Annotated in this window: 44 protein-coding genes, 2 pseudogenes and 1 CRISPR repeat array; of the genes and pseudogenes, 20 read left to right on the forward strand and 26 right to left on the reverse strand. The window is 71.4% G+C overall.

The annotated features are described in order from the left end of the window. Window positions 1-270, forward strand: a pseudogene (locus ACIBFB_RS10300) (hypothetical protein); the annotation flags it as partial. Between the two features lie 191 nt (window positions 271-461). Here ACIBFB_RS10300 and iolG read toward each other — a convergent pair. Genes iolG through ACIBFB_RS10315 form a run of 3 tightly spaced genes read right to left on the reverse strand, consistent with a single transcriptional unit; the run spans window position 462 to window position 3,614 of the window. Further along, entirely contained in the window at window positions 462-1,484 is a 1,023-nt protein-coding gene (gene iolG, locus ACIBFB_RS10305) for an inositol 2-dehydrogenase (RefSeq protein ID WP_397228476.1), read from the reverse strand. Beyond that, window positions 1,472-2,422, reverse strand: coding sequence for an aldo/keto reductase (locus tag ACIBFB_RS10310; RefSeq protein ID WP_397228478.1), 951 nt, complete (start codon window positions 2,420-2,422; stop codon window positions 1,472-1,474). Before ACIBFB_RS10310 ends, iolG begins: the two co-directional genes overlap by 13 nt. 19 nt (window positions 2,423-2,441) lie before the next feature. Then, window positions 2,442-3,614 (reverse strand): phytanoyl-CoA dioxygenase family protein, encoded by a 1,173-nt coding sequence (locus ACIBFB_RS10315; protein WP_397228480.1) that lies wholly within the window; start codon window positions 3,612-3,614, stop codon window positions 2,442-2,444. A 107-nt stretch (window positions 3,615-3,721) separates the two neighbouring features. Here ACIBFB_RS10315 and ACIBFB_RS10320 point away from each other — a divergent pair, with 107 nt between their 5' ends. From ACIBFB_RS10320 to ACIBFB_RS10335, 4 genes are all read left to right on the forward strand, one after another. Next, window positions 3,722-4,783 (forward strand): LacI family DNA-binding transcriptional regulator, encoded by a 1,062-nt coding sequence (locus tag ACIBFB_RS10320; RefSeq protein WP_397228482.1) that lies wholly within the window; start codon window positions 3,722-3,724, stop codon window positions 4,781-4,783. A gap of 176 nt (window positions 4,784-4,959) precedes the next feature. Beyond that, on the forward strand, window positions 4,960-7,206 hold the full coding sequence (locus tag ACIBFB_RS10325) for a thiamine pyrophosphate-dependent enzyme (protein ID WP_397228484.1): 2,247 nt from the start codon (window positions 4,960-4,962) through the stop codon (window positions 7,204-7,206). Window positions 7,207-7,839: 633 nt separating this feature from the next. Next, a complete protein-coding gene (locus ACIBFB_RS10330) occupies window positions 7,840-8,286 on the forward strand; it encodes a universal stress protein (RefSeq protein WP_397228485.1) in 447 nt (148 codons plus the stop codon). Beyond that, window positions 8,283-9,782, forward strand: a complete 1,500-nt coding sequence (locus tag ACIBFB_RS10335) for an alanine/glycine:cation symporter family protein (RefSeq protein ID WP_397228486.1) — start codon at window positions 8,283-8,285, stop codon at window positions 9,780-9,782. The genes ACIBFB_RS10330 and ACIBFB_RS10335 overlap by 4 nt, the downstream gene beginning before the upstream one ends. A 53-nt stretch (window positions 9,783-9,835) precedes the next feature. Here ACIBFB_RS10335 and ACIBFB_RS10340 read toward each other — a convergent pair whose 3' ends face one another. The 5 genes from ACIBFB_RS10340 to ACIBFB_RS10360 all read right to left on the reverse strand — a co-directional run bounded on the left by ACIBFB_RS10340 (window position 9,836) and on the right by ACIBFB_RS10360 (window position 14,979). Continuing rightward, window positions 9,836-10,435, reverse strand: a complete 600-nt coding sequence (locus ACIBFB_RS10340) for a short chain dehydrogenase (protein ID WP_397228488.1) — start codon at window positions 10,433-10,435, stop codon at window positions 9,836-9,838. A 9-nt stretch (window positions 10,436-10,444) separates the two neighbouring features. Next, window positions 10,445-11,941 carry a gamma-aminobutyraldehyde dehydrogenase gene (locus tag ACIBFB_RS10345; RefSeq protein ID WP_397228490.1) on the reverse strand — a complete coding sequence of 499 codons (1,497 nt, stop codon included), beginning with the start codon at window positions 11,939-11,941 and terminating at the stop codon, window positions 10,445-10,447. Window positions 11,942-12,035: 94 nt separating this feature from the next. Next, a complete protein-coding gene (locus ACIBFB_RS10350) occupies window positions 12,036-12,725 on the reverse strand; it encodes a GntR family transcriptional regulator (protein ID WP_397228492.1) in 690 nt (229 codons plus the stop codon). 66 nt (window positions 12,726-12,791) lie between these two features. Then, the gene (locus tag ACIBFB_RS10355) at window positions 12,792-14,048 is read right to left on the reverse strand and encodes an NAD(P)/FAD-dependent oxidoreductase (RefSeq protein WP_397228494.1); all 1,257 of its coding nucleotides are present in this window, start codon (window positions 14,046-14,048) and stop codon (window positions 12,792-12,794) included. A 34-nt stretch (window positions 14,049-14,082) separates the two neighbouring features. Beyond that, the gene (locus ACIBFB_RS10360) at window positions 14,083-14,979 is read right to left on the reverse strand and encodes a dihydrodipicolinate synthase family protein (protein WP_397228496.1); all 897 of its coding nucleotides are present in this window, start codon (window positions 14,977-14,979) and stop codon (window positions 14,083-14,085) included. 247 nt (window positions 14,980-15,226) lie between these two features. Here ACIBFB_RS10360 and ACIBFB_RS10365 point away from each other — a divergent pair, with 247 nt between their 5' ends. After that, complete coding sequence (locus ACIBFB_RS10365) at window positions 15,227-16,312, forward strand: proline racemase family protein (RefSeq protein WP_397228498.1); 1,086 nt, start codon at window positions 15,227-15,229, stop codon at window positions 16,310-16,312. Between the two features lie 137 nt (window positions 16,313-16,449). On the opposite strand, the gene ACIBFB_RS10370 is transcribed toward ACIBFB_RS10365, so the two are convergent. Further along, window positions 16,450-16,917, reverse strand: coding sequence for a MarR family winged helix-turn-helix transcriptional regulator (locus tag ACIBFB_RS10370; protein WP_397228500.1), 468 nt, complete (start codon window positions 16,915-16,917; stop codon window positions 16,450-16,452). 143 nt (window positions 16,918-17,060) lie between these two features. Between ACIBFB_RS10370 and ACIBFB_RS10375 the strand changes: the two genes are divergently transcribed. The 3 genes and pseudogenes from ACIBFB_RS10375 to ACIBFB_RS10385 form a co-directional block, all read left to right on the forward strand. Next, on the forward strand, window positions 17,061-17,441 hold the full coding sequence (locus ACIBFB_RS10375; protein ID WP_397228502.1) for a DoxX family protein: 381 nt from the start codon (window positions 17,061-17,063) through the stop codon (window positions 17,439-17,441). A gap of 85 nt (window positions 17,442-17,526) precedes the next feature. After that, window positions 17,527-18,477 carry an NmrA/HSCARG family protein gene (locus ACIBFB_RS10380; protein ID WP_397228504.1) on the forward strand — a complete coding sequence of 317 codons (951 nt, stop codon included), beginning with the start codon at window positions 17,527-17,529 and terminating at the stop codon, window positions 18,475-18,477. Window positions 18,478-18,608: 131 nt separating this feature from the next. Beyond that, window positions 18,609-19,223: pseudogene (locus ACIBFB_RS10385) on the forward strand (LLM class flavin-dependent oxidoreductase); the annotation flags it as partial. A 19-nt stretch (window positions 19,224-19,242) separates the two neighbouring features. Here ACIBFB_RS10385 and ACIBFB_RS10390 read toward each other — a convergent pair. Beyond that, on the reverse strand, window positions 19,243-20,460 hold the full coding sequence (locus tag ACIBFB_RS10390) for an IS110 family transposase (protein WP_397228506.1): 1,218 nt from the start codon (window positions 20,458-20,460) through the stop codon (window positions 19,243-19,245). Between the two features lie 221 nt (window positions 20,461-20,681). Here ACIBFB_RS10390 and ACIBFB_RS10395 point away from each other — a divergent pair, with 221 nt between their 5' ends. Then, entirely contained in the window at window positions 20,682-21,095 is a 414-nt protein-coding gene (locus tag ACIBFB_RS10395) for a hypothetical protein (RefSeq protein WP_397229233.1), read from the forward strand. A gap of 136 nt (window positions 21,096-21,231) precedes the next feature. Next, window positions 21,232-21,504: direct repeats of the CRISPR family, unit length 29 nt; unit sequence GGGTCCATCCCCGCGTGCGCGGGGAGCAG. Window positions 21,505-21,826: 322 nt separating this feature from the next. On the opposite strand, the gene ACIBFB_RS10400 is transcribed toward ACIBFB_RS10395, so the two are convergent. The 6 genes from ACIBFB_RS10400 to ACIBFB_RS10425 form a co-directional block, all read right to left on the reverse strand. Further along, window positions 21,827-23,260, reverse strand: a complete 1,434-nt coding sequence (locus ACIBFB_RS10400; RefSeq protein ID WP_397228508.1) for a BNR repeat-containing protein — start codon at window positions 23,258-23,260, stop codon at window positions 21,827-21,829. A gap of 29 nt (window positions 23,261-23,289) precedes the next feature. Next, window positions 23,290-23,607 (reverse strand): L-rhamnose mutarotase, encoded by a 318-nt coding sequence (locus ACIBFB_RS10405; RefSeq protein ID WP_397228510.1) that lies wholly within the window; start codon window positions 23,605-23,607, stop codon window positions 23,290-23,292. Window positions 23,608-23,709: 102 nt separating this feature from the next. Beyond that, window positions 23,710-24,777: a rhamnose ABC transporter substrate-binding protein gene (gene rhaS, locus ACIBFB_RS10410; RefSeq protein ID WP_397228512.1), complete on the reverse strand. Its 1,068-nt coding sequence runs from the start codon at window positions 24,775-24,777 to the stop codon at window positions 23,710-23,712. Then, on the reverse strand, window positions 24,774-25,877 hold the full coding sequence (locus ACIBFB_RS10415) for an ABC transporter permease (protein ID WP_397228514.1): 1,104 nt from the start codon (window positions 25,875-25,877) through the stop codon (window positions 24,774-24,776). The genes rhaS and ACIBFB_RS10415 overlap by 4 nt, the downstream gene beginning before the upstream one ends. After that, a complete protein-coding gene (locus tag ACIBFB_RS10420) occupies window positions 25,861-26,907 on the reverse strand; it encodes an ABC transporter permease (RefSeq protein WP_397228516.1) in 1,047 nt (348 codons plus the stop codon). Before ACIBFB_RS10420 ends, ACIBFB_RS10415 begins: the two co-directional genes overlap by 17 nt. Beyond that, window positions 26,907-28,430, reverse strand: coding sequence for a sugar ABC transporter ATP-binding protein (locus ACIBFB_RS10425; protein ID WP_397228518.1), 1,524 nt, complete (start codon window positions 28,428-28,430; stop codon window positions 26,907-26,909). The genes ACIBFB_RS10420 and ACIBFB_RS10425 overlap by 1 nt, the downstream gene beginning before the upstream one ends. A 320-nt stretch (window positions 28,431-28,750) precedes the next feature. Between ACIBFB_RS10425 and ACIBFB_RS10430 the strand changes: the two genes are divergently transcribed. The 8 genes from ACIBFB_RS10430 to ACIBFB_RS10465 all read left to right on the forward strand — a co-directional run bounded on the left by ACIBFB_RS10430 (window position 28,751) and on the right by ACIBFB_RS10465 (window position 39,202). Continuing rightward, window positions 28,751-29,800, forward strand: coding sequence for a LacI family DNA-binding transcriptional regulator (locus tag ACIBFB_RS10430; protein WP_397228520.1), 1,050 nt, complete (start codon window positions 28,751-28,753; stop codon window positions 29,798-29,800). Window positions 29,801-29,819: 19 nt separating this feature from the next. Then, complete coding sequence (locus ACIBFB_RS10435) at window positions 29,820-31,262, forward strand: arabinose isomerase (protein ID WP_397228522.1); 1,443 nt, start codon at window positions 29,820-29,822, stop codon at window positions 31,260-31,262. Window positions 31,263-31,504: 242 nt separating this feature from the next. Next, on the forward strand, window positions 31,505-32,683 hold the full coding sequence (gene rhaI, locus ACIBFB_RS10440) for an L-rhamnose isomerase (RefSeq protein ID WP_397228524.1): 1,179 nt from the start codon (window positions 31,505-31,507) through the stop codon (window positions 32,681-32,683). 44 nt (window positions 32,684-32,727) lie between these two features. Beyond that, window positions 32,728-34,764 (forward strand): bifunctional aldolase/short-chain dehydrogenase, encoded by a 2,037-nt coding sequence (locus ACIBFB_RS10445; RefSeq protein ID WP_397229235.1) that lies wholly within the window; start codon window positions 32,728-32,730, stop codon window positions 34,762-34,764. Next, the gene (locus tag ACIBFB_RS10450) at window positions 34,761-36,254 is read left to right on the forward strand and encodes a rhamnulokinase family protein (protein ID WP_397228526.1); all 1,494 of its coding nucleotides are present in this window, start codon (window positions 34,761-34,763) and stop codon (window positions 36,252-36,254) included. The genes ACIBFB_RS10445 and ACIBFB_RS10450 overlap by 4 nt, the downstream gene beginning before the upstream one ends. A 23-nt stretch (window positions 36,255-36,277) precedes the next feature. Continuing rightward, on the forward strand, window positions 36,278-37,027 hold the full coding sequence (locus ACIBFB_RS10455; RefSeq protein WP_397228528.1) for a (Fe-S)-binding protein: 750 nt from the start codon (window positions 36,278-36,280) through the stop codon (window positions 37,025-37,027). Beyond that, the gene (locus ACIBFB_RS10460; RefSeq protein ID WP_397228530.1) at window positions 37,024-38,490 is read left to right on the forward strand and encodes a LutB/LldF family L-lactate oxidation iron-sulfur protein; all 1,467 of its coding nucleotides are present in this window, start codon (window positions 37,024-37,026) and stop codon (window positions 38,488-38,490) included. The genes ACIBFB_RS10455 and ACIBFB_RS10460 overlap by 4 nt, the downstream gene beginning before the upstream one ends. Window positions 38,491-38,569: 79 nt before the next feature. After that, window positions 38,570-39,202 (forward strand): lactate utilization protein C, encoded by a 633-nt coding sequence (locus ACIBFB_RS10465; RefSeq protein ID WP_397228532.1) that lies wholly within the window; start codon window positions 38,570-38,572, stop codon window positions 39,200-39,202. Between the two features lie 2,043 nt (window positions 39,203-41,245). Here the strand turns inward: ACIBFB_RS10465 and ACIBFB_RS10470 are convergent. The 4 genes from ACIBFB_RS10470 to ACIBFB_RS10485 form a co-directional block, all read right to left on the reverse strand. Further along, window positions 41,246-43,099 carry an ABC transporter ATP-binding protein gene (locus ACIBFB_RS10470; protein ID WP_397228534.1) on the reverse strand — a complete coding sequence of 618 codons (1,854 nt, stop codon included), beginning with the start codon at window positions 43,097-43,099 and terminating at the stop codon, window positions 41,246-41,248. A 42-nt stretch (window positions 43,100-43,141) separates the two neighbouring features. Continuing rightward, window positions 43,142-44,155, reverse strand: coding sequence for an ABC transporter permease (locus ACIBFB_RS10475; protein WP_397228536.1), 1,014 nt, complete (start codon window positions 44,153-44,155; stop codon window positions 43,142-43,144). 91 nt (window positions 44,156-44,246) lie between these two features. Beyond that, window positions 44,247-45,998 carry an ABC transporter substrate-binding protein gene (locus tag ACIBFB_RS10480; RefSeq protein WP_397228538.1) on the reverse strand — a complete coding sequence of 584 codons (1,752 nt, stop codon included), beginning with the start codon at window positions 45,996-45,998 and terminating at the stop codon, window positions 44,247-44,249. Window positions 45,999-46,099: 101 nt separating this feature from the next. Then, window positions 46,100-47,155, reverse strand: a complete 1,056-nt coding sequence (locus ACIBFB_RS10485; protein WP_397228540.1) for an ABC transporter permease — start codon at window positions 47,153-47,155, stop codon at window positions 46,100-46,102. Window positions 47,156-47,940: 785 nt separating this feature from the next. Here ACIBFB_RS10485 and ACIBFB_RS10490 point away from each other — a divergent pair. Further along, complete coding sequence (locus ACIBFB_RS10490) at window positions 47,941-48,705, forward strand: group II truncated hemoglobin (RefSeq protein WP_397228542.1); 765 nt, start codon at window positions 47,941-47,943, stop codon at window positions 48,703-48,705. A gap of 162 nt (window positions 48,706-48,867) precedes the next feature. Here ACIBFB_RS10490 and ACIBFB_RS10495 read toward each other — a convergent pair whose 3' ends face one another. The 5 genes from ACIBFB_RS10495 to metH form a co-directional block, all read right to left on the reverse strand. Continuing rightward, complete coding sequence (locus ACIBFB_RS10495) at window positions 48,868-49,590, reverse strand: maleylpyruvate isomerase family mycothiol-dependent enzyme (protein ID WP_397228544.1); 723 nt, start codon at window positions 49,588-49,590, stop codon at window positions 48,868-48,870. 91 nt (window positions 49,591-49,681) lie between these two features. Further along, a complete protein-coding gene (locus ACIBFB_RS10500; protein WP_397228546.1) occupies window positions 49,682-50,206 on the reverse strand; it encodes a cellulose synthase in 525 nt (174 codons plus the stop codon). Window positions 50,207-50,351: 145 nt separating this feature from the next. Next, window positions 50,352-51,041, reverse strand: a complete 690-nt coding sequence (locus tag ACIBFB_RS10505; RefSeq protein ID WP_397228548.1) for a DJ-1/PfpI family protein — start codon at window positions 51,039-51,041, stop codon at window positions 50,352-50,354. A gap of 185 nt (window positions 51,042-51,226) precedes the next feature. Next, complete coding sequence (locus ACIBFB_RS10510) at window positions 51,227-51,922, reverse strand: HAD family hydrolase (protein ID WP_397228551.1); 696 nt, start codon at window positions 51,920-51,922, stop codon at window positions 51,227-51,229. Between the two features lie 286 nt (window positions 51,923-52,208). After that, a complete protein-coding gene (metH, locus tag ACIBFB_RS10515) occupies window positions 52,209-55,682 on the reverse strand; it encodes a methionine synthase (protein WP_397228553.1) in 3,474 nt (1,157 codons plus the stop codon). Window positions 55,683-56,054: 372 nt separating this feature from the next. On the opposite strand from metH, the gene ACIBFB_RS10520 reads away from it, so the two are divergent. Beyond that, the gene (locus ACIBFB_RS10520; protein WP_397228555.1) at window positions 56,055-56,894 is read left to right on the forward strand and encodes a PAC2 family protein; all 840 of its coding nucleotides are present in this window, start codon (window positions 56,055-56,057) and stop codon (window positions 56,892-56,894) included. An 81-nt stretch (window positions 56,895-56,975) separates the two neighbouring features. On the opposite strand, the gene ACIBFB_RS10525 is transcribed toward ACIBFB_RS10520, so the two are convergent. Then, window positions 56,976-57,572 carry a TetR/AcrR family transcriptional regulator gene (locus ACIBFB_RS10525; protein WP_397228557.1) on the reverse strand — a complete coding sequence of 199 codons (597 nt, stop codon included), beginning with the start codon at window positions 57,570-57,572 and terminating at the stop codon, window positions 56,976-56,978. Between the last annotated feature and the right edge of the window lie 99 nt (window positions 57,573-57,671).

Consider the following 57,671-nt stretch of genomic DNA (forward strand, 5'->3'; position numbering starts at 1 on the left):
GAACGCATGGAGGCGATTGTGGCGTCTGCGATCTACGAGTTCAGCACCCCGTTCACCGAGCAGTACGTGGCCAAGGGCCGCGAGCAAGGCCGCGAACAGGGCCGCGCCGAAGGCGAAGCCGCCGCGATCCTGGAAGTCCTGGACGCGCGGGGTATCGCGGTGGGCGACGCGGTGCGCGAGCGCGTCACCGCGTGCACGGACCCGGAGCAGCTTCAGGCGTGGGTGCGCCGTGCCGTCAGGGTCGAGACCGCCGAGGACCTCTTCGGCTGAGGCCGAGCCACCGAACGCGGCCCATCGGTCCAGCGGGTTCGGTCCCGGTACGGCTCGGCCGGTTACGAGCCCCCGAAGCGGATGAGCTCGGCTCCGCTCGCGGAACCGGCGTGATTCTTCGAGGGACCGCACTCCGGCAGCCGAGACCCGCACAGGCCGTGGGCCGCTCCCGAAGGGAACGGCCCACGGTTCTAGGCCGTCGCGTTCTCGGTGTGCGGTACGGAGGAGATCGGAACGGTCCGCCCGGTGGCCGCGCTCTCGACGGCGGCCTCGGCCAGCACGAGCGCGGCCCTGCCGTCCGCGAACCCGGGAGAGGCCTCCCGACCCTCGCGGAGGGCCCGGACGAACTCGTCGAACTCGGCGACGTAGGCGTCGCGGTAGCGGTCGAGGAAGAAGTGCAGGTAGGGCTCCGCCGCCCCGGTCACCGCCGCTCCGTGGGCGCGCACACTCGTCGGCGTCTGATTGGCGGCCTCCAGCATGCCCGTGTCACCGAACGCCTCCAAGCGCTGGTCGTATCCGGACACGCACGTGCGGCTGTTGGTGACAGTGCACAGCGCGCCGTCAACGCCGCGGAGGGTCACCACCGCCTGGTGCGCGTCGTGGGCCGCGATCAGCTCGGGGCGATCGTCCTCGGAGGTGAAGGCGTGCACCTCGGTCACCTCGCCGAGGAAGTACCGCGCCATGTCGAAGTCGTGGATCGTCATGTCCCGGAAGATCCCGCCCGATGCGGCCAGGTATTCAGCCGGCGGCGGTTCCGGGTCCCTGCTGGTGATCCGCAGGCCGCGCAGAGCGCCGATGTCGCCGCCAGCGACCCGGCCGCGGATCCGCCGGAAGGTGGGGTCGAAGCGTCGGTTGAAGCCCATCATCACCCACGGCCGGTACTCGGCGATGTCCGTCCAGCAGCGATCCACCCTGGCCAGGTCCAGATCGATCGGCTTCTCGCACAGCACGGGCCGACCCGCCCGGACCGAGCGGGTCAACAGGTCCACGTGCGTCGGCGTCGGCGAGGCGATGATCACCGCGTCGACGCCGCCGTCCTCCAACACCCGGTCCACGTCGGCGACGGGTCGGCCGCCGTACCGGTCCGTGACGGCTTGGGCCGCGGGCAGGACCGGGTCGCAGACCCATGCGAGTTCGGCTTCCTCGTGCGATGCGACGGAGCGGGCGTGGACCTGGCCGATGCGTCCGGCTCCGAAGAGGGCTACGCGGAACATGTGTGGTCTCCGTTGTTCTCGGGCAGACCGCTGCTCCACGACACCGTTCGAACATCCTCGGTGGCGTCGAGCACAGCGGCGAGCAGTTCCTCGTCGATGGGCGCGGACTCAGCGGCGATCGCGGAGTCCAGATGGTGTGCCTTGGTGGTTCCGATGACGGTCGTCGCCGCCCCGGAGCGCTGGATGGAGAACTGGTTGGCCAGGAAGGCGATGTCGGCGCCCCTGTCCTCGCACACCTTGGCCGCGCGGCGGGCGGCCCGCCGGATCCGCTCTCCCGCACGGACGTCGATCCGCGGGCCCGCAGGGGTGAGCAGCCCGAGTGCGACCGCGGCGGCGTTGATCAGCCCGACCCCGTGCTCGTCGCACACCGGCGCCAACTCGTCGGCCAGGCGGGTGTTGAGCAGGGTGTAGTGGGCGTAGGAGAGCACCGCGTCGAGATCGGTCTCGGAGACCGCACGGATCAGGGCCTCCATGGGGTAGCCGGTCATGCCGACATAGCGGCACTTGCCCTCGTCGCGCAGCCGGAGGAGTTCGGCGTAGGAGTCGGCGAACACTCCGTCCAGTTCGACGAACTCGATGTCGTGGAGGTGGAAGAGGTCCACACGGTCGGTCTGGAGCAGTTCGAGGCTGCGGTGCAGACTCTCCCGGATCCGGCGCGGGGAGAAGTCGAAGTCGTCGGGGCCGAACCGGCCCGCCTTGGTACTGACGACGACGTCGTCCCTCCGGCCCCGCAGCGCCGCGCCGAGGCGCTGTTCGGCCAGGCCACCGCCGTAGTACACCGAGGAGTCGAAGAAGTTGACCCCGGCGTCCAGGGCGCGGTGCACGCTGGACACGGCCTGGGCCTCGTCGGCCCTGCCGAACATGTCTCCCAGCGGAGCGGTGCCGAACGACACCGCTGACACCCGCAGTTCGGTCTTTCCCAGTCGGTTGTAGCGCAAGGTCTCTTTCGCTTCCGTGTCAGCTCTGGCGCCGCTCGGCGGCCGACCGCAGTTCCCGGCGCAGGTGCTCCGGTGTCCACTCCTCTTCCAGCGCCCGGCGCAGGAGGTCGGTCTGGGCGGGCGGGGCCAGCCCCTTGACCGGTGCGTCCAGATCCAGGTTGGTGGGGAAGGGGTAGCCCTCGGCACACGCGGCCACGACGTTGTCCAGCCACTGCTGGGAGGCGCCCTCGGTCCTGCGGTGCAGCAGCACCGGGTAGACCGCGTTGGCGGTGCGCTCGCGGTCGACGGTCTCCATGGCCCGGCCGAAGGCCGAGGAGATCTGCAACAGGTTGGCCATGCGCCGGATCGCGGCCGAACGGTTGTGCCCGGCGGCGTGGAACAGCGCCGGGTTGAAGAACACGGCGTCGCCCTTGGCCAGCGGAAGCTGGACGCGCCGGTCCTCGAAGAAGGCGCGGAACGCGGGCAGGCGCCAGGCGAGGTAGCCCGGCTCGTACTTCTGCGAGTGCGGCAGGTAGAGCGTGGGGCCACTCTCCACCGGCATGTCGCAGTGCGCGACGGCACCCTGGAGAGTCAGCACGGGCGAGAGCATGTGCACGTGCGCCGGGAACGCGGCGGCGTGGTCGTTGGTCAGGAAGCCCAGGTGGTAGTCACGGTGGACGGTCTGCGCCGCTCCGCCGGGGTTGACCACGTTGATCTGCGAGGTGACCTGGTAGCCGGGGCCCAGCCAGGCGGTGGAGGCCAGGGCCAGGATGTCGTTGGCGTAGTAGTCGGCGAAGACCTCGGGTGCGCGCAGGGCCGTCTTCTCCAGGGCGTTCCACACCCGGTCGTTGGCGCCGGGCTTGGCGAAGTGGTCGCCGTGCCCGGCTCCACGCTCCTCCTCGATCAGGGCGTTGAAGGCCTCGGAGGCTCGGTCGACGACGGCGTGGTCGTTGAAGGCGTCCTTGAAGACCGCGATACCGGGACCCTCCATCAGGGCCCGGGCGATCTCGGTCTGGGCCCGATGCCGCCCCTCGGCCGTGGAGCACTCCTCCCTGAGGCGAGCGCTGTCGTAGACCAGGACGTTCTGCTCCACGGAGGTCGCGAGAGGGTAGTCGCGCGGGTCGGTGGACTGATCAACGAGGGCGCGCAGCTCATCGAGGTCGCAGTCGGCTTCGGACAGCCAGTGGCGGGAGCCGGTCGTGGTGGTCGGCATGACGCCTCCTCATTCGGTGAAGTGATGCGGATCACCTACAATCCTAAAAACCAGAAACCCTCAAGCAAGAGCAGAAAACCATCAAATACCCATCAAGGAGAAGTTCGATGCCCGCCCATCGTTATCCAATCCGGGAGATCGCCCGACAGGCGGGAGTCAGCGAGGCCACCGTCGACCGGGTCCTCAACGACCGGGGTGGGGTGCGTGAGAGCACCGTCCGGCAGGTGCGCCAGGCCATCACCGATCTGGACCGACAGCGGACGCAGGTGCGGCTGGGCGGTCGCACCTTCATGATCGACATCGTGATGCACACACCCGAGCGCTTCTCCTCCGCCGTGCGTGCCGCCCTGGAGGCGGAACTGCCGTCGCTGCACCCGGCAGTGGTGCGTTCGCGGTTCCATTTCCGCGAGAGAGGTCCGGTCGGGGATCTGGTCGAGGTCCTCGACCGCATCGCCGCACGCGGAGGATGCCAGGGCGTCATCCTCAAGGCCCCGGACGTCCCCGAGGTCGTCGCCGCGATCGATCGCCTGACGGCGGCGGGGATCCCGGTGGTGACCCTGGTGACGGACCTGCCCACCAGCGGTCGCCTGGCCTACGTGGGGATCAACAACCGCGCCGCGGGGGCCACCGCCGCCTACCTCGTCGGCCAGTGGCTGGGCGACCGCCCCGGCAGCGTGCTCACCACCCTCAGCAGCGGCTTCTTCCGAGGCGAGGAGGAGCGTGAGATGGGATTCCGCGCCGCCATGCGTGCCGACTACCCTGAACACCCCCTGGTGGAGGTCACCGAGACCAACGGCCTCGACGCCGTCATGCGCGACCGTGTCCTGGAGGCCCTGGAGCGCGACCCCGGAATCAGGGCCGTCTACTCGATCGGGGGCGGCAACGTCGCGACGGTCGAGGCGTTCGAGGAGATGAAGCGTGAGTGCTCGGTGTTCATCGCACACGATCTGGACCACGACAACACACGGCTGCTGCGCGAGGGGAGGTTGTCCGTGGTGCTGCACCACGACCTGCGCCAGGACATGCGGCGGGCCTGCCAGATCGTCATGCAGGCACACCGTGCGCTTCCCGGCGGCATCCACTCCTGGTCGTCCGCCATCCAAGTCGTCACGCCCTACAACATGGACGTGCGTGCTCCTGGGGCACTCGGCGGACTTCCCTTCACGTGAGACGGCCGGATGAGGCCGGAACCGCCGACACCACGCCCTCGGCGGTCGCCGCCCGCCGAACCGGTTCCCGACCACCGCCGCGGGTCTGGGAACGGGGGCCGGTGGGAACCATCGTGGAGGAGTACACGCACACCGACCGGTGCGGCCCCCTCGATCGACACGGAGGACTCCACCCGATGAGCGACACAGGCGGCCCCGCCGCCGTCGACCGGCACTTCCGGGACACGGTCACCGCCCTGACCCCGGCCGAGCCGCGCCCCGCAGCGGCGCCGATCACGCCCGACAGCCCGGTCACCGGCGACGACCTGCTACGGATCTTCACCGCCCAGGCGGGCAGTCGGCAGCTCGACTTCGCCGCGCGCGAACTGGGAGCCAGGAAGCAGGGTTTCTACAGCATCGGATCCTCGGGCCACGAGGGCAACGCCGCGGTCGCCGCCGCGCTGCGCCCCAGCGACCCCGCGCTCCTGCACTACCGCTCCGGCGCCTTCTTCCTGTACCGCAGCGGCCAGCTCCCCGGACAGCAGCCGTTGTGGGACGTCCTGCTCGGCGTCGTCGCCGCCACGGAGGAACCGATCAGCGGCGGTCGGCACAAGGTGTTCGGCAGCAGGCCCGCCGCCGTGATCCCCCAGACCTCGACCATCGCCTCGCACCTGCCGCGAGCGGTGGGCCTGGCGTTCTCCATCGAACGCGCGGCCCAACTCGGAGTGGAGAACGCGTGGCCGACCGACGCCGTGGTGGTGTGCAGCTTCGGCGACGCCTCCGCCAACCACTCCACGGCGGTGGGCGCGATCAACGCGGCCCTGCACTCGGCCCGCCAGGGCATCCCCGTGCCCGTCCTGTTCGTGTGCGAGGACAACGGCATCGGGATCAGCGTGCGCACCCCGGCGGGGTGGATCGACGACGCCTACGGCCACCGGCCGGGACTGCGCTACTTCGCCTCGGACGGCAGCGACCCGTGGGACGCGCTGTCGGCGGCGACCGACGCCGCCGACTGGGTGCGCCGGAACCGGGCGCCCGCGTTCCTGCGGCTCCGGACCGTCCGGCTCATGGGGCACGCCGGGTCCGACGTGGAGACCGCCTACCGGAGCCGGACCGAGATCGCGGCGGGTCTGGAGCGCGACCCGCTCGTGGGCACCGCGCGTCTTCTCGTCTCCTCCGGCGTGCTCACCCCCGAGGAGGTCGTCGACCGCTACGACCGCATCCGCGACGAGGTCGCCGAGCTCGCCGAGAAGGCGTGTGCCCGGCCCAAGCTCCGGTCGGCGGCCGAGATCGCCGCGCCGCTCGCGGCACACCGCCCCGAGGCGGTGCGCGCCGACGCCGCCCGCACGGCGCCGGAGGCCGAACGCCGACGGGCCTTCAGGGGATCGCCGCCCGAGGAGGAGGGGCCGGTGACCTTCGCCCAGGCCGTCAACGGCACGCTCGCCGACCTGCTGTGCCGTGACCGCGACGTCCTGGTGTTCGGTGAGGACGTGAGCCGCAAGGGCGGCGTGTACGGCGTCACGAAGGGGCTGCGCAAGCGGTTCGGGGCGCGCCGGGTCTTCGACACGCTGCTGGACGAGCAGAGCGTCCTGGGCGCCGCCCTCGGGGCGGGGCTCGCGGGCTTCGTGCCGGTCCCCGAGATCCAGTACCTGGCCTACCTGCACAACGCCGAGGACCAGATCCGCGGCGAGGCCGCCACGCTGTCCTTCTTCTCACGGGGCCAGTACCGCAACCCGATGGTCGTGCGCATCGCGGGCTACGCCTACCAGAAGGGCTTCGGCGGGCACTTCCACAACGACAACTCGGTGGCCGCGCTGCGGGACGTCCCCGGCGTCGTGATCGCCTCACCGGCCCGGGCCGACGACGCCGCCCACATGCTCCGCACCTGCGTGGCGGCGGCGCGCGAGGACGGCCGGGTCTGTGTCTTCCTCGAGCCGATCGCGCTGTACCACACACGCGACCTGCACGAGCCCGGCGACGGCGGATGGCTGGCGCCCTACCCGCCGCCGGACGGCTGGGACGAGCGCCACGTCGGGCTCGGCCGGGCCCGCGCCTACGGCGACGGGGCCGACCTGACCCTGGTCACGTTCGCCAACGGGGTGCCCATGTGCCTGCGCGTGGCACGCCGCCTGGCCGAGCGCGGGATCCACGCCCGGGTGCTGGACCTGCGCTGGCTCGCCCCGCTGCCCGTCGCCGACCTGCGCAGGGAGGCCGAGGCCACGGGCCGTGTGCTGGTCGTCGACGAGACCCGCCGTACGGGAGGCGTGGCCGAGTCGGTGCTCGCCGAGCTCGTCGACGCGGGGTTCGGCGGCGTGATGGGGCGGGTGAACAGCATGGACAGCTTCGTCCCCCTGGGCCCGGCCGCCGACCGGGTGCTGTTGAGCGAGGAGATGATCGAGGCGGCCGCCGGGCGGCTGCTGTCCGCCGACCCCCGGGGAGCGTGACGCCGGGGCATCGGGATCTCCACGGCCGAGCCGACATGGACGCCGTAGCGAGGCCGGGCTGAGCCCCGGCGTCGTCGTGCGGCATCCGCGGGACCGGTCCGCCGGCAGGTGTGGGCGCCGCCGGTAGACCGGTCCTCACCGCTTCCCACCAGTCCGGTCAGCGTCTCCTCGCCGGGGCCGGACGTCGGATCTCACCCGGTCCGGCCGTGCGCGCGGACGCCTGTCGGCGTCCCCAGGCGGACCGCCGACACGGTACCGGCGATGCGCGTGCCGCGCCGCCCTGCACGGGCTGATCCCGGTCCGCCGGGTCGGAGCGCGGGAACCGCGGGCCCCCACGGGCCGACGCGATCCGCACACCCGCATCGGCCGCGGCGCTGGCCTGTGCCTACACCGAATCCACGGTCAAGGCACCCTCTTGTGCTGCGATGACGTCACGGTCGTGATCGCTGACCTTGACTCCCCCTGTGACCGAGCTTACAGTTCCGATATATGCAGATTGTCAGACAATCTTCAATCTGAGTTCTCGGAGTCTTCGTGACCGGCCCGGCAGCCCCGCCCCATCGGGCCGAGAGCCGGTACAGCCGAGAGGTCCGCCGATCGATGCCCCCAGGCGCGAGGGAGAAGGTGCGTGAGATGATGGAGTCAGTACTCGTCGGAGTGGACCGGAGCGACGGTTCCAGACGGGCGGTGGAGTTCGCGCTGAAGCGGGCCCGCCTGAACCAGTGGCGCGTCACCATCGCGCACGTCGTCACCTGGTCGCCCTTCTCGCTGCGCTCGCCGGAGGACAACGAGTCCCGGTCCGCGGCCCGCCGGGCCGAGGTCGCCCGCGCCCGGGAGGAGGTCATCGACCCCGTCCTGACCTGGGCCGGGTCCCAGGACCTCCTCACCGGCGTCACGGTGGCGACGGCCATCCGCCACGGCCGCCCCTCGGAGGTCCTCGCCGACCTCGCGGACCAGGACGACCACGGACTCGTCTTCGTCAGCCGGACCGGTGAGTCGAACCTGCGCACGGCGATCTTCGGGAGCACCGCCAGCCGCCTGGTCCAGCACGCTCCGGTCGCGGTGGTGGTGGTCCCGTGACACCGACGATGGTTCTCGCCGCGTCGACGACATCGGCCGTCGACTCCCAGATCGAACGCTTCTTCGGGCCGGTCGCCGAAGGCCTGGCCAGTGTCGTCTTCTACTCCGTGCCGCTGTTCGGCGCCGAGGTCCCGCTCATCGTGACGTGGCTCGTCATCGCGGGCGCCTTCTTCACCGTCTGGCTCAAGTTCCTCAGCGTCCGAGGCATGAAGCACGGACTGGACCTGGTGCGCGGCAGGTACACCCGCTCCGACGACGCTGGCGAGGTGACCCACTTCCAGGCCCTCGCGACGGCGGTCGCGAGCACCGTGGGGCTCGGCAACATCGCCGGAGTCGCCGTCGCCGTCACCGTCGGCGGCCCGGGAGCGGCGTTCTGGATGGTGGTCGCCGGCTTCTTCGGCATGTCGACGAAGATGGCCGAGTGCATGCTCGCGGTCAAGTACCGCCAAGTGCACGAGGACGGCACCGTCTCCGGCGGACCGATGTACTACCTCAGCCGCGGACTGGCCGAGCTCGGCCGCCCGGGGATCGGCAGGTTCCTCGCCGCGGGCTGGGCCGTCAGCATGATGATCGCGGCCCTGGGGACCAACGCCTTCCAGGCCAACCAGTCCACCCAGCAACTGGTCGACGTCATCGGACAGAACTCGTGGCTGGCAGGCAACCGCTGGGTGATCGGCGTGGCCCTCGCGCTGTTCGTCGCGTTCGTCATCATCGGCGGGATCAAGTCGATCGCCAGGGTCACCAGTGTGATGGTGCCGGTCATGGCCGTCGTCTACGTCCTCGCCTGCCTGACCGTCATCACGGTCAACATCGGAGGACTGCCCGGCGCCGTCGCTCAGATCGTCACGGGCGCGTTCTCGCCCGAAGGCGTGGCGGGAGGCGTCATCGGGTCCCTCATCGTCGGTTTCCAACGGGCGACGTTCTCGAACTCCGCCGGAGTCGGGGACGCGGCGATCGCGCACTCGGTGGTCAGGACCGGGCGACCGGCGACCGAGGGCTTCGTCGCCTCCCTCGAGCCGTTCGTCGACACGATCATCATCTGTTCGATGACCGCCGTCACGATCACCGTGACCGGAGTGTGGCAGGCATCCGACGCGGCGGAGGTCACCGGCGTGACCCTGACCTCGCGCGCCTTCGAGACCGTGCTCCCCTGGTTCCCCTACGTCCTGGCGGTCGCGGTGCTGCTGTTCGCGGTCTCCACCATCCTCAGCAACTCGTACTACGGCATGAAGGGCTTCGGATACCTCCTGAAGGACAGCCGCAGGGCCGAACAGGTCTACAAGGGCGTGTTCCTCGGCTTCACCGTCATCGGCGCCGCGTCGACGCTGGGACCGGTGATCCTCTTCGCGGACTCGATCTTCTTCGTCCTGGCGATGTTCAACGTGGTGGGGCTGTACTTCCTCGCCAAGGTCGTCCGCCGAGAGTTCTCCCGGTACTGGGAGGGACTGCGGGCGGGCGAGTTCGACACGGAGCCCAAGGCCCGGAACCTGGGTTGACCCGACGACGACGGCGCCGCGGGGAGCCCGCGGCGCCGTCGTCGTCCCTCGGATCAGACCCGGTAGATCCGCCCCGTGTCGATCCCCTCGACCGACCGCACGAACGCCTGGGCGACGTCGGCCGCCGCGACGGACGGGAAACCGGGGAAGAAGTCGCCGTACCTGTCCAGCGACTCCGTCAGGACGGTGGGACTCACCGCGTTGAGACGGTGTTCGCCGCCCATCTCGGCCGCCGCCGCGGCGACCCACGACTCCAGCGCGCCGTTGACCGCGGCGGCCACGCTGCCCGAGCGGATCCGCTCCCGCCCGATGATCCCGGAGATCAGGGTGAACGATCCTCCGGTGCGCGTCTGGTCCACGGCCTGCCTGACGAGTTCGATCTGGCCGAGGAGCTTGCTCTCGATCCCGGACGTCCAGGCGGCGCGATCCAACTGCTGCCAGGGGCCGAACGGCGTCGACCCGGCGGTGCACACGACGGCGTCCAGTTCACCGACCTCGTCCAGCAGGTCGTGGATCCGTTCGGGATCGGAGATGTCCACCGGCCACCCGACCGACCCGCGATGCGCGGCGACGACGTCGTGGCCGCGGTCGGACAGGGCCGTGCGCACGGCGCCGCCGATGGTTCCGGACGCTCCGACATGCAGAATCCTCATGGATACTCCCTACGCGTTCTGGTGGACGACCGAGTGCCAGGGCTTGGCCGCGAGCCCGGTGATGTCGGACATGACGTGCTTGATCCGCGTGTACTCGTCGAAGGAGTACGTCGACATGTCCTTGCCGTAGCCGGAGGCCTTCATGCCCCCGTGCGGCATTTCCGAGATGATCGGGATGTGGTCGTTGATCCACACCGTGCCGGCCGAGAGCGAGCGCGCGGCCCGCTGCGCGCGGTAGACGTCCCGGGTCCAGGCCGAGGCGGCCAGTCCGAAGGGCACGTCGTCGGCGAGCCGGAAGGCCTCGTCGTCGGTGTCGAAGGGAAGCACGGCCAGGACCGGACCGAACACCTCCTCCTGGACGATCTCGCTGCGCTGGTCCGCTCCCACGATCAGCGTCGGCTCGTAGTAGGCGCCCGCGGCCAGCTCGCCCCCGGGGGCGCCTCCCCCGGTCACGGCCCTGGCTCCGGCGGACACGGCGCGGTCGACCATCGCGGCCACGCGGTCGCGCTGCCGGAAGGACACCAGCGGTCCCATGTCGGTGGCGGGGTCGGCCGGCGCGCCCAGGCGCACGGACCGCATCAGTTCGGCCACGCCGGACACGAAGTCGTCGAAGAGGTCGCGGTGGACGTAGGCGCGGGTGGCCGCGGTGCAGTCCTGGCCGGTGTTGATGAGCGCGCCCGCGACGGCGCCGCGCACCGCCGCGTCCAGGTCGGCGTCGTCGAAGACCACGAACGGCGCCTTGCCGCCCAGTTCGAGGTGGGTCCGGGTCCCGTTGGCGGCGGCGAGCCCGGCGATGTGCCGACCGACCGCCGTGGAGCCGGTGAAGGAGGTCATGCCGATCTTCGGGCTGGTGACCAGGGCCTCGCCGACGACCGGTCCCGTGCCGTTGACGACGTTGACCACACCCGCGGGCACCCCGGCGCGCTCGCAGGCGTGGGCGAGCATGAGTGTGGTGAGCGGGGTGTTCTCCGCGGGCTTGAGGACGATGGTGTTGCCCGCGGCCACGGCCGGGAGGATCTTCCACATGGCCATCTGCAACGGGTAGTTCCAGGGGGCGACGGATCCGACGACGCCGATCGGTTCGCGGCGGATCATGGAGGTGTGTTCGGCGGAGTACTCCCCCGCCGCCTTGCCCTCGAGGTTGCGGGCGGCTCCGGCGAAGAACCAGACGTTGTCGATGGAACCGGGGACGTCGAACCCGCGGCTGAGGCGGATCGGCTTGCCCGCCTGCGCGGTCTCGGCCTGCGCCAGGTCCTCGGCGACGGTCTCGAGTTCGGCGGCGAGGCGGTGCAGGACGGTGGAGCGCTCCGCCGGGGTCGCGGACGCCCAGGCGGGGAACGCCTCGGCCGCGGCGTCCACGGCGGCGCGGACGGCCTCCGGTGTGTCCGCGCGGTAGGTCCATACGGTCCTTCCGGTCGACGGATCGACGACCTCGAGTTCGGGGCCGTCCCCGACTCCGGGGATCCCGCCGATGTGGTTGCTCGTCTCCAGACGGTCGAACTTCACGTGTGCTCCTGGTGTTCGGGCAGCACCGGTCAGACCGCCTCGCGAGAGGGGGCGGTCCGACGGTGCTGCCTGTGGGGTTGTGGAAGGGCGGCGGTCAGTCCTCGCGCCGCCCGATGAGCTTGACGACCTCGTCCGCGCTCCTGCCGATGTGCTCCTTGACCTCGGCCGCGATCCACTCCCCGTCACCGGAGTCGATCGCGTCGACGAGGCGCTGATGCATCTCGGCGTCGCGCTCGGGATCGGCCCGGGCCGCCTGGTCTGTCGAGATCGCCATCCGGATCTGCGATTCCACCAGTGGCCAGATCCGCACCAGCATCTGGTTCTCCGACCCCTCCCACAGGGCGCGGTGGAGTTCCAGGTGGGTGATGTCGGACTGGAGGGGGTCGTCGCCCTCGAGCGCGTCCAGGTGTTCCCGCAGAGCCTGCCGCAGCCGCTTCATCCCCTCCCCGTCCCGGTGCTCGGCCAGGTGGAGGGCGGCGACGGTCTCCAGTGACACCCGGACCGCCGCGACGTCGAGGAGGTCCTGCGGGCTGGGCGTGGCGACCCGCACCCCCTTGTACGGCTCCTGCACCAGGGACCCCTCGTGGATCAGCTGGTGGATCGCCTCACGGATGGTCGGGCGGCTGACCCCCAGGGAGTCGGCGAGCGCGGACTCCCTCACCCTCTGCCCGGGGGCGAGTTCGCCGGAGAGGAGAGCACGACGAATCGCCGCCACGACGACCTCACGCCTGGTGGCGTTGCTGACGGGTGCCAGTGCCGACCCGGATGTCCGTCCGATCGTCATTCTCGTGTCCTCTTTCCTCTCGTCGGTACCCGGTGGTACCGACCCTCGTGACCGGTCGTGCGCGGTTCAGCGCCGTGACCGGTGCGCACCCCGCCGGAACCGGCGGGGGCTCGTCAGGGGATCCTCCGACACCTCCCCCCTGATGAGCCGCCGGACGGTGCGGGCGGTGCCCGGAGCCAGGGTCAGGCCGAGCATCCCATGGCCGGAGGCGACCCAGACGTTGCCGCCATTGTCCAACGACCCCACGACCGGTCGGCCGTCAGGCGTCATAGGACGCATACCCGCCCACACCTCCCGGTGCGGCGCCTCGGGGTCCCAGTCCCGGAAGCCCTCGCTCGCGGCGCGTTTGATCGCCTCGGCCCTGGTGCGGTCGACCCTGTCGTCGAAACCCGAGAACTCCATCGTTCCGGCCAGCCGCACCATGCCGTCGAGCGGTGTGACGGCGACCCGGGCGTCCTCCAGCGTCAGGGAGGTCCTGAGTGCCAGGGGCGCGGGCGCGTAGTCCACGCTGTAGCCCTTGCCGGGGTGGATCGGGAGGGGTACTCCCAGCTTCCTCGACAACGGGCCGCTCCAGACCCCCGCGGCGAGGACGACCCCGTCGCACGGCAGCCGTCCGTGGGCCGTGACGACCCCCTGGACGCCGGAGGCGCCGCGTTCGAACGCCCTCGCCTCGGAGTGTTCCCTGACTTCACCGCCGAGCTCGCGCACGTGGTCCGCCAGGGCCGACGTCAGCGAGTCGGGCTCGATCTGCCGGTCTCCCGGGTAGTACAGGCCGTGCCGGATCCGGTCCGACAGAGCGGGCTCGACGCGGTGGACGCCGTCGGCGTCCAGGACCTCGGCCTGCGCCCCGAAGCGGTCGAACACCGCCTGGTAGCCCAGTCGGGCCTCGAAGTGCTCACCGCTCTCGTAGGCGAGGAGCACACCGCGTCGGTGCGTCTCGAACTCCAGCCCCTGCGACCGCCACTCGTCGAAGAGCGCGTCGGCCTCCGTCGCCAGCCTCAGGTGCAGTTCCAGGCCGGAGCGGAAGTCGGTCTCGTTGCAGTGCCGGGCCATCCGCAGCAGGAACCGGAGATGGCCGGGGGCGAGGGAGGGCTTGACGTAGAACGGGCTGTCCGGCCGCAGCATCCACTTCAGACCCTGCACGATCATGCCGGGCGCCGGGACGGGGCCGGACTCGGCGACCGCGATCTTGGCCGCGTTGCCGTGCGAGGCCTCCGCTCCGGCGGCTCCGGCGTCGACGACCACGACGTCGTGTCCGTCCCGCACCAGTTCGTAGGCGCAGGCCAGGCCGACGACGCCCGCGCCGACCACGACGATTCTCATGTCATCCCTCCCTCGAAGGCCTGTGTGCGGCGGCTCAGATCGCACCCGCGGCGCTGAGCAGCGCGGCGAACTCCGCGCGGGCGGACTCGTCGAGCGGGCCGAACGGTGCGCGCACCGGTCCCACGGGGTGGCCGGTCAGCTCCATGCCGGTCTTGACCGCGGCGGCGTAGTGGTGTGCCTCCAGGAAATCGCAGACGGGCCAGATCCGCTCCCACAGTCGGCGGCCCTCGGCCAGGTCGCCGCGCACCGCGAGGGCGTCCCACAGCCGCACGGACAGCTCGGGGACGACGTTGGCGGCGCCCCACACCGATCCGGTCGCTCCGCTGGCCAGCCCGAAGAAGGTGAGCGTGTCCCAGCCGTTGAACGCGGTGATGCGGTCGGAGTGCTTCACCAGGAGCTCGCCCAGGGCGACGGCGTCGCCGGAGGTGTCCTTGAGGTACTCGACGCCCTCGATGTCGCCGAGCTCGGCGATCTGCTCGGCGGTGAGCCTCACGCCCGTCGCGGCCGGGATGTTGTAGTACACGATGGGCAGGTGGGCGGCCTCGTGGACGGCCTCCAGGTGGCTTCGGAGCTGGGCGGCGTCGGGGGCGTCGTAGTACGGCGGCACCACCATGAGCGCGTCGGCTCCCACCTCGGCCGCGTGGGCGCTGAGCTCCACGGTCTCGGCCGTGGACGGCGCGCCGGGGCTGGCGACGACCGGTACGCGTCCGGCGGCGGCCTTGACGCAGATCTCATGGAGCCGCTTGCGCTCGGCGGGCGTCAGTGCCGTGAACTCGCCGGTGCTGCCGCCCGGCACCAGACCGTGCACGCCGGCCTCGATCAGCCGGTCGATGTGCGCCGTCAGAGCGTCGGCGTCGATCCTGCCGCCGTCGGGCGTGAAGGGCGTGGGCAGGGCGACCAGGATGCCGGTGAGCGTGGTCTTGTCGGACATGGGATGCCGTCTCCTCGTCATGGTGTCGATCGGGCCGGTTCGACCGAGCCGGCACGGAGCCCACCGCGGGCCGCGGTCGCCGTGACGGGTTGACCACGTCAAGGCGGGCTCCTCCGAGAGCTTGCATGCAGATTGTCTGACAATCTGCGACAATATGAATGTAGGGAGCGTCACACGGCGATGTCAACCTGACCCGCCCAGCACGCCCGCGGCGGTTGATTCACAGCCGGGACCAGGGGAGACTTCGATGCACAGGAGGCAGCGCATGGACGGAACGCGGATGATCACGTCGGTCGACGTGCACGCGGAGGGCGAGCCGGGCCGCGTTCTCCTCGGCGGCCATCTCCAGGTGCGGGGCGCGACGATGTCCGAACGGCTGGAGTGGTGCGCGAAGAACCTGGACGACCTGAGGGCGCTGCTCCTGCGCGAGCCCCGCGGGCACCCCGCCATGTGCGGGGTGCTCGTGCTGCCCCCGGTCAGTCCCGAGGCCGACGCGGCGATCATCATCCTGGAGAACGGCGGGTTCCGGCCGATGTCCGGAAGCAACACGATGTGCGCCGTCACCGCCCTGCTGGAGACCGGGGCCCTGCCGATGCACGCCCCCGAGACGGTCGTGCGGATCGACACGGCGGCCGGGCCGGTCGAGGCGACCGCGACGGTCGCCGACGGCAAGGTCCGCGCGGTCCGGGTCCGCAACGTGCCCGCGTGGGCGGTCGCCCTCGACACCCCCGTCTCGGTGTCCGAGTACGGCGACGTCCTGGCCGACGTGGCCTTCGGCGGCCAGTTCTACGTGCAGGCCCCCGCCGCGGCCCTCGGCGTCGAGCTGGGCGCGCGGAACGCGCCCGCGATCGTCCGGGCGGGCATGGCCCTCCTGGCCGCCGCACGGGAACAGGTCCCGGTGCGCCACCCCGACGACCCGAACCTGGACCAGATCTCCCTGGTGATGCTGCACGGTCCGACCGACAGGCCGGGCGTGTCGGCGCGCAACAGCGTCGTCCTGCCCAACGGCGAGCTCGACGCGGCGCGGCCCGAGACGTGGCGGGGCTCGATCGACCGCTCCCCCTGCGGGACGGGGACCTCGGCGCGCATGGCGTGCCTGCACGCCCGAGGCGAGCTCGCCCTCGACACGCCGTTCGTGCACGAGGGGATCCTGGGCACCACGTTCGAGGGCAGGCTGCACGAGCGCGTCCAGGTCGCCGGACGCGACGCCGTGGTCCCCTCCATCAGGGGGCGCGCCTGGATCACCGGGATCAACCAGCACGTCCTGCATCCCGACGACCCGTTCCCCCGCGGCTACACGGTGGGAGACCTGTGGGGCGACAGCTCCTGGTGACGGCGGCCGGCGCACCGACCGCCGCCGAGCGGGCGCTGCTGGCCGAAGGGGACCGGGCGTGGCGCACCGCGTGCCGCGCGTCCCCCGGCGGGAGGGGACCCGTTCCGAGATGCGCCTCCCCTCAGAGAAGGGGGCGGTCAGGGTGAGGTCTCGTCCAGGTGCCCGTGGACACGGTCGGAGAGCAACGCGAGCTGGGCGAGCTCGTCCGGGGTGAGGGCGTCGATGACCAGACGCCGGACCAGTGCCGCGTGCCGGGGCGCGGCGGCTTCGATGGCCGCGCGACCGGCGGACGTGATGGCGACCAGACGCCCGCGCCCGTCCTCGGCGCACTCCTCCCGCGCCACCAGTTCCCGTTTGACCATCCTGGAGATCTGGTGCGACAGGCGGCTCTGCTCCCACTCCAGGGTCGTGGCCAGGTCCTGGAAGCGCTGACGGCCGTCCGGGACGTCGGTGAGCGCGACGAGGATCTCGTAGTCGGCCCCGGAGAGCTTGGCATGCGTCTGCAGGTCGCCGCCCAACCTGGTGTGGAGCCTCCGGTACAGGCGGACGAAGGTGCGCCAGGCGTGCTGCTCCGGCGCGGTCAGCCACTGGGGTGCGTCGTTCATGTGCGAGGAGTCTACCCAGGAACTTGACATGTCATGTACCCACTCGACTAAAGTGATTGACGCGTCATCTAATTCTCGACAGGGATAGATGATGTGACATGTATGCGACGGAGCCGTCCCCCGACCTTCGAACGGAAACCTCCATGAACATCGTCCTGTGGATCCTGGCCGCCCTGCTCGCCCTGGCCTTCCTGGCGTCCGGCGGCATGAAACTGGCCCAGTCCAAGGAGAAGCTGGTCGCCTCGCCGAACATGGCGTGGGCCGAGGGCTTCTCACCGGGCCTCATCAAGTCGATCGGCGCCTTGGAGGTCCTGGCGGCGGTCGGCCTGATCCTGCCCGCCTTGTTGGGCGTCCTCCCCGTCCTCGTGCCGCTGGCCGCCGTGGGCCTGGTGCTGCTGATGCTCGGCGCGGCGGTGACCCACGGCAGGCGGGGCGAGTTCGGCTCGATCCCGGTGAACGCCGTGCTGATCGTGCTGGCCGGCGTGGTGGCCTGGGGTCGCTTCGGCCCCTACCCCTTCAGCTGACCACCGGCCGCCGCCCGAGCGGTCCCCTTGACCGAGACCGTCGACACACCCACCGAACCACACCTCCACGAACGGAGAAACCGCCATGAACGACACGAAGACCATCGTGGTCACCGGAGCGACGGGGGCACAGGGCGGAGGCGCCGCGCGGGCGATCCTCGCCGACCCGGACTCGGGCTTCGCGGTACGCGCGCTCACCCGGAACCCCGCCTCGCCCGCCGCCGGGGAACTCGCCGAACTCGGGGCCGAGATCGTCCAGGCGGACTTCCACGACGAGCCGACCGTGCACCAGGCGTTCGAGGGTGCGTACGGCGCCTTCCTCGTCACGAACTTCTGGGCGCACGGCTCAGCGGCCAAGGAGACGGAGGAGATCAACGTCCTGGTCCGGGCTGCCCAGGCCGCAGGCCTGCGCCACGTGGTCTGGTCGACGCTGGAGGACACCCGCGAGCTGCTGCCCCTGGACGACGACCGCATGCCCGTCCTCCAGGGCGCGTTCAACGTGCCGCACTTCGACGCCAAGGGCGAGGGCAACGAGCTGTTCAGGGCGGCCGGAGTGCCGACGACCTTCCTGAACACCACGTTCTTCTTCCAGGGCTTCCTGCGGACCTTCGCCCCCCGGCGCGGCGAGGACGGCGTCCTGACGGTCACCCTGCCGTTCGAGGACGGCAAGCTCCTTTCCGGAGTGGACGTGGCGGACATCGGCCGGACGGCTCTGGCCGTCCTCAGGGGCGGCGAGAGGTTCCTCGGCGCAACCGTCAGCCTGGCGGGCGACCACCTGACCGGCGCGGAGTACGCGGAGAAGCTGGGAACGGCGATCGGCGAGCCCGTGCGCTTCCAGTCGGTGCCCTACGACGTCTTCCGGAACCTGGACATCCCGGCGGCCGGGGAGATCGCCAACATGTTCCAGTTCTACGGTGACTTCGACCAGCAGTTCACCGGCGCTCGCGACCTGGAGCGGCTGCGCGAGATCAACCCCGCGCTCAGGAGCTTCGACGCCTGGCTGGCCGAGAACGCCTCGAAGATCGAGGTGGGCTGAACGGGCACCCCGAGCGCGCTGGAGGCCCGGTCCCGGCCTCCGGCGCGGTGCCGGGGTCGGAACGGCCACGTCCCACGGTGCGCGCCGGACACACACATGACGCGTCCTATGTCGAGAAGGGATGGCGACGCATGCAGTTCGGCATCTTCACCGTCGGCGATGTGACCACCGACCCGGCCACGGGCCGTGCGCCGACCGAGCAGGGGCGCATCAAGGCGATGGTCGCCATCGCGCGGAAGTCCGAGGAGGTCGGCCTCGACGTCTTCGCCACCGGCGAGCACCACAACCGGCCCTTCGTCCCCTCCTCCCCGACCACGATGCCCGGGTGGATCGCCGCGCGCACCGAGCGGATCATTCTGTCCACGGCCAGCACGCTGATCACCACGAACGACCCGGTCAAGATCGCCGAGGACCACGCGATGCTCCAGCACCTGGCCGACGGTCGCGTGGACCTGATGATGGGCCGGGGCAACACCGGCCCGGTCTATCCGTGGTTCGGCCAGGACATCCGCCAGGGCATCCCGTTGGCCCTGGAGAACTACAACCTCCTGCACCGGCTCTGGCGCGAGGACGTCGTCGACTGGGAGGGCAGGTTCCGCACCCCGTCGCAGGGCTTCACCTCCACCCCGCGCCCGCTGGACGGTATGCCGCCGTTCGTCTGGCACGGCTCCATCCGCTCCCCGGTCGCCGAGCAGGCCGCCTCCTACGGCGACGGGCGCTTCGCCAACAACATCTTCTGGCCCAAGGAGCTTCCCAATGCTGATGTCAAGCCGCTGCCGTGACTGGCGGCGTGGCTTGGTAGCACGCTCCGTCACGGATCATCGCCCACAAGACGTTGGCCCGCCGCCGGGCCAACGCCAGCAGGGCCTGCTTGTGCCCTTTGCCCTCGGAGCGCTTGCGCTGGTAGTACGCCTTGGACGCTGGACAGCACTTGAGGCTGGCCAGCGCCGACAGGTAGGACACCCTCAGCAGGCCCCGGTTGAACCGGCGCGGTCTTCGCAGGTTTCCGCTCACCTTCCCGGAGTCACGTGGTGCGGGGGCCAGTCCGGCGAAGGCCGCCAACCGGTCGGCGGTGCCGAAGGCGTCCATCTCGCCGCCGGTCGCGGCGATGAACTCGGCGCTGAGTCGGGGCCCCATGCCGGGCAGGCTCTGGATCACCTCGGCGTGCGGATGCTCGCGAAACCGGGCCTCGATGAGCGTCTCGGTCTCGGCGATCTCCTCGTCCAGGGCCATCACCCCCTTGGCCAGGCGGGCGACCACGATCGCGGCCAGTTTCTCCCCGGGCAGGGACGTGCGTTGGGCCTGGGCGGCGTCGATGGCGGTGCGGGCCAGCGCGGCGGCCCCGTGGACGCCGCGCGCCCTCAACCACGTCTCCAGGCGCCTGGCTCCCATCCGGCGGATCGCGGCGGGGGTCTGGTAGCCGGTCAGCAGCACGGCCGGGCCCTTGTTGGTCAGGTCCAGGGCCCGCTCCAGGGCGGGAAAGATCTCCAGCAGATGAGCGCGCAGCCGGTTGATGGCCCGGGTGCGGTCGCACACCAGGTCCACGCGACGGGTGGTCAGGGTGCGCAGGTCCACGGCGATCTCGTCGCCGGGCCGCAACAGGCCCAGGTCCCGGCGCATGCGGGCCTGGTCGGCGATGACGAACGCGTCCTTGGCGTCGGTCTTGCCCTCGCCTCGGTAGGTGCCCGAGGCGCGGTGCACGGCCAGGCCGGTGATGTAGACCATGGGCTGGTCATGGGCCAGCAGCAGCCCGATCAGCAGGGCGGCGCCTCCGTGGTTGAGGTCCACGGCCCACAGGACGTCCCCGTCCAGGGCCAGAACGTCGGCGAGCAGGTCCAGGAGGACAGCTTCGTCGTTGGCCACACGGCGCGACAGCAGCCGCTCGCCCTGGGCGTTGATCGCCACGCAGTGGTGGTGTTCCTTGCCGATGTCCACTCCGGCCCAGATTCGGGGCACGGGCACCTCCGCCAGCTCGTTGTTCATCGATCCCGCGGACGACCTCGCCGGCGCTGCCCTACAGAGCGATCAAGTCGCAGTTCCCAATTAGCGGTCGAGTCGTCGCGGGGCTCAGGGCAGCCAAGCTCCTTGAGCCATCGAGCGGCGCACACCCATCAGCCATACCCCGAGCCCCTGGGTGACCCAACCCTACGAACGGCTCGATCAACCCGAAAAGAAAGGTAGGACACCTCCAACGCCTGATCGACCTGTACCGGGAGCGGTACGCGCACCACGGCCACGGCAGTCCCGAGGAGACCGTCGTCGGTCTCGGCGGCCACGTCTACATGCGGCACAGGTCCCAGGACGCGATCCGGGAGTTCCGCCCCTTCTTCGACCACTCACGGCAGATGGGCGGCGGGGCCTCCCTGGAGGAGTACATGGAGCGGACCCCGCTGACCGTCGGCACCCCCGGACAGGTCATCGAGAAGACGCTCGCCTTCCGTGAACACTTCGGCGACTACCAGCGCCAACTGTTCGTCGTGGACGGCGGTGGCGTTCCGCAGAAGGCCGTGCTGGAACGGATCGACATGCTCGGCGAGGAGGTCGTGCCCATCCTGCGGCGCGAGTTCGCCAGGAACCGCCCGGCCCGCGTACCCGACGCCCCACCCACGCGTCACTGATGACCGCCCGCGACGCTGACCGCACGGGGACCGCCGACCCGGTGGGCTGAGAATCCGAAGGCACGGTCCCACCAACTCAGTACGTGCCGCGGACTCCATCACACCCGGCGCGAAGCTGCTGGCTAGCCAACGGTCGGGGTCCATCCCCGCGTGCGCGGGGAGCAGTCCAGACGGAGAGCCGGGTCCGAGCACGGCCCGGGTCCATCCCCGCGTGCGCGGGGAGCAGGCGTACTCGGCGTAGGTCGCCGCGGCCTCGTCGGGTCCATCCCCGCGTGCGCGGGGAGCAGGCCGTCGGCGTGGGCAGAAGCTGCTCGACCACGGGTCCATCCCCGCGTGCGCGGGGAGCAGGATGCCCGCATCTTGCGGTTCCGCGCCGAGCAGGGTCCATCCCCGCGTGCGCGGGGAGCAGACTTCCCGACCTGGGCTTCCACGCTCTCCGGTAGCTCACATCCGCACGTTGGTGAAAATCAGACACAAAAGACAAGAACGTACATCAAGCTCCATGAGCCACAAGGCCCCACTCGCCATCGAAGGGTCCGCCCAGCCCCATCACCTCACACCATCCATGGAATGACAACCTCTGCTCATCCGATGGCCACGGGTTGGCGTCCTGCCGGTGGGTCCAGGATGGGACCGACACCACCACCGGCAGGACGCTGGAACGGGCGACCACCGCCGACACGACCGCGGGCCCTCTCCGTGTCGACCGCTGCCGCGCTCGGCGCGAGGCGTCAGCCGAGCTGGAAGTCGGCGACCCGGATGGGTGTGGAGGGCTGGTCCCCGGCCTCCTGGTAGAAGACCGACAGCACGCCCTCGGAGGCGACCCTGGACTCGTCCACGAGCACCTCGCCGAACGCGTCGATGTCGGACCCGTCGTGGACCATCGTCCAGTCGGTCCAGCCGGACTCGCTGGTCGCGGCCATGATCCGACCGAAGGGCATGACCACGTAGGCGGTGTCCTCGTCGGTCAGGACGAGCCGGGAGCGGCCGAAGGCCCGGAGCGGCTCGGGGATCTCGAACTTGTGCCACCGGCCCGCGTCGTCCTGGTACAGGTGGAAGGCGTAACCCTGGTTGCGGCGGTCGCGGACGAAGTCGGTGGAGCAGTGCCCGAACCGGCCCGGCCGGTAGCTGATCACCACGTGCGGGTTCCCCTCGGAGTCGACCGCCTGCGACTCCTGGTTCATCAGGGCGTAGTTCAGCGGCAGCGGGTCGACCACGTGTCCGGGAGTGTCCACGGACACCAGGTGGGAGGTCCCCGTCACCGCGGCCAGGGCGCCGTTGTCGGTGCGCCAGGTGCGCCCCCGGTCGTCGCTGTAGACGTAGCCGGTGTCGTGGTTGGACAGCCCGCCCGGGTGGCAGAGGATGTCTCCGCCCGCAGCGGTCTCGCGCCAGGTGAAGGACGCGTGCAGGCGTCCGTCGTCCCCGTAGCCGATGCCGTGCAGGTACATGTTGCGGCTGGTGCTGACCGCGCCGTTGGCCGCGTAGGAGCCCGCGGGGGACGACCACGCGCCCAGGTGCGTCCAGTCTCCGTCCTCGTCGTACTCGGCCAGTTCCAGGGTGCCGTTGCCGGAGCCGCCGGTCCGGTAGGCGAGCTGGAGCCCGTCGTCGGGGGCGTCGATGAACCGGGGGTAGGTGATCGAGCCGATGTCCAGACCGGCGAGGTCCCGGCTGATCGGTTCGAAGGAGTCGGCGCTCCAGGGCGCGTCGTCGGTGAGCAGCCCCGCCGCCGAACGCGTGTAGTACACCGGGTTGTTGTGGGTGTCCATGGCCACGTGCAGGCGGCCGTCCTCGGCGGAGACGCCCAGGGAGATGCTGTTGTGGGAGTCGTTCACCGTGAGCCGGTGCGGTAGCCGGACGGTCCGCCAGTCTCCGCCGTCGAGGTCGCGTCGGGCGACGACGGCGTGGCGGGACTCGGTGTACCAGGCGGCGTACTGGTAGTCGCCGTGGGTGATGATGCCGGACTGCTGGTAGGAGCCGTTGTTGACCAGTCCGTCGTAGGAGACGAAGTACAGGGCCTGCTCGTCCAGGGTCCGCTGGCCCAGGGGTGTGGCCGAGGGCGCGTCGGCGGCGGCCGGGACGGCCGGGGCGACGACGAGCGGACCGGCCAGGGCCAGGGCCAGGGCCGTGTTCAGGACACGGCGGACGGTGGGGGTGTGAGGGAGCATCGGGGACCTTTCCGCTGGGGGTTCGGGGGTCAGGGAAGGTGGAAGATCTCGGTGAGCGGGAGCATGCCCTCGTCGGGACGGCCGGGCAGGTCCTCGAAGAACGGCGCCATCTCGGCCTGCCAGCGGTCGTTGACGTCGGTGCGGGCCATGGCGGCGCGGGCCGCCTCGAAGTCCTCGGTCTCCAGGTAGCCGACGACCATGCCCTCGTCGGTGCAGAAGAGCGAGTAGTTGCGCCAGCCGGTGGCGCTGAGCGCGTCGCGCATCTCCGGCCACACGGCGGCGTGCCGTTCCTTGTACTCCTCCAGCCGTTCCCGGCGGACCTTGAGGACGAAGCAGACGCGCTGCAACGGCGCTCCTTTCCATGACGGTCGAGGGGGCGGGCCGGAGAGCGGGGTTCCGGCCCGGCCCCGCCCGAGGCGGCCCTCGGGCGGGGTGGGCGGCGGGCGGTCCTAGAAGTCGAAGTCGTCGACGTTGTCCTCGTTGAAGACCGTCGGCGGGCCGAGCACGATCTCGCCGCCCTCGCCGATGGTGTACTCGCCGAGTTCACCGGCGGTGAAGGTCTCGCCCTCGGCCCCGGTGATCCGTCCCGCCCTCAGCGCGGCGCCGGTGTGGCCCGCCAGGTAGCCCAGCTCGTGCGGGTTCCACAGGGCGAACTCCTCTACGGTGCCGTCGTGGACGAACTCGCGCATCTGGTTGGGCGTGCCCAGTCCGGTGATGGCGACCTCGCCCTTGTACTCGGAGTCGCTGATGTAGCGGGCCGCCGCCGCGATGCCGACGGTGGTCGGCGACACGACGCCGTCCAGGTCCGGGTAGGACTGCATCAGGCCCTGCATCTCCTGGAAGGACTGCAGGTCGTCGTCGTTGCCGTAGACGGTGTCGACCAGCTCCAGGCCGGCGTACTCGTCCTCCTGCAGGATCTCCTCCATCGCCGCGATCCAGGTGTTCTGGTTGGTGGCGTTGGGGGTGGCCGACAGGATGGCGAAGGTGCCCTCGCCGCCGATCTGCTCGGAGATCATCTCGACCAGCGCACGGCCGATGAGCTCGTCGGAGGACTGGTTGACGAACACGTCGGTGCAGTTGGCGTCGGAGTCGTAGCCGACGATGGCCGCGCCGTTGTCGCGGGCCTCGTTCAGCGCCGGGCAGACCGCGTCGGGGTCGTTGGCGGCGATGACGATGACGTCGCTGCCCGCCTGGCTGGCGGCGTTGATGTACTCGACCTGGGAGTCGGCGGTGGGCTCGGTGCCGCCGCGCTCGGTGTACTCGCCGGCCAGCTCCTCCACGGCCTGGGCCCCGCCGGCGTTGACGATGTCGGAGTAGGGGTTGTTCAGCTGCTTGGGCAGGAAGTCGATCTTCAGGCCCTCGGGGATCTCCGCGTCGGGGTCGGCGGTGCCGGTCGGCCCGGTGGTGTCGGTCTCCTCGGCGTCGTCGATGGTGGTTCCGCCGCAGGCGGCGGTCATCAGGACGGCGGCGGCCGCGGCGGCCAGGGCCAGGTGGCGGGGGCGCAGGGGATCGGTCATGACTGTTCTCCGATACGTGGACGGTCGGCGGAGCCGGTGGCGGGGACGGGGACGGGGACGGGTGCGCGTCTGGAACGGACGCGGGCCACGAGGTTCGGTGCGACCACCGAGGCGATGAGGATCAGACCGGTGACGATCTGGAGCACCTCGCTGGTCAGACCGAAGAGCTGGAGGGCGTTGCGGACGGTGCCGAGCAGCAGCACGCCGCTCATGACGCCCAGGATCGAGCCGACGCCTCCGAAGATGGACACGCCGCCCAGCAGGACGGCGGCCACGACCTGGAGTTCCAGGCCGAAGGCGGTGTCGGCGCGCGAGGTGCCGTACTGCAGGGTCCAGAACACACCGGCGCCGGCGGCGACCGCGCCGCTGAGGGTGAACAGCCAGAACTTGGTCCACCTGACGGGGGTTCCGGAGAAGCGGGCGGCCTCGTCGTTGTTGCCGATGTCGAACAGGGAGCGGCCGACGGACGTGGCGTGCAGCAGGACCGCGAACAGCAGGGCCAGGAGCAGCACGGCCACGGCGATCCACGGCAGCCCCTCGATGCCCAGGAAGGGGTCGCGTGCTCCGCTGACCCAGCTCCGCGGGTAGCTGGCGACCGCCCGGTCGCCGAGGAGGACGTAGGCCAGGCCCCGGTACAGGGCCATGGTGCCGATGGTGACGGCCAGGGACGGCAGTCCCAGGACGGTGACCAGGACTCCGTTGACGGCGCCCAGTCCGGCACCCACCGCCAGGCAGATCCACAGCGCGGTCTCGATGGGTACTCCGGCCTCCCAGAGGACGCCCAGGGTGGCGCTGGTCAGGGCGAGGGTGCTCGCCACCGAGAGGTCGATCTCGCCGGTGATGACGATCAGGGTCATCGGCAGGGCCATCAGGGCGATGGCGGCGATGCTCAGCAGCAGGAAGCTGATGTTGCGCCCGGTCGCGAACATGTCCACGAACAGGGACGCGCCGAGCAGCGTCACGATGAGCACGGCGACGACCGGTGACTCGCGCAGGGACAGCAGCGACGCGATCCGCCGTGCGGTTCCGGGCCGGTCGGGGCCGGTCGCCGGGGCGTTCGCCGCCGGGGTGGTGATGACGCGTTCAGGCGCCACGGGCACCTCCTCCTCGAAGCTTGCGGGCCGTGCGCAGCGCCAGCAGGCGGTCCAGGCCGATCGCGGCCAGGATGAGCGCGCCCACCACGGCCTGCTGCCAGAACTGGTTGATCTGCCAGATGGGCAGGGCGGCGGTGATGGTGGTGAGCAGGACCGCGCCCAGGGCGGCCCCGTAGACGGTGCCCACTCCCCCGGCGATGGCGACGCCTCCGACGACGGCGGCGGCCACGACCTGGAGTTCCATGCCGGTGCCGACGGTGGAGTCGACGGTGCCGTAGCGGGCGGCGAACAGGACTCCGGCGAGTCCGGCCAGGGCGCCGTTGGCGGCGAAGGCGACGATGACGCGGCGTCCGGCGGGGATGCCGGACAGGCGCGCGGCGTCGGCGTTGGAGCCGATCGCGTAGAGCTCGCGTCCGGAGCGGTAGCTGGCCAGGTAGAACCCGACCGCGACGACCACGGCGACGGCGATCGCCGCGGGCAGGGGCACGCCCACGACGCTGATCCGGCCCAGGGCCAGGAAGGACTCGGGCATGTCGTGCGCGTTGACCTGGCCGCCCGCCGCCCACCAGTGGTTGAGGCCGCGGTAGGCGTACAGGGTGCCCAGGGTGACGACCAGCGCCGGAACCTGGACCGCGGTGACGAGCAGGCCGTTGGCCAGGCCGCACACCAGGCCGATGAGCACGCCCGCGACCATGACGACAGAAACGGGCAGCCCCGGGAACGCGACGAAGAGGGTCCCGGTGCCGAAGGCCGCCAGCCCCATGACGGAGCCGACCGAGAGGTCGACGTTCTTGGTGACCAGGACCAGAGCCTGGCCGACGGCCAGGACGGACAGGACGGTGGCGCCCAGGAACAGGTCGCGTACGCCCTGGCTGGAGAGGAAGCCGGGGTTGTGCAGCCAGGTGGCGCCGATCAGCAGGACGACGGCCAGAAGGACGCCGAGTTCGCGGACCTGGCGCCGGCGCCGGACCGGGCCCCTGGGGGCGGGCGGAGCCGTCGACCCGGCGTCGGCGGGCGCGGTGGCGGGTGAGTTCATCAGGCGGCCTCGCTCGGTCGCTGTCCGGTGGCCGCGTACATGACCGACTCCTCGTCGGCCTGGTCGCGGTCGAGTTCGGCGGTGATACGGCCCTCGTGCATGACCAGGACCCGGTCGGCCATGCCCAGGACCTCGGGCAGTTCGCTGGAGACCATGACAATGGCCAGGCCCTGACCTGCCAGGGTGGACAGCAGGCGGTGGACCTCGGCCTTGGTGCCCACGTCGATGCCACGGGTGGGCTCGTCGACGAACAGCACGCGCGGTTCGGTCGAAAGCCACTTGGCCAGGACGACCTTCTGCTGGTTGCCGCCGGAGAGGGTGGAGACGGCGTCGGTGAGGGCGCCGGCCTTGAGCTGGAGTCTGGCCCCCCACGCGCGTGCGCTGGCGCGCTCGGCCCGCGGGCTGAGCAGCCCGAAGCGGCTGAGCGGCCAGCGCCGGGTGGCGGTGGCGTTGCGCTCGATGGAGGACTCCATGACCAGGCCCTGCTGGCGGCGGTCCTCGGGGACCAGTGCCATCCCGGCGGCCATGGCGGCGCGGGGCCGGCCCGGGGACAGGTCCTCGCCCCGGACGCGGACGGCGCCCGCGTCGTAGCGGTCGACGCCGAACACGGCGCGTACGACCTCGCTGCGTCCGGCCCCCACGAGTCCGGCCAGGGCGACGATCTCGCCCGCGCGCACCGAGAAGGAGACGTCGGCGAAGACACCCCGCCGGGTCAGGCCCTCGACCTCCAGGACGGTGTCGCCGAGCCCGGCGTCCTCCTTCGGGTACAGGCTCGTCACGTCGCGGCCGACCATGCGTCGCACGACGGTGTCCACGTCCAGGTCACCGGTGGGGTCGCAGGAGACGAAGGCGCCGTCGCGGACGACGGTGATGCGGTCGCACAGGCCGAACACCTCGTCGAAGCGGTGGGAGATGAACAGGAGGGCGGCGCCCCCGTCGCGCAGCGCGCGGGCGACGGTGAACAGCCGTTCCGCCTCGACCCCCGACAGGGCGGCGGTGGGCTCGTCCATGACCAGGACGCGGGCGTCGCGGGTGATGGCCTTGGCGATCTCGACCAGCTGCTGGTCGGCGATGGACAGTCCGCGCGCGGGACGGTCCGGGTCGATGTCCACGCCGAGTCGGCCGAAGACCTCCCGGGTGGCGCGCCGCATCGCGGCGTGGTCGATGATGCCCAGCCGGGTGCGGGGCTGGCGGCCGACGAAGATGTTCTCGGCCACCGACAGGTCGGGGAAGAGTGTCGGTTCCTGGTAGATGACCGCGACTCCGGCGCGCTGGGCGTCGGCGGGCGAGGCGAACCCGGTCGGCGCCCCGTCGACCAGGACCTGTCCGCCGTCGGGCCGGTGGACTCCGGCCATCGTCTTGACCAGGGTGGATTTGCCCGCACCGTTCTCTCCCACCAGGGCGTGGATCTCCCCGGCGCGCAGGTGCAGGGACAGTCCTCGCAGAGCCTGGACGCTACCGAAGGACTTGGTGACGTCGACCAGTGCGAGGGGTGGAGGCACCGGTGATCGGTCGTCCGCCACGTGCGCCCTCCTTCTTCGTGTGCCGGTCTCCTGAGGAACCAGGAGAACCGCGCAAAAACGTTTTAATATGAAGTGGATGTTAAGTGGGACACACCACCACGTCAAGGGGGAGATCCAAGAAATCCCAGGTCTCACCCTGGTAACGACGCAAGACCACCCTACGCGCAAGCTCACCTCACCCCTCTCCGCCGTCGTCGTTTTCCGGACTGTTATTGACACGTTTCAATCGGGGTGTGAGCATGAGGGCCGGATCCGGGGGACGTGTCGGTATCCTGCGCGTCGCCCTACGACCGATCATTCGAGCCTGCCCGGGAGTGTCCTTGAGCCCCAGTCCACGCGTCAGTCGCCGCACGGTGGGCATCACCGAGGTCGCCCGGCACGCCGGGGTCTCCCCCGGTACCGTGTCCAACGTCCTCAACCGTCCCGAGCGCGTCGCCGAGGCGACCCGGCGCAAGGTCGAGGCGGCCATCGCCGAACTCGACTACGTGCGCAACTCCTCCGGCAGCAGCCTGCGCTCGGGCCGCAGCGGATCGGTGGGACTCCTGGTCCTGGACGTCACCAACCCCTTCTTCACCGAGGTCGCGCGCGGGGTCGAGGACGAGGCCGCCGAGTCCGGTCTGGCCGTGGTCCTGCTCAACTCCGCGGAGCAGCAGGACCGCCAGCGGCGCAACCTGCGCCTGCTCGCCGAGCAGCGCGCGGCGGGGGCCGTGGTCATGCCGGTGGACGACGACCTGTCCGACCTGGTGTGGCTGAGCCGCCAGGGCACGCCGTGGGTGGCCCTGGACCGGGGCGACGTGGCCGCGGAGGTGGGGTGCAGCGTCAGCGTCGACAACCACGCCGGCGGACTGGCCGCCGGACGCCACCTCATCGGGCTCGGGCACGAGAGCATCACGTTCCTGACCGGCCCCTTCGCGATCGAACAGGTGCGCCAGCGCCACCGGGGCCTGCTCGACGCCTGCGCCGAGGCCGACCTCGACCCCGGGAGCACCGTCCGGGTGGTCGAGCAGCCCCTGCTCAACGCGGCCCAGGGCGAGCGCGCCGTCGACACGGTCCTGGCCGGCGGCCCCCGCCAGCGCCCCCAGGCCGTCTTCTGCGCCAACGACCAGTTGGCGCTGGGCCTGATGAAGGGCCTGGGCCAGCGCGGTGTCCGCGTGCCCGAGGACATCTCGGTCGTGGGCTACGACAACGTCGGCTTCGCCGACCTCGTCCACCCCGGCCTCACCTCCGTCGCCCAGCCCAAGTACGAGCTCGGCCGTTCCGCCATGCGGCTGCTCCACTCGGAGCTGGACGACCCCGACCACCGGCACGAGCGCGTGTGGTTCACCCCCGAACTCGTGGTCCGGGGGTCCACCGCGGCGCGCCGGACCTGATACCTGAGGAGTGCCCAGCATGACCGCCACGACCGACTCCGCCACCGGAGCCCGCACCCGCCGGAACCAGCCCACCGTGGGCCTGGTGGCGGGCGGACTGGGCACGTACTGGCCCCAGTTCCCCGACCTGCTGCCGCAGCTGCGCCGCTCCGCCGCGCGCGTGGCCGAGCGGATGCGCGGGTTCGACGCGGACGTCGTCGACGTCGGCTTCGTCAGTGACGCCGAGGAGGGCGCGGTCGCCGCCGAGCGCCTGCGCGCCGCCGACTGCGACCTCATCGTCTGCTTCCTGACCACCTACCTGACGTCGTCGATGATCGCGCCGATCGCCCAGCGCGGCCACGCGCCGGTGCTGTTCGTCAACCTGCAGCCGACCGAGTCCATGGACCACGCCGCCTTCGACACCGGGCAGTGGCTGGCCTACTGCGGCGCCTGCCCCCTCCCGGAGATGGCCAATCTGTTCGAGCGCCTGGGCGTGGAGTTCCGTTCGGTGTCGGGCTACCTGGAGGACGAACGCGCCTGGGAGCGGATCGGCCGCTGGATCCGCGCGGCGGGCGTGCGGGCGACCATGGGCGGCGCCCGGCACGGACTCATGGGGCACGTGTACCCGGGGATGATGGACGTGGCCACCGACCCCACGCTCATCGCCCGTAACTTCGGCGGCCACGTCGAGGTGGTGGAGTTCGACGACCTGCGCGAGCGGGTGCCCGGCCCCGAGGAGTCCTCGGTGGAGGCCAAGCTGGCCGAGGCCCGGGAGGTGTTCGAGGTGACCGACTCCGTGGTGGCCGAGGACTTCCGCTGGGGCGCCCAGGTGGCGGTCGGGCTCGACCGCCTCGTGGACGACTTCTCCCTGGACAGCCTGTCCTACTACCACCGGGGTCTGGCTGGCGAGCTGCACGAGCGGCTCGGCGCCGGGATGATCCTGGGCGCCTCGCTGCTGACCGCCCGGGGCGTTCCGGCCGTGGGCGAGTTCGAGCTGCGCACGTGCATGGCGATGCTGATGATGGACCGGTTGGGCGGGGGCGGGTCCTTCACCGAACTCCAGGCCCTGGACTTCACCCGCGGACACGTGGAGATGGGCCACGACGGCCCGGCGCACCTGGCGATCAGCGCGCGCAGGCCGCTGCTGCGGGGCCTGGGCGTCTACCACGGCAAGCGCGGCTGGGGCGTGTCGGTGGAGTTCGACGTCAGGCACGGCCCGGTCACCCTGTTCGGGGTGATCCAGCGCCGCGACGGGTCGTTCGCCCTGCTGACCGCCGAGGGGCGCACCGGTGAGGGCCCGCTGCTGCGGATCGGCAACACGACCTCGCGCGTGGACTTCGGCTGCGACCCCGGCGAGTGGGTGGACGCCTGGAGCGCCACCGGCATCGCCCACCACTGGGCGTTGGGCACCGGGCACCGCGCCGCGGACGTGCGCGCCGTGGCCGACCTCATGGGGCTGGAGCACGTCCATCTGACGGTCTGATCCCCCTCCGGCCCCGCGGCGGCGGGGCCGGACCGGCGCCGCCGGCCATGACGGTGTCCGGCGCGCGGGCCTCCTTCATGCCTTGTGAAACGTTCTACCGTCTCATGCAGGACTGACCTCCCACGTGCGCCAGAGTGATCTTGACAACCCAGTCTCTCTGGGGATACCTTCAGCGCTGGTTCGTAAAAACGATTTAACTCCCCTCGTAAGACGGTTGCCCGCACCTCGAACGGAGACGTCCCGTGTCAGCTCTCCCCAACGTCCGCGCCGGTGTCCTCGACACCCTGAGGCGCCAGCACATCGAACTCCCCTCGTGGGCGTTCGGGAACTCCGGCACACGGTTCAAGGTGTTCGCGCAGCCCGGCGTGCCGCGGGACCCGTGGGAGAAGATCGCCGACGCCGCCCACGTCCACCGCCTGACCGGCGTGGCTCCCACCGTCGCCCTGCACATCCCCTGGGACCGGGTCGACGACTACGCGGCCCTCAGCGAGCACGCCCGCGACCTCGGGGTGGGCATCGGCGCGATCAACGCCAACGTCTTCCAGGACGACGACTACCGCCTGGGCAGCGTGGCCAACCCCGACCCCGCGGTGCGGCGCAAGGCGATCGACCACCTCCTGGAGTGCGTCGACGTCATGGACGCGACCGGCTCCCGGGACCTGAAGCTGTGGTTCGCCGACGGCACCAACTACCCCGGCCAGGACGACCTGCGCGCCCGCCAGGACCGCCTCGCCGAGGCCCTCTCCGAGGTCTACGACCGGCTCGGCCCCGACCAGCGCATGCTGCTGGAGTACAAGCTCTTCGAGCCCGCCTTCTACGCCACCGACGTCCCCGACTGGGGCACCGCCTACGCCCACTGCCTGGAGCTGGGCGAGCGGGCCGTGGTGTGCGTGGACACCGGCCACCACGCCGCCCACACCAACATCGAGTTCATCGTCTCCGTCCTGCTGCGCGCCGGAAAGCTCGGCGCCTTCGACTTCAACTCCCGCTTCTACGCCGACGACGACCTCATGGTCGGCGCCGCCGACCCCTTCCAGCTCTTCCGGATCATGTACGAGGTGGTGCGCGGCGGCGGCCTGGACGCCGGCGCCGGGGTCGCCTTCATGCTCGACCAGTGCCACAACATCGAGCCGAAGATCGCCGGGCAGATCCGCTCGGTGATGAACGTGCAGGAGGCCACCGCCAAGGCCCTGCTCGTGGACGGCGACGAACTCGCCGCGGCCCAGCGCGACGGCGACGTGCTCGCCGCCAACGCCGCGCTCATGGACGCCTTCAACACCGACGTGCGCCCCCTGCTCGCCGGCCTGCGCGAGGTCATGGGCCTGGACCCCGACCCGATGGCCGCGCACGCCCGCTCCGGCTACCTGGAGAAGGTCGCCGCCGAGCGCGTGGGCGGAACCCAGGCGGGGTGGGGCGCGTGAGCACCGAGCCGACCGCCGACGCCACCAACGACCAGGGATCCGCCATGACCGACTCCACCATCGTCGACCTGCTGACCCGCAGCAACACGCTGGGATCCGACCCGCGCAACACCAACTACGCGGGCGGCAACACCTCCGCCACCGGGACCCGGACCGACCCCGTCACGGGAGAGCCCGTCGAGCTGCTCTGGGTGAAGGGCTCCGGCGGCGACCTGGGCACCCTCACCGAGGAAGGGCTGGCCGTCCTGCGGCTGGACCGGCTCCGCGCGCTCGTCGACGTCTACCCCGGCGAGGAGCGCGAGGACGAGATGGTCGCCGCCTTCGACCACTGCCGGTTCGGCGGGGACGGGGCCGCGCCCTCCATCGACACCGCGATGCACGGGCTGGTCCGCGCCGCCCACGTCGACCACCTGCACCCCGACTCGGGGATCGCGCTGGCCACCGCCGCCGACGGCGAGGAGCTCACCCGCGCCTGCTTCGGCGACCGCGTCCTGTGGGTCCCCTGGCGCCGTCCCGGCTTCCAGCTCGGGTTGGACATCGCCCGCATCGCGCAGGAGAACCCGGACGCCATCGGCGTCGTGCTCGGCGGACACGGGATCACCGCCTGGGGCGCCACCAGCGCCGAGTGCCAGGCCAACTCGCTGGAGATCATCCGCACCGCCGAACGCTTCATCGCCGACCGGGGCCGCCCCGAACCGTTCGGCCCGGTCGTGAAGGGCCGCGAACCGCTGGAGCCCGGGCCGCGCCGGGCCCGCGCCGCCGAACTCGCCCCCCTCGTGCGCGGCCTGGCCTCCACCGACCACCCGCAGGTCGGCCACTTCACCGACAGCGAGGAGGTGCTGGACTTCCTCGCCCGCGCCGAGCACCCCCGGCTGGCCGCCCTGGGCACCTCCTGCCCCGACCACTTCCTGCGCACCAAGGTCCGGCCCATGGTGCTGGACCTGCCCGCCGACGCACCGATCGAGGACGCCGCGGCCCGACTGCGCGAACTCCACCGGGAGTACCGGGCCGAGTACCGCGCCTACTACGAGCGCCACGCCGACGCCGACAGCCCCGCCATGCGGGGCGCCGACCCGGCGATCGTCCTCGTCCCGGGCGTGGGCATGTTCTCCTTCGGCAAGGACGCCCGGACCGCGCGCGTGGCGGGCGAGTTCTACGTCAACGCGATCAACGTCATGCGGGGCGCCGAGGCGCTGTCCTCCTACCGGCCCATCGAGGAGTCGGAGAAGTTCCGCATCGAGTACTGGGCCCTGGAGGAGGCCAAGCTCGCCCGCCTGCCCGCTCCCAGGCCGCTGGCCGCCCGGGTGGCGCTGGTGACCGGCGCGGCGAGCGGCATCGGCAGGGCCATCGCCCGACGCCTGGCCGCCGAGGGCGCGTGCGTGGTGGTCGCCGACCTGGACGCCGACAGGGCGGCCGAGACCGCCGCCGAACTCGGCTCCGCGGACACGGCCGTGGGCGTGGCGTGCGACGTCAGCGACGCCGCCGCGGTCGCCGCCGCCTTCGACGCCGCCGCGCTGGCCTTCGGCGGAGTGGACCTGGTGGTCAACAACGCCGGACTGTCCGTCTCCAAGCCGCTGCTGGAGACCACCGAGCGGGACTGGGACCTGCAGCACGACGTCATGGCCAAGGGCTCCTTCCTCGTCTCCCGCGAGGCCGCCCGGGTGATGACCGAGCAGGGCATGGGCGGCGACATCGTCTACATCGCCTCCAAGAACGCGGTCTTCGCCGGTCCCAACAACGTCGCCTACTCCGCCGCCAAGGCCGACCAGGCCCACCAGGTGCGGCTGCTCGCCGCCGAACTGGGCGAGCACGGGATCCGCGTCAACGGGGTCAACCCCGACGGGGTGGTGCGCGGCTCGGGGATCTTCGCCGGAGGGTGGGGCGCCCAACGCGCCAAGGTCTACGGGGTGTCCGAGGAGGACCTCGGCGCGTTCTACGCCAAGCGCACCCTGTTGGGGCGCGAGGTCCTGCCCGAACACGTGGCCAACGCGGTGTACGCGCTCACCTGCGGGGAGCTGTCCCACACCACCGGTCTGCACGTGCCCGTCGACTCCGGCGTCGCCGCCGCCTTCCTGCGATGAGCACCGTCCACGCCGCCGTCGACCTGGGGGCCTCCAGCGGGCGCGTCCTGGCCGGGCGCGTCGACGGCGGGCGACTGCGCACCGAGGAGGTGGCCCGCTTCGCCAACGGGCCCGTCCACCTGCCCGGCCCGGGAGGCGGAACCCTGCACTGGGACGTGCTCGCCCTGTACGCCAACGCCACCGCCGGACTGCGCGCCGCCGCCGACCGGTTCGGTCCGCTGGCGTCGGCGGGCATCGACTCCTGGGCCGTGGACTACGGTCTGCTGGACGCCGACGGCTCCCTGCTCGGCAACCCCGTCCACTACCGGGACGCGCGCACCGACGGAGCGTCCGACCGGGTGTTCGCGCACCTGCCCTCCGCCGAGCTGTACCGGGTGACCGGCCTGCAGGTGCAGCCGTTCAACACGGTGTTCCAGCTCGCCGCGGCGGCCTCCGAAGCCCGGACGGCCGCCGCCCGCCGCCTGCTGCTGATCCCCGACCTGCTCGGCCACTGGCTGACCGGCGCGCAGGTCGCCGAACTGACCAACGCCTCCACCACGGGGCTGCTCGACGTCCGCGACCGCGACTGGTCGCCGCGCGTCCTCGACGTCCTCGCCGGGGCGTTCGGGGTCGACGCCGCCGGTCTGCTCCCCGAGGTCGTCGAACCGGGGACCGTGGTGGCCCCGGTGCGCGCCGGCGAGGACCTCGGCGCCGCCGCCGGAACGCCGCTGGTGGCGGTCGGCTCCCACGACACCGCCTCGGCGGTGGCCGCCGTCCCCGCCACCGGGCCGGACTTCGCCTACGTCTCCTGCGGCACCTGGTCCCTGGTGGGCATGGAACTGGACGCCCCGCTGGTGTCGGAGGCGGGGCGGGCCGACAACTTCACCAACGAGTTGGGCGTGGACGGGACCGTCCGCTACCTGCGCAACGTGATGGGCCTGTGGCTGCTCCAGGAGTCGGTGCGCACCTGGAGCCGGCGGGGGCGGGAGGTGCGGCTGGACGACCTGCTCGCCCGGGCCGCCCGTGCTCCGGAGCTGGCCTGTGTGGTGGACGTCGACGACGCACGCTTCCTCCCGCCCGGCGACATGCCCGCGCGCATCGACGCCTACGCCCGCGACACCGGGCAGAGGCCGCCCGCCGACGACGCGGAGACGGCGCGGTGCGTCATCGACTCCCTCGCCCTGGCCTACCGGCGTTCGGTGCACCGCGCCGCCGATCTGACCGGTCGCCGCGTCGACACGGTGCACCTGGTCGGCGGCGGGGCGCACAACACGCTGCTGTGCCAGCGGGCCGCCGACGCGATCGGGCTGCCGGTGGTCGCCGGACCGACCGAGGCCACCGCGATCGGTAACCTGCTGGTCCAGGCGCGCGCGGTCGGCGCGGTCGAGGGCGACCTGGCGCGGCTGCGCCGGATCGTGGCCGACTCCGCCGGGGTGCGCCGTTACGAGCCGACCGGGAGCCAGCGTCCCTGGGAGGACGCCCAGGCCCGGATCGGCGGAGCGGTCGGATGACGGCCGACGGAAGGGGTACCCGCATGCGTGTGTCGCTCTTCGCCACCTGTGTGGTGGACACCATGGCGCCGCGTGCGGCCTGGGCCACCGCCCGCCTCCTGGAACGGCTCGGCCACGGCGTCACCGTTCCCGCCGGGCAGAGCTGCTGCGGGCAGATGCACGTCAACTCCGGCTACCGCGGCCAGGCCGTGCGCGTGGTCGCCAACCACGTCCGGGCCTTCGAGGGCGCGGACGTGGTGGTGGCCCCCTCGGGGTCGTGCGTGGCCTCCATCCGCCACCAGCAGGCGATGGTGGCCCGCCGGGCCGGTGACGAGGGGCTGGCCAGGGCCGCCGAGGAGCTGGCCTCGCGCACCTACGAGCTCTCCCAGTTCCTGGTGGACGTGCTGGGTGTGGAGGACGTCGGCGCCAGCTACCCGCACCGCGTCACCTACCATCCCGCCTGCCACGGCGCGCGCGTGCTGGGCCTCGGCGACCGGCAGCTGCGGCTGCTGCGCGCCGTGCGCGGCCTGGAACTGGTGGAGCTGCCCGGGGCCGACCAGTGCTGCGGTTTCGGCGGCACGTTCGCCCTGAAGAACGCCGACACCTCCGCCGCCATGCTCTCCGACAAGATCTCCTCGATCGTGTCCACCCGGGCCGAGGTCTGCACCGCGGGCGACGCCTCCTGCCTCATGCACATCGGCGGCGGGTTGTCGCGGCTGCGCGCGGCCACCGGCACCGTCCACCTGGCCGAGATCCTCGCGGCCACCGACGACACGGAGGAGGCCGTCTCATGAGCCCCACCTTCCTGGGCATGCCCGGCGTTTCCCACGGCAGCGGCAACCTGGGGGGCGACGAACCGTTCCCGCGTGCGGCCGCCCGCCACCTCGCCGACCACCAGATGCGCGCCAACCTGGCCCGCGCGACCGGCACCATCCGCGCTAAACGGGCCTCCGCCGTGGGCGAGCTGCCCGACTGGGAACAGCTGCGGGAGTCGGGACGCGCGGTCAAGGACGCCACCATGGCCCGCCTCGACCACCATCTGGTCGAACTGGAGCGGCGGGTCACCGCACGCGGCGGCACCGTGCACTGGGCCCGCGACGCCGACGAGGCCAACCGGATCGTCACCGACCTGGTACGCGCCACCGGAGCCGAGGAGGTGGTCAAGGTCAAGTCGATGGCCACCCAGGAGATCGGCCTCAACGAGGCGCTGGAACGGGAGGGGATCACCGCCTGGGAGACCGACCTCGCCGAACTGATCGTCCAGCTCGGAGACGACCGGCCCTCGCACATCCTCGTCCCCGCCATCCACCGCAACCGCGCCGAGATCCGGCGGATCTTCCTGGAGACGATGCCGGGCGTCGACCCCGACCTGACGGACGACCCCCGGCGGCTCGCCATGGCCGCGCGCGCCTACCTGCGGGAACGCTTCCTGCGGGCGAAGGTGGCGATCAGCGGCGCCAACTTCGCGGTGGCCGAGACCGGAACCCTGGCGGTGGTGGAGAGCGAGGGCAACGGCCGGATGTGCCTGACCCTGCCGGACACGCTGATCACCGTCATGGGGATCGAGAAGACCGTCCCCACCTGGCGTGACCTGGAGGTGTTCCTCCAGACCCTGCCGCGCTCGTCCACCGGTGAGCGGATGAACCCCTACACCTCGACGTGGACCGGCGTGACCCCCGGCGACGGGCCGCGCGAGTTCCACCTGGTGCTGCTCGACAACGGCCGCACCGCCGCGCTCGCCGACCCGACCGGCCGCCAGGCGCTGCACTGCATCCGGTGTTCCGCGTGCCTGAACGTGTGCCCGGTCTACGAGCGCACGGGCGGACACGCCTACGGGTCGGTCTACCCGGGACCGATCGGCGCGGTGCTGTCCCCGCAGTTGACCGGGGTGGAGGCCAACCCGTCGCTGCCGTACGCGTCCACACTGTGCGGGGCGTGCTACGAGGTCTGCCCGGTGGCCATCGACATCCCCTCGATCCTGGTGGACCTGCGCGGTCGGCAGGTCGAGTCCCACCGGGGCCCGACACCGGAGAAGGCCGCCTTCGGAGCGGTCGCCCGGATCATGGCGCGCCCCCGCCTGTGGCGGTCGGCCCAGCGGCTGACCCGGCTGGGACGCCTGCTCGCCCGCGGCCGCGCCACCCTGCCCGCCGCGATGCCCCCACCGCTGTCGAGGTGGACCCGCACCCGCGACCTGCCCACCCCGCCGGGTGAGACGTTCACCGAGCGCTGGGCCCGCGACCACGGTGACCGGGCATGAGGCGTCACCGTCCCCGACCCGGCCCGCGGGAGAGCGTTCCCGCGGCCGTGGGCACCGAACAGACGAGGAGTTTCCACCGGTGAGCGCACGCGAGGAGATCCTGGCGCGCATCCGCGCGGCCAACGGCGCGGCCGCGGCGAGCGGGTCGGAGGTGCCGCGCGACTACCGGCGGCGCGACGGTCGCGCGCCCGGTCACCCCGAACTGCTGGACCTGTTGGAGGACCGGCTGGTCGACTACCGGGCCACCGTGCACCGCTGCGGGCCCGAAGCGGTGGCCGCGACGGTGGAGGCCGCCCTGGCCGAGTCCCTGGGACCGGACCGCGCCGAGGTGCTGGCCGCTCCCGGACTCCCCGAGGCGTGGACACCCTCGGACGCCGGCCGCGACGACGGCCGTCCCGCCGTCCGTCTGGGTGAGTGCGGCGCCTCGGTCACCGGCACGGCCGTCGCGATCGCCGAGACCGGGACGCTGGTCCTGGACTCGGGGCCCGTCTGCGGACGCAGGGCGCTGTCCCTGCTGCCCGACGTGTGCGTGTGCGTGGTCCGCGCCGACCAGGTGGTGGGCGGGGTCCCCGAGGCCCTGGCCCGCCTGGACCCGCTCGCCCCGCTCACGTTCGTCAGCGGCCCGTCGGCCACCAGCGACATCGAGCTGGAGCGGGTGGAGGGCGTGCACGGCCCCCGCACCCTGCACGTCGTGCTGGTGGCGTCGGCCTGACGGTCACGCCGTACCGGGAGGGTTCGCGGCGGATCCCCGTGGTGAGGTGGGCGGGAGGGTTTACAGGCCGACCCCTTGGGGTGCTGTACCGGGAGGGTTGGCGGCGGATCCACTGTGGTGAGGTGGGCGGGAGGGTTTCCGGGCCGACCCCCTGTGGTTGAGCATCCGCGACGGTGACCCTCGAACCCCCCTGTGGCCAGGCGCGCGGGGGACGCTCTGCCCAACCCCCCTGAGGCTGAGCAAGGCAGGGATGCTTTCCCCAACCCCCCTGTGGTCCTGTACCGGTCAGGCCTCCCCAACCCCCTTGTGGTTGGGCGGGGCAGGGATGTTTTGCCTAACCCCCCTGTGGTTGGGCGGGCTGGGAGGGTGTAGACCCCCTTTCCGGTGACGGACGTGCGGACCGGTGTGGGGCTTGGGGCGGGTGTTTCCTGGACCGTCCACCCCCCGCTCCTGGGGCCGGGGGTGTCATCACTTCGGAATCACGTTCCCACGTGGTGACCGCCGCCTGCATATCTGTGGACCGTCAGCGGTGACCATAGGTGAGGGACCTCGCCCTCCGGAACGAATTCGCTGCGCGAACACGCCCTCCGGACGAGCCACACCCCCACCGGTGACCGGGGCAGTAAAACACCACACCCAACCCCCTACGGACCCGAGAACAGGACCACCCAACCCCCCAGTAGTAACCGGGGCGGTCGCGCCTACCCCAACCCCCTGGGGCGAGCGAGGCGGGAGAATTTGCGGCCACCCCCAGCGGCACAGGCTTCCGGGCGGGCTCTCGGTGACCCGGGGCGGTCGGGGTTTCCGTCCAATCCCCGAGCCGCACGGACCCCGTCGAGAGACCTTGTGGTGACCCGGGGGTCAGATGGGACGGCGGCCGGTCAGGCCGATCGGCGCGCGATGTCGGCCACCGACGGGCGGGTGGCCGGAATCCCTCCCCGCCCGGCCCAGCCACAGGGGGGTTCGAGGGTCACCGTTCCCGGGCGCTCAACCCCTCGGGGGGTAGAGGGTCACTGTCCCTCATCGGCCAGCTACTGGGGGGTTGGGTTGTCCGGTTCTCGGGTCCATAGGGGGCTGGGTGTGGTGTTTTCCTGCCCCGGTCACCGGTGGGGGTGTGGCTCGTCCGGAGGGCGTGTTCGCGCAGCGAATTCGTTCCGGAGGGCGAGGTCCCTCACCTATGGTCACCGCTGGCGGTCCACAGATATGCAGGCGGCGGTCACCACGTGGGAACGTGATTCCGAAGTGATGACACCCCCGGCCCCAGGAGCGGGGGGTGGACGGTCCAGGAAACACCCGCCCCAAGCCCCACACAGGTCCGCACGTCCGTCACCGGAAAGGGGGTCTACACGCTCACTGCCCGCTCAGCTACAGGGGGGTTGGGGAAAGCATCCCTGCCCTGCTCAGCCCCAGGGGGGTTGGGGAGGCCTGACCGGTACAGGACCACAGGGGGGTTGGGCAAAGCATTCCTGTCCCGTCCAGCCACAGGGGGGTTGGGCAGGGCGTCCCCCGCGCGCCTGGCCACAGGGGGGTTCGAGGGTCACCGTCGCGGATGCTCAACCACAGGGGGGTTAGGGAGGCCTGACCGGTACAGGACCACAGGGGGGTTGGGGAAAGCATCCCTGTCCTGCTCAGCCCCAGGGGGGTTAGGCAGAGCGTCCCCCGCGCGCCTGGCCACAGGGGGTTCGAGGGTCACCGTCGCGGATGCTCAACCACAGGGGGGTTAGGGAGGCCTGACCGGTACAGGACCACAGGGGGGTTGGGAAGCATCCCTGCCCTGCTCGGCTACAGGGGGGTTGGGCAGAGCGTCCCCCGCGCGCCTGGCCACAGGGGGGTTCGAGGGTCACCGTCGCGGATGCTCAACCACAGGGGGGGGTCGGCCCGGAAACCCTCCCGCCCACCTCACCACAGTGGATCCGCCGGGAACCCTCCCGCCACACCACCACAGGGGGTCGGACGCCGGGACCGGCCCCGCCGGGCCGGTGGAGGACGCGGTGTCGCGCGACCGAGTCGCACACCGGCACCGGTGTGCGACCCGCTTCCCCGCTAGGCCGACTGCTTGGTGACGGTCGTGCCGACCCGCTCGGCACGCTGCGCGACGCGTTCGGCGCGGTGGCGTCGGGCCTCGTCCGGGTCCAGCACCGGCGCCGCCCCGAGCAACTGACGCGTGTACTCCGAAGACGGCGACTCATACACACTGTCGCTGTCACCCATCTCCACGACCTCACCCTGACGCATCACCGCGACCCGGTCCGAGACCTGCCGCACCACCGCCAGATCATGCGCCACGAAGATATACGTCAACCCGAAGTCGTCCTGCAACTCCGACAACAACTTCAACACCTGATCCTGCGTCGACACGTCCAACGCCGACACCGGCTCGTCGCACACGATCAGCTTCGGCTTGAGGATCAACGCCCGCGCGATCGCGATCCGCTGCCGCTGACCACCCGAGAACGCGTGCGGGAACCGGTTGTAATGATCCGGCGAGAGCCCCACCCGCTCCAACAGCTCCTGCACCCGCGCCCGGATCAGCCCCGTGTCCTTCTCCCCCTGCACCCGCAACGCGGTGCCGATCGCGTCCCCCACCGTCACCCGCGGATTCAGCGAGGAGTACGGGTTCTGGAACACCATCTGCACGTCCCGCCGCAACGGACGCAACTCCCGCTCGGACATGTGCGTGATGTCACGGCCCTCGAACTCCACCCGGCCCCGGGTCGGCTCCAACAACCGCATCACCATCCGCGACAGAGTCGACTTCCCCGACCCCGACTCCCCCACGATCCCCAGCGTCTCCCCCTGGAACAGATCGAAGGACACACCCTTGACCGCCCAGAAATCCGACGCCCGACCCCACAGACCACCACGCACCCTGAAACACTGCGCCACATCCTCCACCCGCAACAGCGGCGTCCCCGACGAGACGGACGAGGCGGACGAGGTGGAAGGCTCAGAAGAAACGGAAGCGACAGACGAGACAGAAGAAGCAGACGAGGCAGGCGCGGGACCCCCGGCGCCCGCCGCCCCGGCGACGGCGCCCGCTCCCCGCTCGCGCTCGGCGCGCTCGGCCCGGTCCCGGGCGCGGCGCTGGGCCCGCGAGACCTCCACCCGCGGCACCGCCGCCAGCAACCCCCGCGTGTAAGGATGCGCCGGCGCCGACAGCACCGTGCGCACGTCCCCCCGCTCCACCGCCACACCGTGGCGCATCACCACGACCTCGTCCACCGACCCGGCCACCACCGCCAGGTCGTGCGAGACCAGGATCAACCCCATGTCCAGATCCCGACGCAACTCGTCCAACAGGTCCAGCACCTGCGCCTGCACCGTCACGTCCAACGCGGTGGTCGGCTCGTCGGCCAACAGCACCTTGGGATCGCACATCAACCCCATCGCGATCACCACGCGCTGGCGCATACCGCCGGAGAACTCGTGCGGGTAGGAGTTGACCCGCCGACCCGGGTCCGGGATACCCACCCGCTCCAACGACTCCACCGCCCGCGCCCGGGCCCGCGCCCGCGACGCCTTGGGATGGTGCACCCGGTACGCCTCCACCAACTGGTTCCCGATCGTGTACTGCGGATGCAGCGACTGCATCGGATCCTGGAACACCATCGCGATGTCATTGCCGCGCATCCGCCGCAACTGCCTGTCCGAAGCCGCCACCACGTCCTGGCCCGCGACCCGGATCGCCCCCGAGACCCGCGCCCGCGACCCCCGGTGCAACCCCATCAACGCCAGCGAGGTCACGCTCTTACCCGAGCCCGACTCCCCCACGATCCCCAACGCGCCACCACGCGCCACCTCGAAGGACAACCCGTTCACCGCGTGGACGTCACCGTCCATCGTCGGGAACGCCACCCGCAGGTCGTCCACCCGGACGACGGGCTCGGTCGAGGCCATGTCAGATTCCTTCGTTCGTTGGTCAGGTACTGCGCCGGCGTACTACTTCGCGATCCGCACCCGCGGGTCGACGACGGGGTACAGCAGGTCGACGATGAGGTTGCAGACGACGATGAAGAACGCGCCCATCAGGGTCACGCCGAGGATCACCGGGAGGTCCTTGGCGATGATGGCGTCGATCGCGTACTTGCCGATGCCGTTGAGCGAGAACGTCGTCTCGGTCAGGATGGCGCCGCCGAGCACCAGGCCGAGGTCGAGGCCGAAGATGGTGACGATCGGCGTCAGCGTGGGCCGCAGCGCGTGCTTGAAGATGACCCGGCGCTCGCTCAGGCCCTTGGCCCGGGCGGTGCGGATGTAGTCCTCGCCCAGGGTCTCCAGCATGCCCGCGCGGGTCTGGCGCGCGTACTGGGCGGCGTGCAGGAACGCCAGCGTCACCCAGGGCAGGAACATCACCTGGAACCAGGCGAGGGGGTCCTCGGTCAGGGGCACGTAGCGCGGAACCGGGAAGAGGTTCCAGTTGTGCACCAGGAACGACAGGGAGAGCAGACCGGTGAAGTAGATCGGCAGCGAGACGCCGACCAGGGCCAGCGACATGGCGATCCGGTCGAAGACGCTGCCCTTCTTGACGGCCGAGAGCACGCCCACGGCCACTCCGCCGACGACCCACATGACGGCCGCGCCCGCGGCCAGGGACATCGTGACCGGAAGGCGGTCGATGATCTGCCCGAGGACCGGGGTGTTGGTCGTGAACGAGTAGCCCAGGCACGGCGCCGCGCACTCCACCGTCGTCCGGCCGAAGGTGTACTCGGTGCCGAAGAGCAGCGTCCGGATGAAGTCGTAGAACTGGACGGCGATCGGCTGGTCCAGCCCGAGCCGTTCGACCGTGGCCGCCAGGGCCTCAGGGGTGGGCGCCTTGCCCACGTACATGGCGGCCATGCCCTCCGGCGTCACGCCCGCCCACTTGGGCAGGACGAAGAAGATCCAGAAGGTGACCATCGTGACGATGGCGAGCAGCAACAGGCCCGCACCGAGTCGGCGGAGAATGTAGGTCAGCATCGCGGTCGGCGGCGGGGACACCCGCGGGGCCGCGGGGCCCCGCCGCCTTCACCTGCCTTGTCGTGGTAGTTCGGAACGTGGCGGGTGGTGGCTAACCGCGGTCCACACCCAGGGCCATGAAGTCGTACATGGCGTAGCCGGGCTGGAAGTAGACGTTGGTCAGCTCGGTGGAGCGGTAGAACATCGCGCGGTCGAAGACCACGGGCAGGATGGCGGCCTGCTCCATGACGAGCGTGTCGATCTGCTCGTAGATCGCGGCGCGCTCCTCCGGGTCCTCGGTCTGGACCGCCTGGTCCCACAGCTCGTTGATCTCGGGGTCGTCGAGCTCGGCCATGTTGTAGTTGCCGGACTCGACGATGGCGCGGCCGTCGGTGATCGGCTGGGCGAAGCCGTAGCCGGTGGGCCAGTCGGGGATCCAGCCGGAGACGCTCAGGCCGATGTTGTTCTCGCGGACGAAGTCCTGGGAACCGGCGTACTGGCCGTAGAAGTCACCGGCCGGGTAGGTCTCGATGGTGACGTCGATACCGACGCGGGTCAGGGCCTCCTGGAGGGCCTCCGCGGTCTGGACGTCGTTCTCGCGGCCCTCGCGAACGGCGATGACGGTCTCGAAGCCGTCCTCCTCGCCGCACTCCTCCAGCTTCTCGCGGGCGGCGTCGAGGTCGCCCGTGTTGTCCGCGGAGGGGTACAGGTCGCTCTCCGGGTTGGAACCCGGGATCTGCGGCGGGATCAGGTTGGTGGCGATGTCGCCGCCCAGGTCGCCGCCCCAGGCGCGGTGCATGCTGTCGCGGTTGGCCGCGTACATGATGGCCTGGCGGCAGGCCACGTCCTCGATCACCGGGATGTGGATGTTCACGTAGCGCGTGGCGCCCGAGTACAGGTTGTCGATGTTCGGGCGGGCGGACTCGTCGCCGGCCAGACGGCTGTGCATGGCCGGACCCACACCGATGCCGGACAGGTCGACGTCGAGGTCGCCGTTGACCAGGCGCTCGTCGATCTCGTCCTGGTTGACGCCGATCTCGACCTCGACGCGGTCCGGCAGGGCCGCGCGGATCTGGTCGCTCTCGGCGTCCCATTCCTCGTTGCGCACGAGGTTGAGCTGGACGCCGGGCTCGTAGTCCCCGTCGAACTTGTACGGGCCCGAGGAGAGGACGCGCTGCTGGTAGAGCTCACCCGTGTCCGCGTCCACCGGGACCGGAGCGGTCTGCGGCAGGATCAGCATGTTCGGGAACTCGGAGAAGCTCTCCTTGAGGTGGAAGACCAGGGTGTGGTCGTCCGGGGTCTCGATGGCGTCGAACTCGCCGAGCGGGTCGGAGGACTCGTAGACGTTGAAGTCCTCGTCGGCGTCGAGCTTCTGGGAAAAGTAGCTCGGGCCGTTGACCAGGGTGCCGCCGTTGAAGTCACCGCGGATGATGCCGTACTTGATGTCCTGGGCGGTGATCTCGGTGCCGTCCTCGTAGCGGAGGCCCTCCTGGATCTGCACCGTCCACTCGGTGAAGTCCTCGTTGGGCTCGGGCATGCCCGCGGCCATGTCGGGGACCAGGTCGGTGGCGTTCTCGCCCGGCTCCGGGTTGTAGGCCAGCAGGGTGCGCGCGTAGTAGCGCGAGAAGTTCCAGCTGAAGCCGTAGTACGTGTTGCCCGGGTCGACCGAGTCGAAGTCCGCCTGGATCGCGTAGCGCAGGGTGCCGCCCGTGGCGTCCGACGGGTTGACGATCTCGCTCTCACCGGCGTTGAAGCCTGCGCCGGCGGCGTCGCCGCCACCGGAGCCGTCGCCGCCGCCGCACGCGGACAGGAAGATGGACGCCGCCGCGCCGAGCGCGACGAAGCCGAGGGTGCGTTTCCTCAAGGAACTACCTCTCTACCGAACCTGAAAGGGGATGGGTTGGCCCGCGGGTCGATCCGCGACCGATCGGGGTGGGCGACCGCCTCGCCCCGCTCGGACGCGGATCAGTCCGAGGTCTTGGGGTCGAAGGCGTCGCGGAGACCGTCACCGAACAGGTTGAACGCGAGGACGGTGATGAAGATGGCCAGGCCGGGGAAGACGATGAAGTAGGGGCCGTTCTGGTAGAACGGGATCGCCTCGGAGAGCATCTTTCCCCAGCTGGGGGTGGGCGGGTTGATGCCCACGCCCAGGAAGCTCAGCGCCGCCTCGAACAGGATGTTGGTGGGGATCAGCAGCGTCGAGTAGACGAGGATCGGCGTGACCAGGTTGGGCAGGATCTCCTTGACCAGGATGTGCCGGTTCCCGGCGCCCAGGCTGCGGGCGGCCTCGACGAACTCGCGCTCGCGCAGGGAGAGCGTCTGGCCCCGGACGATGCGGGCGATGTAGGGCCAGTTGAAGAACCCGATGATGAAGACGATGACGCCGATGCTGAGGCCGTTGCCGGTCAGGCCGAGGAAGCCGTCCGGGATGACGCCGACGAGGGCGATGGCGAAGAGCATCAGCGGGAAGGCCAGGAAGATGTCCATGGCCCGGCTGATCACGGTGTCGGTCCAACCGCCCTTGTAGCCCGCGATGACGCCGAGGACGGTGCCGATCGCGACGCACACCAGGGTGGACAGGAAGGCGACGAGCAGGGAGATCTGCGCGCCGTAGAGCAGGCGGCTGAGCATGTCGCGGCCCGTGGTGGGTTCGACGCCGAGCCAGTGGTCGGAGCTGATGCCGCCCCAGGGGTCGGTGACCGCGAAGCCGCTGGCCGGGTCGTAGGGGTTCTCCGGGTCCTGGTAGGGGAGCCGGGTGGAGGGGTCGATGAGGTCCTGGTGGTACTGGGTCGGCGGGTAACCGAACCACTTCGTCAGGAGCGGCGCCAGGATCGCGGCGAGGATGAGCAGGACGACGACCGCGCCGGAGACCATCGCGACCCTGTCGCGCCGCAGCCGCTGCCACGCGATCTGCCGGAGGGAGCGGTTGTCCGCTCCGCCGTGACCGGCCCCGGACTCCTCGACGGCGTCCGCTGCGGTCGGCTCGTCCGCCGACTCGGGGGCTTGCGAGGGCGCGCTCATCGGGACACCACTCTCTCCACTCATTCGGTGCCGAGCGGTGACTGGACCCGCGCGTGAGACCTGGGGTCGACCCACGAGGGGTCCTCACGGTGAGGCCGGTCGGATCTCGACACTGGCTGGCGTGGGCGGGACCGGCGGCGACGAGGGGGGTACCTCCGCCGCGCCGGACACGGCCGCCCGGTCGTGACCGCACTCCGTGTGGAGTTGGACACTCCCGTAGCGATACCGCCCGGGCTGTTACATAGCGACCAACCTACTCGCCCGTCAGGTGCATATCGTCCAGTTCTGCGTCATGTATCTAAATCGTGACAAATGATGACGAAGAACTCATTAATAGCCACTCAGCGACAAACTTCGCATTCATCGGATGACGGCGATGACCTGGGGATACCGTCCAGTAGCGCGGGCCCCACCATACGCCCTGATTTCAGGAGGATCAGCACGAAAGAGGGGAAGCTATGGCAAGTGCTATGCCCCGAGAGTGTCCGTCCGCATTGCGACGGCGGCTCCGCCACGGCGGGACCGACGCCCGGACCGCCGCCGTTCCGCTCCCTGCCACCGGGGAGACCGTCCGCGTTCGTCGCGGGGGCGGTCGGATCCAGCGGTAGGCACGCGACGTGGAGTGCACGGTGCGACGCCTGTGCCGGAAGTGGTAAGGGAGCGCGGACGGTGTGGGATCATCCACGTGGTGAGCGCGCGAGCAAACCCGGACACCGCGGGCGCCCGTGTGCTCGCCGTCCCGCCCGGAACTTCCGGCGGGGCACCCCCCTTCGTCTGGAGCAGCGATGACTCTGGAGTACATCCGCTACCGCATCAGCGCCCCCGAGCGCCGCGCCGCCTTCGAGCGGGCCTACACGGACGCGGCGGCCTGGTTGGACGCCTCGCCCTACTGCCTGGGCTACGACCTGTCCCACGGCGTCGAGGAGCCCGAGCGCTACGTGCTGCGCATCGAGTGGACCTCCCAGGAGGACCACGAGAAGGGCTTCCGCGGCGGCCCGCACTTCCCCCCGTTCCTGGAGTCGGTGCGTCCCTTCATCGGCGACATCGAGGAGATGCGCCACTACGCGCCGACCCCCGTCCACGGCAGTGCGGGGACCCCGCGTCAGGAGACGCTGTTCGAGGCGGTGGGCGGGGAGGACGCGCTGCGCCGGCTGTCCGGGACCTTCTACACGCTGGTCCTGGCGGATCCCGTGCTGGCCCCGGTCTTCACCGCCTTCACCCCCGAGCACCGCGAGCACGTGGCGGTGTGGCTGGCCGAGGTCTTCGGCGGTCCGGCGGACTTCACCGAGCGGCTCGGCGGACACCAGGCGCTGCTCCGCAGCCACCTGGGCCTGTCGATCACCGAGGAGCAGCGCGCCCGGTGGATGGAGCTGATGGACCAGGCCGTGCGGCGTGAACTGCCCGAGGACGCCCGCCTGCGGCGGACGGTGCTGGAGTACTTCGACTGGGGAACGCGGATCGCCCGCGGCGTGTCCCAGTCCCCGGCCGGGACGGATCTGGGTGACCCGGGCCCCACCCCCCGCTGGGGCTGGGACGGGGAGCGGGCCTAGGCACGGTCCTCCGGGAGGGAGGCGCTCCGCTCCCCGGGGGACCGTCCCGGGGGACGGAACGCCGTCGGCCCCGCGCTGGCGCGGCGGCTCATCGCCGTCCCCGGCGCCGGATCGGCCGTCCGTCCCCGCCGCCGGGCCGACACGCGGGGACGGGCCGGTCGCTCAGTCCCTCTGCGCGGGCGGCCAGGGACCCAGGTCCGGCGGCGCCGCGGCGGTCGTGGCCAGGGAGGCGTCGGTGTCGCGGCCGGCCATCCACGCCGCCAGGTCGCGCAGTGGCCCGGAGACCTCCACCGGATCGCCCTCCCCGAGGGAGCGCGTGTGGTCCTCGTCCGTGGCCCGCAGGACCAGCCGGACCCCCTCCGGGGCCCGGGCCGCCAGGAAGTCCAGGACGTGCAGGGCGAACGCCCGCGACCAGTCGCGCGGGCGGTATCCGACCGCGAGGTCGACGGCGTGGATCTCCGCCTCGCGCCACCGCGCCAGCGCGGTGTCCAGGACCGTGGCGGAGCGGAAGCGCACCGGTCGGCGCCAGTCCCGCGGGGTCAGCGACGCCCAGGTCTCCTCCAGGTCCCGCTGGGCCCCGCGCAGGTCCTCGCGCAGCGGCGCCGACGCACGGGAGGCGCCCCGTTCGATGGACAGGTCGCGACCCCGTTGACCGCCGTCGTAGACGTCGACGAGCTCGCCGCGCAGTGCGCACCGCGCCTGCCGGTCGAAGGCCCTGGCGTTGTCCGCGAGGTGCTGGACGACGTGGCCCCGCGTCCATCCCGGGAGGGCGGAGGGCCGGGCCATCCGCTCGTCGTCCAGGCCGTCGAGGAGGTCCAGCACCAGCGCGTGGGCCGCGGAGACGAGGCGGGTCAGGTCGTGGGGGGAGGGTGCGCGGTCGCTCATCCGAGCAGGCTAGCCCCTCCCGGCGTTCCGTGGCGACGGCGTCGCGAGGGTCCGCCGGGAGACGACCGCGGTCGGCGTGCGTGCCCGCCGCCTAGTCGATGCCGCGCTTGCGCAGCAGCTCCTCGATGTCGCCGAAGTCGGACAGGTCGTCGGCGGGCGCGGCCTTCTTCCCCGGGGCGGAGCCCACCTGGGGCGTGGTCCCCCCCGCTCCGGCGGCGGGCCGGCCGGAGCCCTTGGCGCCGCCCGCGGCCTTGGCGCCGTCCGCCGACGCGCCCTTTCCGGAGCGCGGCGCGGTGCCCACGCCCCGCGAGCGCATGACCCCGGAGGCGACGTACAGGACCACGGCCAGGCCCGACAGGACCACTCCGGCCCACACCAGCGGGCTGAACAGCAGCCCCGTCAGGACGCCCGCGACCCCGCGGACGAACTCCCAGACCACGCTCATCAGACCGAGCAGGGCCACGGCCAGGGGCACCAGCGACCAGGCCGTGGCGCGCACGCCCGTGGCGGCGCCCCTCCGGCGCCACAGGAGGAAGGAGACGATCAGCCCCAGCCCGGTGAGCACCGCGCCCACGGCCAGATCGGAGACAGGCAGGTTCTCGGGAAGCTCGAACATGTCGCCAGTCTCCCATCCGGCGCCGTCGCGCACATCAGGCCGATCCCTTAGGGACTTCCCCGGTCCGGCGCCCGCCCGGGGCTCCTGCCTCCACGCTACCCGCGTCCCTGGCGCGTACACCGGACCGCCGCCGATGGGCCCGGGGTCAGTCGGCCGCCTCCGGGGCCGGGCCGAGGCTCGCGATCAGCGCCGCGTGCATGTGCCTGCGCAGCAGGTCCGGCTGCTCGGCGTGCTCGACCCACGCCCAGTCGACGGGGCCCAGCGGCGGCTCGGGGTCGTACTCGATCACCAGCTGCGCCAGACGGGCCGCCTCCTCCCCCTCCAACTCGCGGACCAGGTGCAGCGCCATGTCGATACCGGCCGACACGCCCGCCGCGGTGAGGACGTCCCCGTCCCGGACCCAGCGCTCGGACACGGGCGTGGCGCCGAACCGGGACAGCGCGTCGAGGAGGCTCCAGTGCGTCGTGGCGCGGCGGCCCCGCAGCAGGCCCGCGGCGCCCAGGATCAGCGAACCGGTGCACACCGACGCCATGAGGTGGGCCGACTCCGCCGCCGTGCGCAGCCAGCCCAGCAGGTCCCGGTCCGCGCAGGCCGCGAAGGTACCGGCGACTCCCCCGGGGACGATCACGATGTCGGGGGCGGTGACCTGGTCGAACGTCGCCGTCGCCCGCAGCCCGACGGGGGCGTCGCTGTCCATGGCGGACAGGTCGCGGGCCACGGTCACGGTGCGCCAGTCCGAGCCGAGTCTCTCCAGGACGGAGGTCACGGTGAGGGGACCGACGAGGTCGAGCGCGGTGAGTTCGGGATAGAGCACGTACGCGATGGTCTTGGTCATGGCCCCAGCCTCGCCGGGCCCACGGCCTCCCGCAACGCTTCCCCGCCACTGTGTCAGGAAACGTGGGATGTCTGTCGTCCGGACACGGGACGCGACGCGCGGGCCCCCGTCGACCCGTCCGAGCGGGGACCGACGCCGACGGGGCCGCGACGCCCCCCGCGCCACGGCCCTGTCGGCGGGTGGGGTCAGCGGTCGGCGACCAGCGACTCCAGCCACTCCAGGTCCACGCCCACCAGCGAATCCCGGAAGACCACGCCCTCGCGCGGTGCGATCTCCACGTGGTTGGGCACGGCGACCGTCACACAGCCCGCCGACGCCGCGGAGGCCACACCCACCACGGAGTCCTCGAAGGCCACGCAGCGGCGGGGGTCCACGCCGAGCCGCCGGGCCGCGATGAGGTAGGGGTCGGGGTCGGGCTTGTTCGCGCCGACCTCGTCACCGGCCACGGAGTCGTCGAAGCTCTCCAGCCCGATCCCGCCGATCGCCGCGCCGACCAGCGCGCGCTCGGTGGAGGTCACCAGCGACACCGGGATTCCCGCGTCCGCCACCATCGAGACCAGCTGCTTGGCCCCCGGGCGCAGCTCGGCGCCGTCCTCCAGCTTGGCGCGGAACTTCACGTAGAGGCGGTCGGCGACCTCGCGCGGCGTCAGGTCCGCCCCGGTCAGCTCCACGATGTACCGGCCCACGGGCTCGGCCGCGTTGCCGACGTTGCGCTCGTGGTCCTCCTCGCTCCACACGCCGCCCAGCTCCGCGACGAGCTCGGCCTCGGACTCCCCCCACAGGTGCTCGCTCTCGATGAGCGTGCCGTCCATGTCCAACAGCACCGCCTGCAGGCGGCGCTCCCCGGCCGTCCGGCCGCCCGTCGTCCTCGGTTCAGTCATGCGCTCGGTGGCGCGGTCCCGCCCTCGGCGGACCTCCGCCACGCTCTCCCCTCTCGTGTCGTTCGGGCGCCCCCGGATCCGTGCGCCCACGGGCCGCCCAGGGTCCCACGGGCGTGGCCGCCTGCGGGGGCCCGGGACGTGAAGTGCGACTGTCCGCACCGCGAACACTCGGATCGGCCCCGCGCACGGACCCGGCCCCTCCCGGGGCGGGGAGGCGGACACACGCCCTGCTCACGGGGACGGGGCCGGGCACGGAACGCCGACGGCGCCGGGCGGCCGGATCCGGTCAGACGTTGAAGTAGGTCGCCTCCGGGTGGTGGATGACGATCGCGTCGGTGGCCTGCTCGGGGACGAGCTGGAACTCCTCCGACAGCGTGACCCCCACGCGCTCCGGCTCCAGCAGCCGCATGATCTTGGCCCGGTCCTCCAGGTTGGGGCAGGCCCCGTACCCGAGGGAGAACCGCGCGCCGCGGTAGCCGAGCTTGAAGAAGGCCTCCAGCTCGGCCGGGTCCTCGCCCGCGAAGCCCAGTTCGGCCCGGACCCGCGTGTGCCAGTACTCGGCGAGCGCCTCGGTCAGCTGGACCGACAGCCCGTGCAGTTCGAGGTAGTCGCGGTAGGCGTTCTTCTCGAACAGGGCGGCGGTGGCCCGGCTGATCGCCGAACCCACGGTCACGACCTGGAAGGACACCACGTCCAGCTCCCCCGACTCCTTGGGCCGGAAGAAGTCGGCCAGGCACAGGTGGCGGTCGCGGCGCTGGCGCGGGAACGTGAAGCGCGTGCGCTCGGCCCGGCCGTCCTCGTCCAGCACCACGAGGTCGTCGCCCTCGCTGTAGCAGGGGAAGTGCCCGTGCACGACCGCCGCCTCCAGCAGGCCGTCGGTCTGGATGCGGTCCAGCCACATCCGCATCCGCGGGCGGCCCTCGGTCTCGACCAGTTCCTCGTAGGTGGGGCCGTCGCCGCCCCGGGAGGGCTTGAGCCCCCACTGGCCCATGAACGTGGCGCGCTCGTCGAGGAAGGCGGCGTAGTCGGCCAGCGGGATGCCCTTGCTGATCCGGTCGCCGAAGAACGGCGGCGTCGGCACCCGGTTGTCGGTGGCCACGTCGCTGCGCGCGGGCATGTCCTCGGGCTCGGTCACCTTGAGCACGGCGCCCCGGCGCACCCTGCGCTGGCGCAGGGCGGGCAGCTCGGCGCCCTCCTCGCCGCGCTTGACGGCCATGAAGCTGTCCATCAGGCGCAGCCCCTCGAAGGCGTCCTTGGCGTAGCGGACCTCGCCGTCGTACATCTCCGCCAGGTCCTGCTCCACGTAGGAGCGGGTGAGCGCCGCGCCGCCCAGCAGCACGGGGAAGCGCTCGGACAGACCCCGGGAGTTCATCTCCTCGAGGTTCTCCTTCATGATCACCGTGGACTTGACCAGGAGCCCGGACATGCCGATGACGTCGGCGCGCTCGCGCTCGGCCGCCTCCAGGATCGCCGAGACCGGCTGCTTGATGCCGATGTTGACGACGTCGTAGCCGTTGTTGGACAGGATGATGTCGACGAGGTTCTTGCCGATGTCGTGGACGTCGCCCTTGACGGTGGCCAGGACGATGCGGCCCTTGCCGTCGTCGTCGGTCCTGTCCATGTGCGGTTCGAGGTAGGCGACCGCGCTCTTCATCACCTCGGCGGACTTGAGGACGAACGGCAGCTGCATCTGGCCGGAGCCGAACAGCTCGCCGACGGTCTTCATCCCCTCCAGGAGGGTGTCGTTGACGATCGCCAGCGCGGGCTTCTCCGCCAGCGCCGTGTCCAGGTCGGCCTCGATCCCGGTGAGCTCGCCGTCGACGATCCGCCGCTCCAGGCGCTCCCACAGCGGCAGGGCGGCCAGCTCCTCGGCGCGCGAGGCCCTCATGGACTTGGCGTCCACGCCCTCGAACATGTCGATGAACCGCGCCAGCGGGTCGTAGTCGCCGGAGCGCCGGTCGTAGACGAGGTCGAGGGCGACCTCGCGCTGCTCGTCGGGGATCTGGTTGATCGGCACGATCTTGGAGGCGTGCACGATCGCCGAGTCCAGTCCCGCCTCGACCGCCTCGTGCAGGAACACCGAGTTCAGCACGATGCGGGCGGCCGGGTTGACGCCGAACGACAGGTTGGACAGTCCGAGCGTGGTCTGCACGTCGGGGTAGCGGCGCTTGAGCTCCCGGATGGCGTCGAGCGTCTCGATGCCGTCGCGGCGCGTTTCCTCCTGCCCGGTGGTGATGGGGAAGGTGAGGCAGTCGATGATGATGTCGCCGGTCCTCAGGCCCCACTCGCCGGTGATCTGCTCGATCAGGCGGGTGGCCACGCGCAGCTTCCACTCGGCGGTGCGTGCCTGGCCCTCCTCGTCGATGCACAGCCCGACCACGGCCGCCCCGTGCTCCCCGACCAGCTCCATGATCCGGGTGAAGCGCGAGTCGGGGCCGTCGCCGTCCTCGTAGTTGACCGAGTTGATCACCGCGCGACCGCCCAGGGCCTCCAGCCCGGCCTCCAGGACCGCGGGCTCGGTGGAGTCGAGCATGATCGGCAGGGTGGAGGAGGTCGCGAAGCGCGAGGCCAGTTCACGCATGTCGCGCACGCCGTCGCGGCCCACGTAGTCGATGTTGAGGTCGAGCAGGTGGGCGCCGTCGCGGATCTGGTCGCGCGCCATCTCCACGCAGTCGTCCCAGCGCTCCTCCAGCATGGCGGTGCGGAACTTCTTGGAGCCGTTGGCGTTGGTGCGCTCGCCGACCGCGAGGTAGCTGGCGTCCTGGCGGAAGGGCACGCTCTGGTAGATCGAGGACGCGGCGGCCTCGACCACGGGCCTGCGGTCCCTGATCCCGCGGCCCTGGACGCGCTCGACCACCTGGCGCAGGTGCTCGGGTGTGGTGCCGCAGCAGCCGCCGACCATGCTCAGGCCGAACTCGGAGGTGAACGTCTCGTGGGCGTCGGCCAGCTCGGCCGGCGTGAGCGGGTAGACCGCGCCGTTCGCGCCGAGCTGGGGCAGGCCCGCGTTGGGCATGCAGGAGATCGGGATGGGCGAGTGGTGCGACAGGTAGCGCAGGTGCTCGCTCATCTCGGCGGGGCCGGTGGCGCAGTTGAGGCCGATGACGTCGATACCGAGCGGCGCCAGCGAGGTCAGCGCGGCGCCGATCTCCGATCCGACGAGCATGGTGCCGGTGGTCTCGATGGTGACCTGGGCGATGATCGGGATGTCGCTGCCCAGGGCCTTGCGGGCACGCTGGGCGGCGACCACGGCGGCCTTGACCTGGAGCAGGTCCTGGCAGGTCTCGATGAGGATGGCGTCGGCGCCGCCGTCGATGAGGCCGCGGTGGCACTGCTCGTAGTGGTCGCGCAGGAGGGCGTAGGGGGCGTGGCCCAGGGTGGGCAGCTTGGTTCCGGGGCCGACCGACCCGAGGACGTAGCGGGGGTGGTCGGCGGTCGAGTAGGCGTCAGCGGCCTGGCGGGCGACGCGGGCTCCCGCCTCCGCGATCTCGTAGGCGCGGTCCTCGATGCCGTACTCGGCCAGACCGCCGTAGTTCGCGGAGAAGGTGTTGGTCTCGACGCAGTCCGACCCCACGGCGAGGAAGGCGGCGTGGGTGTCGTGGACGATGTCGGGACGGGTGACGTTGAGGATGTCGTTGCAGCCCTCGTGGCCCTCGAACTGGTCGAGGTCGAGATCGTGCGCCTGGAGCATGGTGCCCATCGCTCCGTCCGCGACGATGACACGCTGGGACAGTGCTTCACGGAAGGTCAGGCGAGCTCTCATCAATCCGCAACTCTAGTCTTGGGCGCGCTGGGCGGGCCCATGCCGACCTGCGCGGAGCGCGGTGCTGGGCCGACCCTCGGCGCGGTCGGGTCGGGCGCCTGGGGGACGGCTCTGTCCACGGCAGTCGCTGGCTGCGAGGCTACCCCATCAGGCGTTTCGCCATGTGAGACGTGCGTTCCACGATATGCGCACGAGGCCCGCTCCGCACGGGTTCAATCAGACGGAATTCCGTTCGTTTCCAGACCGTTCGCACCAGTGATCCACCTGTGGAGCGGGGGCTCGGGCGGTCCGGGCCCAGGCGGAATCCCGGTTTCCAGGCCGGGGTGGCACCCCATAGGGTGGACTCCGTCCGCGCGCAGGAAGGGGCCGCCAATGATCAAGCTCACCCGGGAGCTTGTCGATCCGATCATGGTGGCGGCGTTCGAGGGCTGGAACGACGCCGGGGAGGCCGCCACCCTCGCCGTCGAGCACCTGTCGAGGGAGTGGGACTCCCGCGAGCTGTGCGCGCTCACCCCGGACGACTACTACGATTTCCAGGTCACCCGGCCGCGCATGTCCGTGGTCGACGGTCTGGTCGGCAAGGTCGAGTGGCCCACCACACGTGTGGCGCTGGCCACCCCGCCCGGCGCCAAGCGCGACGTGGTCCTGGTGACCGGCCCCGAGCCGAACATGCGGTGGCGTTCGTACACGGCCGACCTGCTGGCGATCGCGCGGCAGCTGGGCGTGGAGCGCGCGGTGATGCTGGGTTCGCTGCTGGCCGACGCGCCGCACACCCGGCCGATCCCGGTGACCGGCATCGCCTCGCCGGTGGAGCTGGGTGAGGGGCACGGCCTGGAGCCGACCACCTACTCGGGCCCGACCGGCATCGTGGGCGTGGCGCACGAGACGTTCAGCGAGGTCGGGATCGAGACGGTGTCGCTGTGGGCGGCCATCCCCCACTACGTGGCGCAGCCGCCGTGCCCGAAGGCGACGCTGGCGCTGCTGGGATGGGTGGAGGAGTTCCTCGGGGTGTCGGTGCCGCTGGGCGACCTGCCCGAGGAGGCGGTGTCGTGGGAGTCCAACGTCAACGAGCTCACCGCCGAGGACGAGGACATCTCCGCCTACGTGCGCGGCCTGGAGGAGGCCAAGGACACCGCCGAGCTGCCGGAGGCGTCCGGCGACGCGATCGCCCGCGAGTTCGAGCGCTATCTCCGCCGCCGCGAGGACGGCTGACCCCGGACGGCGCGGGACCGTGCGGCGGACGCGCCCCGCGCGACCGCCGACTCCCCGCCGCGTCGGAGCGGCGCGCCGGCCTCAGGACGGCACCGGTGGCCGCAAGCCCCGCAGCAGCAGGTCGACCATGCGCCGCGGGTCGTAGTCGGGGTCGCTGTCGCTCCCGATGCAGAGGTTGCCGATGCCGCGCATCAGTTCGTAGGCCTGCGTTCCGGGCCTGATCTCGCCCGCGTCGACCGCCGCGTCGAGCAACCGCTCGCAGACCGGCACCAGGCGGTCGAGGAAGTAGGCGTGCAGCGTGTCGAAGCCGCCGCTGTCCGATCCCATCGCGTGGGCGAGTCCGTGCTTCGTCACCAGGAAGTCGACGAAGAGGTCCACCCACTCCCGTAGGGCCGTGAACGGGGACTCGGCTCCGTCCTGCAGGGTCGGGCCCGCCTCGGCGCACGCCTCGACCTGGTGGCGGTAGACGGCGACGACCAGGTCCGCCCGCGTCGGGAAGTGGCGGTAGATCGTCCCCATGCCGACGCCCGCGCTGGCCGCGATCTCACGGATGGGCGCGTCGACGCCGGAGTCCACGAACACCGCGGCGGCCGCGTCCAGCAGCTTGCGCTCGTTGCGCCGCGCGTCGGCCCGTTTGGCCCTGGCCGGCGCCTCGCCGGACCGATGCGCACTGGTCACCGCGCTCTCCCTCCGACTGTCACCGACAGAACAGAACAGTACCCCCTTGACAACCGGAGCACCGTTCCGCATAGTAAGTGGAACACCGCTCCGTTTCCT

The organism is Nocardiopsis sp. NPDC050513, from assembly GCF_044457925.1.
GTDB lineage: Bacteria > Actinomycetota > Actinomycetes > Streptosporangiales > Streptosporangiaceae > Nocardiopsis.

What these genes read in the sequence shown, in the direction of transcription:
- iolG (WP_397228476.1), bottom strand. Translation starts at nt 1,484, where the DNA reads ATGTTCCGCGTAGCCCTCTTCGGAGCCGGACGCATCGGCCAGGTCCAC.
- ACIBFB_RS10315 (WP_397228480.1), bottom strand. Translation starts at nt 3,614, where the DNA reads ATGCCGACCACCACGACCGGCTCCCGCCACTGGCTGTCCGAAGCCGAC.
- ACIBFB_RS10320 (WP_397228482.1), top strand. Translation starts at nt 3,722, where the DNA reads ATGCCCGCCCATCGTTATCCAATCCGGGAGATCGCCCGACAGGCGGGA.
- ACIBFB_RS10325 (WP_397228484.1), top strand. Translation starts at nt 4,960, where the DNA reads ATGAGCGACACAGGCGGCCCCGCCGCCGTCGACCGGCACTTCCGGGAC.
- ACIBFB_RS10330 (WP_397228485.1), top strand. Translation starts at nt 7,840, where the DNA reads ATGATGGAGTCAGTACTCGTCGGAGTGGACCGGAGCGACGGTTCCAGA.
- ACIBFB_RS10340 (WP_397228488.1), bottom strand. Translation starts at nt 10,435, where the DNA reads ATGAGGATTCTGCATGTCGGAGCGTCCGGAACCATCGGCGGCGCCGTG.
- ACIBFB_RS10350 (WP_397228492.1), bottom strand. Translation starts at nt 12,725, where the DNA reads ATGACGATCGGACGGACATCCGGGTCGGCACTGGCACCCGTCAGCAAC.
- ACIBFB_RS10355 (WP_397228494.1), bottom strand. Translation starts at nt 14,048, where the DNA reads ATGAGAATCGTCGTGGTCGGCGCGGGCGTCGTCGGCCTGGCCTGCGCC.
- ACIBFB_RS10360 (WP_397228496.1), bottom strand. Translation starts at nt 14,979, where the DNA reads ATGTCCGACAAGACCACGCTCACCGGCATCCTGGTCGCCCTGCCCACG.
- ACIBFB_RS10365 (WP_397228498.1), top strand. Translation starts at nt 15,227, where the DNA reads ATGCACAGGAGGCAGCGCATGGACGGAACGCGGATGATCACGTCGGTC.
- ACIBFB_RS10370 (WP_397228500.1), bottom strand. Translation starts at nt 16,917, where the DNA reads ATGAACGACGCACCCCAGTGGCTGACCGCGCCGGAGCAGCACGCCTGG.
- ACIBFB_RS10375 (WP_397228502.1), top strand. Translation starts at nt 17,061, where the DNA reads ATGAACATCGTCCTGTGGATCCTGGCCGCCCTGCTCGCCCTGGCCTTC.
- ACIBFB_RS10380 (WP_397228504.1), top strand. Translation starts at nt 17,527, where the DNA reads ATGAACGACACGAAGACCATCGTGGTCACCGGAGCGACGGGGGCACAG.
- ACIBFB_RS10390 (WP_397228506.1), bottom strand. Translation starts at nt 20,460, where the DNA reads ATGAACAACGAGCTGGCGGAGGTGCCCGTGCCCCGAATCTGGGCCGGA.
- ACIBFB_RS10400 (WP_397228508.1), bottom strand. Translation starts at nt 23,260, where the DNA reads ATGCTCCCTCACACCCCCACCGTCCGCCGTGTCCTGAACACGGCCCTG.
- rhaS (WP_397228512.1), bottom strand. Translation starts at nt 24,777, where the DNA reads ATGACCGATCCCCTGCGCCCCCGCCACCTGGCCCTGGCCGCCGCGGCC.
- ACIBFB_RS10420 (WP_397228516.1), bottom strand. Translation starts at nt 26,907, where the DNA reads ATGAACTCACCCGCCACCGCGCCCGCCGACGCCGGGTCGACGGCTCCG.
- ACIBFB_RS10435 (WP_397228522.1), top strand. Translation starts at nt 29,820, where the DNA reads ATGACCGCCACGACCGACTCCGCCACCGGAGCCCGCACCCGCCGGAAC.
- ACIBFB_RS10445 (WP_397229235.1), top strand. Translation starts at nt 32,728, where the DNA reads ATGACCGACTCCACCATCGTCGACCTGCTGACCCGCAGCAACACGCTG.
- ACIBFB_RS10450 (WP_397228526.1), top strand. Translation starts at nt 34,761, where the DNA reads ATGAGCACCGTCCACGCCGCCGTCGACCTGGGGGCCTCCAGCGGGCGC.
- ACIBFB_RS10455 (WP_397228528.1), top strand. Translation starts at nt 36,278, where the DNA reads ATGCGTGTGTCGCTCTTCGCCACCTGTGTGGTGGACACCATGGCGCCG.
- ACIBFB_RS10460 (WP_397228530.1), top strand. Translation starts at nt 37,024, where the DNA reads ATGAGCCCCACCTTCCTGGGCATGCCCGGCGTTTCCCACGGCAGCGGC.
- ACIBFB_RS10470 (WP_397228534.1), bottom strand. Translation starts at nt 43,099, where the DNA reads ATGGCCTCGACCGAGCCCGTCGTCCGGGTGGACGACCTGCGGGTGGCG.
- ACIBFB_RS10475 (WP_397228536.1), bottom strand. Translation starts at nt 44,155, where the DNA reads ATGCTGACCTACATTCTCCGCCGACTCGGTGCGGGCCTGTTGCTGCTC.
- ACIBFB_RS10485 (WP_397228540.1), bottom strand. Translation starts at nt 47,155, where the DNA reads ATGAGCGCGCCCTCGCAAGCCCCCGAGTCGGCGGACGAGCCGACCGCA.
- ACIBFB_RS10490 (WP_397228542.1), top strand. Translation starts at nt 47,941, where the DNA reads ATGACTCTGGAGTACATCCGCTACCGCATCAGCGCCCCCGAGCGCCGC.
- ACIBFB_RS10495 (WP_397228544.1), bottom strand. Translation starts at nt 49,590, where the DNA reads ATGAGCGACCGCGCACCCTCCCCCCACGACCTGACCCGCCTCGTCTCC.
- ACIBFB_RS10500 (WP_397228546.1), bottom strand. Translation starts at nt 50,206, where the DNA reads ATGTTCGAGCTTCCCGAGAACCTGCCTGTCTCCGATCTGGCCGTGGGC.
- ACIBFB_RS10505 (WP_397228548.1), bottom strand. Translation starts at nt 51,041, where the DNA reads ATGACCAAGACCATCGCGTACGTGCTCTATCCCGAACTCACCGCGCTC.
- ACIBFB_RS10510 (WP_397228551.1), bottom strand. Translation starts at nt 51,922, where the DNA reads ATGACTGAACCGAGGACGACGGGCGGCCGGACGGCCGGGGAGCGCCGC.
- metH (WP_397228553.1), bottom strand. Translation starts at nt 55,682, where the DNA reads ATGAGAGCTCGCCTGACCTTCCGTGAAGCACTGTCCCAGCGTGTCATC.
- ACIBFB_RS10520 (WP_397228555.1), top strand. Translation starts at nt 56,055, where the DNA reads ATGATCAAGCTCACCCGGGAGCTTGTCGATCCGATCATGGTGGCGGCG.